The organism is Limnohabitans rimovensis (SeqCode) (assembly GCF_965234775.1).
GTDB classification, from domain to species: Bacteria; Pseudomonadota; Gammaproteobacteria; order Burkholderiales; family Burkholderiaceae_C; genus Limnohabitans; species Limnohabitans rimovensis.
Map to the genome: position 1 here is coordinate 107007 of NZ_OZ248571.1, position 48089 is coordinate 155095.

The following is a 48089-nucleotide window of genomic DNA, read 5'->3' on the forward strand; positions in this document are numbered from 1 at the left end:
CGGTGTGGTTTCGCACCCAGCATGGCCCTATCTTGTCGGTGCCGTATGCCCACGACTTGAACGACTCGTTGGAATGCGTGTCGCGGCGCACCCCGTCGCAATTGTTTTGCGACAGCCTGATCGATCAATTTGACGAAATGCTGCACGAGTCCGAGCGCCGCCCCTTGGTGATGCCCATCGTGCTGCACAGCTTCATCATGGGCCAACCCTACCGCGTGCGCCAATTGCGCCGGGTGTTTGAGCACATCTTGAAGCACCGCGATCAGATTTGGCTCACTCGCCCGGGCGATATTTGCACCCACATCGAGTCTTTGCCCGCCGGCACCGTGCCGGGCGCGCCATGAGCGGCGCCCAGCGTGGCGACGCCTCCGCCGCCCACTTGGGCGCGGCCGAAGCCGCGCGGCGCATCGCCCGGGGTGAGCTCAGCGCCCAAGTTTTGGCTGAGGCCTGTGTGGCCCGCGCCACGGCGCGAGAGCCGCAGCTGCATGCTTGGGCCCACTTGTCGCCAGACGCGGTGATCGCCCAAGCGCGTGCGCTGGATACCCAAACCACGCCCAAAGGTGTGCTGCATGGGGTGCCGGTGGCGGTCAAAGACATCTTGGACACCGCCGACCTGCCCAGCCGCTATGGCTCGCCGATTTATGCCGAGCACCAACCGCTGGCCGATGCCGCGTGTGTGGCCCTGACCCGCGCCGCTGGTGGCCTGGTGATGGGCAAAACCCACACCACCGAATTCGCCAACATCCACCCAACCATCACGGTCAATCCACACCGCGCAGGCCACACGCCGGGCGGGTCTTCCAGCGGGTCGGCCGCTGCTGTGGCCGACTTTCAAGTGCCCTTGGCCTTTGCCACCCAAACCGCAGGCTCGACCATTCGCCCCGCCGCATTTTGTGGCGTGGTGGGCTACAAGCCCAGTTTCAACCGCATCAACCGCGCCGGGTTGAAGTTCTCATCCGAGTCGCTCGACACCATTGGCTTGTTGGCGCGCCATGTGGAAGATGTGGCTTTGTGGGCCCAGGCCTTGATCGGCCAAGCCCCTGCCACCGTGCCGGCTGCGCCACTGCGCGTGGGTTTGCACCGCACCCCCCTATGGGGCCAAGCCAGCGACAGCGCCCAGCAGGCCTTGCTGGACGCCGCCCAGCGTTTGAAAACGGCTGGCGCCAGCGTCAGCGATGTCTCCTTGGCGGGCGACTTCACCACCTTGTACGAAGCCCAAGGCGTGGTCATGCGCTACGAGGCCGCCCGCGCCACCGCCTGGGAAATGGCACACCGACGCAGCCAATTGAGCCGTGATTTATGGCTGCGCTTGGAGCAGGGCATGGCCACGCCGCACAGCCAATACCTGGAGGCACAGGCCTTGACCCGCCATTGCAGCGCCCAGCTGGAGGCCACCTGGCAACACTGCGATGTGCTGCTCAGTTTGAGCGCGCCGGGCGAAGCCCCAGAGGGTTTGCACAGCACCGGCGACTCGGTGTTCAACCGCAACTGGACGTTGCTGGGCTTGCCCTGTGTGCACCTGCCCACCGCGGCGGGACCGCAAGGTTTGCCTTTGGGGGTGACGTTGATTGGCCCGCTGGGCAGCGACGTGGCCTTGTTGGGTGCCGCCCTGTGGGCCGAGTCGGTGTTGGTGCCGCACTACCCCCTGCGCGACCACCTGCGCTGAAAACGCCCGGGCTTACAACCGGCCTTGGCTGCGGATGGCGGCCAAGTACTCGGGGCTGCCCTCGGCGACAAACTGATCGCGGGTGGTGACATAGCGGTCGGCATACAAGCGGCCCACCGGGAAATAGCGGTCCATGTTGACGCGCAAGGTCTGCGGCTCGAACACCCCTTCATGGCTGTGCAGCCACACCACTTGGCCAATGATGAGTTGGCGCAGCGGGCTGATGTCGATGGTTTGGTACAGCTTGCACTCGAGCGCCACCGGCGACTCGGCAATGCGCGGCGCTGCCACCGCGCGCGAGGGCAGGGTGGTGAAGCCCACGGCGGTAGCCTCGCTCTCGTCACTGGGAAAGTCGCGCGAACACGCGTGCATGCGCTCGGCCGTGGCCTCGTCCACCAGGTTGACCACAAACTCGCGCTGCAAGGCGATGTTGTGCGCGGTGTCTTTGGCCGCGCCGCCGGGCTTGCGCTCGATGCTCAAAATCAAAATCGGCGGGTCGTCGCCCATCAGGTTGAAAAAGCTGAAAGGCGCGGCATTCACCACGCCCGCCTCGTTCAAACTGGTGACCAAGGCGATGGGGCGTGGCACCACCACACTCACCAGCAGTTTGTAGCACTGGCTCGGGGCCATGGCGGAGAAGTCAAATTCCATGGGCGGGCTTTCGGTTCAGGGGAGTTGGGCGGCTTGCTCGAGTTGCCACAGTTGTTGCAGCAAGGCGCGGGCCTTGGCGTCGCCAATCACCGGTGCGGCCAGTTCGATGAATTTGCTGTCCAAATCGGCATCGGTCAGCGGGTCTTCGGGGTCGCCCTTGCGGTTGGGCTGGAAGAACACATCCTCGCGCCCATCCCGCGTGACCAAGCGCACCCGCGCCGCGCGTTGCCCAGGAAAGCCCGCGTCGATTTGCGCGTCTGCGCGCAGGCTCAGGCGCTGCATCAAACCACGCACTTGCGCGTCGGCCAAACGCTCGGGGGTGAAGGCGGCCAAGCGCACGCTGCCATGCACCAAGGCGCTGGCCACCACAAAAGGCAAGCTAAAGCGCGCTTCGGCGGCGGTTTGTGGGTTGGGGTTGCCTGCCACATCCAGCGCGGGCTGATAGGTTTCGATGTGCACCTCGGCCAAATCTTCGGCGGCGACCCCCATGCGCTGTTGCAAGGCCAGCGCGCCGTCAATGGCGGCAAAGGTGTGGCCACAGCAGGCATGGTTTTTAAAGGTCATGTGTTGGATGTTGAACACCTGCCCCAAGTCGCCCAGCATGGGCAGCCAGTTGGGGCCACTGCCCATGGCCACGCCCATGCCGGCCTCGCCCTCCAGAATGTCCAAAGAGCCGGTCACACCAGCGCGCGCGGCTTGCGCGGCCAACACTCCGGCCTCGGCGGCGCGGCCCGCGTGCAGGGGCTTGGACATCGAGTCCATGCGAAAGGCTTGTTGCAAACCGGCGGCAAAGGTGCCCACCGTGGCCATCGCGTGGGCATAGGCGCTGGGTGGCAAACGGTACAAGGTCGCGGCCGCAGCGGCCGCGCCAAAGCTGCCCACGGTGCCGGTGTTGTGCCAATGTTTGTAGTGGGCGCGGCCCAAGGTGGCGCCAATGCGGGTGGATATTTCGTAGCCCGCCACCACCGCGCGCAGCAAATCCAGGCCCGAGGCATTGGTTTCTTGGGCCACCGCCCAGGCGGCAGCGATGGTGGGCGCACCCGGGTGGTAAATGGCTTCGCGGTAAATGTCATCAAACTCCACCGTGTGGGCGGCGGTGCCGTTGATCAGCGCGGCCGTGCGGGTGGATGCGGCGCGGCCCAGCGCCAAGCGGGCGCGGCCATGGTCCAAGTCGTCGGCCAAGGCCTGCTCGAGCAAGGTGGGCGGTTCGCACACCGCACCGGGCAACAGGGCGGCATACCAGTCGATGACGGCGCGCTTGGCATGGTGCAGCACCGCCGGGGACAGCGGCGCGGTGGACAACTGAGCGCCATAAGCGGCCAGCGATTCGATGATGGTCATGGCAAGGGTGGGGCCGTTGAGGTGTTGTGCGTTGTCTGGCGGGCGGTGGCCGGCCAGGGCCAGGTTTCAGGGCACAGCTTAACAAGCCGGCGCGTCCCTTGAGCGACAGGCTGGGGCAGGGCGGGGCATGGGTCGCGCGGGTCGGACCTGGGGCCTGGGGCAAACCTTGTCAGAATCGCCCGCTTGACCACAGGAATTTGGCATGGATTTCCATTTGAACGAAGAGCACGACAGTTTTGCCCAAGCGGTGCGGCGCTTCGCGCAAACCGAGCTGGCGCCAGGCGCATTGGCGCGGGCCCATTCAGCGGCTTACCCCTCCGATGTGGCCAAAGCCTTGGCCCGCCAAGGCTTGCTCGGCATTGCCTTTGACGAGCGCGACGGCGGCCAAGGTGGCAGCTTGATGCACGCGGTGCTGGCCATTCAAGAGGTGGCCTTGGCCTGCCCGAAAAGCGCCGACATCGTGCAAGCCGGCAACTTTGGCCCCATTCGCACCTTTGTGGAATACGCCAGCTCGACCCAGAAAGCGCGTTACTTGCCGGGCTTGCTCAAAGGCGAGCAAGTGATCTGCTTGGGCATGAGCGAGCCCGAAGCCGGCTCGGCGGTGACCGAGTTGGTCACCAGCGCCACGCTGGAGGGCGATGAGGTGGTCATCAACGGCAGCAAGGTGTTCTCCACCCACAGCCCGCATGCGTCTTTGTTTTTGATTTATGTGCGCTTTGGCCCCGGGGTGGACGGGATTGGCTCGGTAGTGGTGGAGCGCGGCACGCCTGGGTTTTCGATTGGCGAGCCGTCTAACTTCATGAGTGGTGAGCAGTGGAGCCAGTTGTATTTTGAAAACTGCCGCATCCCGGCCAGCCAGGTGCTGTTGGGCATTGGCGGGTTCAAAAAGCAAATCGCCGGCTTCAATGTGGAGCGCTTGGGCAATGCCTCGCGCTCGCTGGCCTTGGGGCGCTACTGCTTCAATGTGGCGCGTGAACATGCCTTGATCCGCAAGCAGTTTGGCCGCCCTTTGTGCGAGTTCCAAGGTTTGCAATGGAAGTTTGCCGACATGGCCTTGCAGCTGGAGAGCGCGCAGTTGATGCTCTACAAGGCCGCGATGGAGGGCGAGGGAGGTGCCCTGCCCAGCGCGCACAGCACGGCCATGGCCAAGCTGGCCTGCAACCAAGCGGGTTGGGCGGTGGCCAACGAGGCCATGCAGGTCATGGGCGCCACTGGGTACAGCCAAGAAACCCTGATTGAATACTGTGTGCGCCGCACGCGGGGTTGGATGATCGCCGGCGGCTCCATCGAAATGCTGAAAAACCGCATCGCAGAAGGCGTTTTTGAGCGAACGTTTTCGCAACGCCCGCCCAAAGCCGCATGAGTGCCGCCCCATCAGCGGCGGGACCCGCCCAGCCCCGATTGCAAGGCGCCGAATTGGCGCGGGTGCTGTTGTCGCCCCACAGCGTGGCGGTGGTGGGGGCGTCGGACGATGCCAGCAAAACATCGGGCCGCCCGCTCATGTTTTTGCGCCAAGCCGGTTTTGCCGGGCGTATTTACCCGGTCAATCCGCGCCGTGCCCAGGTGCAGGGCGAGACCGCTTGGCCCGACCTGGCCAGCCTGCCCGAAGTGCCGGAGCATGTGTTTGTCATCACCCCCACGGACACCGTGATCGACACGGTGCGCGAATGCGCGCGTTTGGGTGTGCGCTTGGTCACGGTGTTGGCCAGTGGGTTTTCCGAAGCGGGTGCCGAGGGCTTGGCGCGTGAGCAGGCCTTGCGCGACATCTGCCGCGAAAACGGTTTGCGCCTGATCGGGCCCAGCAGTTTGGGCGTGGTCAATCCGCGTGCGCGCATGCCCCTGACCGCCAACGCCGCGTTTGCCGAGCCCGACATGCCAGTGGGCGAGGTGATGGTGGTGTCGCACAGCGGCAGCATGATCGGTGCCCTGGTCTCGCGCGGTCGCGCCCGGGGTGTGGGTTTTGCCAGCTTGGTCTCGGTGGGCAATGAGGTCGATTTGAGCGTGGGCGAAATCTGCGCCGCCACCTTGGACGACCCGCAGATCAAGGGCTATGTGCTGTTCTTGGAAAGCCTGCACCACGGCCAGGCCCTGCGCGCTTTTGCCCTGGCGGCGGCCGAGCGCGGCAAGCCGGTGGTGGTCTATAAATTGGGCCGCTCCAGCGTGGCGGCTGACATGGTGCAAAGCCACACCGGCGCCTTGGCCGGTGAGGACGACATCGCCGACGCCTATTTCAAAGACAGCGGTATGGCGCGGGTGGGCATTTTGGAGTCCTTGCTCGAAGCCCAGGCTTTGGCCGTCCGCTGGCCCTTGTTGAACGCGGTGCAGCCCTTGCGCCGTGTTGGCGTGGTCACCACCACGGGTGGTGGCGCGGCCATGTTGGTCGATCAACTCGGCATTCGCGGTGTGGTGGTCGAGGCGGCCAGTGCCGAGACCTTGCAGCGCTTGCAGGCCTTGGGCGTGGCTGTGAACCCTGGCCGGGTGCTGGACCTGACCTTGGCCGGTACCCGCTACGCCGTGATGAAAGCCGCCTTGGACGTGATGCTGGCGGCGCCCGAATTTGACGCGGTGGTCGCGGTGGTGGGCTCGTCGGCGCGGTTTCAGCCGCAATTGGCGGTGCAGCCCATCATCGACAGTGCCGCGCACAGCAAGCCCCTGGCGGCCATGATCGTCCCCGACGCCCCCCAAGCCATCGCCCAACTCACCGCCGCCCAGGTGCCGTGCTTTCGCACGCCCGAGTGCTGTGCCGATGTGATCGCCGCCTTGGTGTCGCGCCGCGCCCCTGCGGTGCGCGCGGCCTTGGCCGCACGCGGTCCAACGGCCCCAACAGGCACTTTGCGGCAGGCCCATGTGCTGGTGCCCACACCGTTGTTCACTTGGTCCGAACGCCAATCGCACGCTTGGCTGACGGCCTTGGGCTTGCCCTCGGCGGCGTCAGTGGCGGTGTCTGCCGATGGGCCGGTGCCCTTGCCCTTGCCGTTTGCTTATCCGGTGGCGGTGAAAGCTTGCTCGGCGCAGTTGGCACACAAAAGCGAGCATGGCGGCGTGGTGTTGGGTGTGGCCGACGCGCAGGGCGTGCGCGTGGCCATGGAGCAGGTGAAAACCAATGTCGCCCGCCACGCGCCGCTGCCAGCGGATTTTGAAATTTTGGTCCAACCCATGGTCAAAGGCTTGGCCGAGGTGTTGTTGGGCTTCAAGCGCGATGCCGATGCCGGCGCCATCGTCATGCTGGCCGCTGGCGGCATTTGGGCCGAGGTGGTGCGCGAGCGCAGCATCCGCTTGGCGCCAGTGGACGAGGCCCAGGCCCTGGAGATGATTGCCGAGCTGCGCGCCTTGAGCCCCTTGCAAGGCTTGCGCGGACAAGCGGTCGGCGACCTGGCTGCCTTGGCCCAGGCCATCAGCCGCTTTTCGCAAGCGGCGGTGTTGGCCGTGGGCGACGGGGTGATCGAAGCCGAGGTCAACCCCTTGATGGTTTTGCCCTTGGGCCAAGGGGTGTGCGCCGCCGACGCTTTGGTGATCGCAGACCGCCGCCAGAGCATGGGTGACACCCTTGTCGTGACGCCCATACGGGTCGGCTTATGATGGTGTTCGTGGGTGGCGCGGCTGCCTGTTTATCGCAAATGATGGATTTGAGGAGATTTCATGAAGCTAATGCATTTCAATGACTTTCGCTTGGGCGTGCTCAAAGGCGATCAGGTGGTCGATGTCACCTCGGTGGTGGCCAACATTCCCCATGTGGGCCCCGGCGACCGCATGAACAGTTTGATCGCCCATTTCGGCGATTTCCGCGCCCGCCTTGAAGCCGCTGCGGCCTCTGGCACCGGCGTGCCCGTGGCTTCGGTGCGCATCCGCCCACCGGTGCCCAAGCCCACCAACATCGAGTGCATGGCGGTCAACTACATGGAAGACGGCACCCTCAAAGAGCCTTCGCCCATCAACGCCTTCCACAAGTCCCCTGGCTGCATCATTGGCCCCGGCGACACCATGGTGCTGCCCGACTTTGCCGCTTCGGTGTTTGAAGGCGAAGCCGAGCTCGGCTTGGTGATTGGCAAGCCCACCAGCCGCGTGTCCGCCGCCAACGCCATGGACCACGTGTTTGGGTACATCAACTTCATCGACGGCTCGGCCCGTGGTGTGGTGCCCCCCACCAACGTGTTCTACCAAATGAAGTCGCGCGCCACCTTTGCGCCGATTGGCCCATATTTGGTGACCGCCGATGAAGTGCCCGATCCCCAAAAGCTGCAAGTCAAGCTGTGGGTCAATGGCCAGTTGAAGCAAAACTTCAACACCGACGACATGGCGCACAAAATTCCGCGTTGCATCGAATGGGTGTCGCACATCCACGACTTGGAGCCTGGCGACATCATTGCCACCGGCACCAACCACCGGGGTTTGTCGTCGTTCCAAGACGGCGACAAGATCGAGTTGGAGTGCGAAGGCATGGGCCGCTTGACGGTCAATGTGAAAGACGAGCTCAAGCGCACTTGGGCGCGCGAGACGCGTTTGGAGCGCACTGAAAAAGGTCTGGAAGGCCTCACGCCTCAGCTCACCGGCAAATACGCCAAGGCCTAAGCCCCATCCGGCTTGACGCCCCAGCGGCACGCCCGACCTGGCCCAGCGATGGACGGTCGGGCGTTTTCATTGAAGCGTCTGTTTTAGTCATTTAAATAAGGGGGATTGACCATGTCAACCACAGCACACAGCGATGGGCGGCGTTTTTCGCTGTTGAACGACCAAACCATGACACCCGCACAGCGCGAACTCGCGGCGGCCATCCGTTCTGGCCCGCGCGCGGCGGTGGCCGGCTCGGCCGCCAACAGCGCCGACACCACCTTGGGCAGCCCGTTCAATGTGTTCTTGCGCAGCCCTGAGTTGGGCGACCATTTGCAAAAAATGGGCTCGCACATCCGCTTCAAAAGCACCCTGGGCCCCAAGCTCACCGAGCTGGCCATTTTGGTCACCGCCCGCCAGTGGACCGCGCAGTATGAGTGGCACGCCCACCACCGACTGGCATTGCAAGCCGGCCTGGACCCGGCCATTGCCGCCGCCATTGCCCAAGGTCAACGTCCCGCAACCATGAGCGCCGAAGAAGCCGTCATTTACGACTTTTGCCACGAACTGCACGCCACCACGCGGGTCAGCGACGCGGCTTACGACGGGGTGTTCAGCCGTTTTGGCGAGCAAGGCGTGATGGACTTGATCGCCACCAATGGCTATTACGTGTTGGTGGCCATGGTGCTGAATGTGGACCGCACTCCCATCCCGGGTGGGGCGCCTTTGCCTTTGTCGCCTTTGCCCTGAGGGGCACTGCGAGCCAGCCAGACCAGGGTCAGCCACAGCGCAAGGCGCGAATTCGGCATTTAATTAAAATGCGACTTTATTGAAGCATATTTCACAAAAGTCGCGACTAATTTGCAATGTTATGCAATTTAGTCGTAAAATTTCATCATGAAGCGCTATCTTGACGACCGTGTACAGGCCGATCTGGGCCAGAAAATGGTGTTCCTGACCGGCCCTCGGCAGGTGGGCAAAACCACGCTGAGCCGCCAGCTGATCGCTCAGCTGGGTGGTCAGTACCTGAACTACGACGTTGCTGCCGACCGCGCCCTGATCGTCAACCAGCGTTGGAGCCCCCAAGCCCCGCTGCTGGTGCTGGACGAAGTGCACAAAATGACCGCTTGGAAAGCCTGGCTCAAAGGCGTCTACGACGGCAAACCCGCAGGGCAACAACTGCTGGTCACGGGCAGCGCTCGCATGGATATATTTCGGCAAGGTGGTGAGTCGTTGGCGGGTCGTTTTTTTGGCTTGCGGCTGCACCCGTTCTCGGTGCGCGAGTGGTGTGAGCAAAGTGGCGCGACACCCGCTGCCGCGCTGACGCACTTGCTCGAGCGTGGCGGCTTTCCCGAGCCGTGCCTGGCTTTGGACCAGGCGCAGGCCGAACGCTGGCGCAGGCAATACTTTGATGGCTTGGTGCGCAACGACGTGCTGGAGTTTTCGCGCATCCAAGAGGTCAGCGCCATTCGCTTGTTTGCCCAAATGCTGCGCTCGCGCGTGGGTTCGCCTTTGTCGCTGGCCAGCATCGCCCGCGATTTGGCGGTGTCGCCGGCCACGCTCAAAAAATACCTGGATATTTTGGAGGCGCTTTATATTGTTTTTGTGGTGCGCCCCTACCACGACAACATCGCCCGCTCGGTGTTGCAGTCACCCAAGGTGTATTTCTACGACACCGGGCTGGTCGAAGGCGACGAAGGTCTGCGCTTTGAAAACCTGGTGGCGGCTTGCCTGCTCAAGCATGTGCAATGGCAGCATGATGTGCAAGGCAAAGAAACAGGCTTGCATTACATCCGCACCAAAGACGGGGCTGAGGTGGACTTTGCCTTGAGCGACAAAAACCAACTGACGCACTTGGTGGAATGCAAAATGTCAGATGTCAAACCGCACCGCGCCTTGCAACGCTTCGCCCTGGAGAAAGCCCCGGTGCAAGCCGTGCAGGTGGTGCGCAATGCAAGCCACAGCCACACCCGGGACGCGATTGAAATCATGGTGGCGCATGATTTTTTGAACGGCTTGCTGGCTTGAGAGGCTGGCGCCAACACCCCCCAGCTCTATCGCACGAACCCCAGGCTGTACACCTTAGGGCGCAGCTGGTCGGTGCGCGCTGTGCAGGCCAATTCAAACGCAGAGAAGTGGATGGGGGCGTGAAATGAACAGCTGCGGTGTGACCGCTTTTGTTGCGCTCGGCCAAGGCATTGCGAATGGGGTACCCGCCCACGTCAGCCGGTTGGTGGCAGGGGCCTGCCTCAGTGCAGCTTCACATGCGGCTCGGTGCGGCGCAAGATCAAGCGCGCCAGGGTGTCGAGCGCCACCTTGGTCCAACCGTGCAAGGCCAGCTCGTGCATTTTGTACAGCGACAGGTACATCATCTTGGCGAACACGCCTTCGATCATCAAGCTGTCGCCAATCAAGCCCCCCATCATATTGCCCACCGTGCTGAATTGGCCCAGCGAGACCAGCGAACCAAAGTCGCGGTAGCGGTAGTCTTGCAGGCTTTGTCCGCGCAAGCGGCGCTGGATTTGTTGGGCCATGTGGCTGGCCTGTTGGTGCGCGGCCTGCGCCCTGGGGGGCACATTGGGCAGGCGATCGGATGGGCTTTCGGGCCAGGGGCAAGCCGCGCAGTCGCCCAAGGCAAAAATGTCGCTGTCACGCGTGGTTTGCAACGTCGGCAGCACCACCAGTTGGTTGAGCCGATTGGTCTCCAGCCCGGACAGGTTGTTCAAAAAGTCAGGCGCTTTCACGCCAGCGGCCCACACCACAATTTCCGCCTCTACGGTGCGGCCATCGGACAGGCGCACGCCATCGGCCATCACCGCTTCCACCTTGGCGTTGGTGTGCACTTCCACACCGAGCTTTTGCAGCAACAGCGTGGTGGCGGTGGACAAGCGCTCGGGCAGGGCCGGCAGCACGCGCGGCGCGGCCTCGATCACCTTGACGCGGATGTCTTTGTCGGGGTTCACCCGGTCCAAGCCGTAAGCCACCACCTCGCGGGTGGTGCGGTGCAACTCGGCCGCCAGCTCAATGCCGGTAGCCCCCGCGCCAATGATGGCCACATGCAATTGCCCGCTGCGCAGTGCGGCGGCTTGGTGGTGGGCGCGGATGCAGGCGTTGACCATGCGGGCGTGAAAGCGCCGCGCGTCCTCGGCGGTTTCCAAGCGCATGGCGTGCTCGCGCACACCGGGCGTGCCAAAGTCGTTGCTCAGGCTGCCAATGCACACCACCAAGGTGTCGTAGGCAATGCTTTGCACCGGCGTGACCTCTTGCCCAGCTTCGTCCAGGTAGGGTGACAGCGCCACGGTTTTATGGACGCGATCGATGTCGCGCAACTCGCCCAAACGAAAGGTGAAGTGGTGCCAGTGCGCTTGCGCCATGTAGTCCACCTCGTGGTCGCCCATGTCCATGCTGCCCGCAGCGATTTCGTGCAGCTTGGGCTTCCAAATGTGGGTGCGGTTTTTGTCCACCAAGGTGATGCGCGCCTGTGCGCGCCGACCCAGGGTGTCGCCCAAGCGGGTGGCCAACTCCAGCCCGCCCGCGCCCCCGCCAATGATCACGATGTGGTGTGGGTTTGCCATGGGCTTCCTTGTGCGGGGGTCAGAGGGGCCCGCGTGGGGCCGTTGGAGGCCTGAATTTACAGGGAAAAAAGATTGGGTGATCGATGGCCCCTGCCGATCACGGAGACACCCACCCCAGCATTTCCTCCAAGGGTTGCTCGGGGCTTGCGCCCCTCGCAACGCCTTCGATGTGCAATGAAGCTCAGTTACACCAACAAGGCATTCACCCGCTTCACATAAGCCGCTGGGTCTTCGGGCATGCCGCCTTCGGCCAGCAGGGCTTGGTCGAACACGATGTGGGCGAGGTCGTGGAAGTGGATGTTTCCCTCGGGCGTGTCGAGCTTTTTCACCAGCGGGTGCTCGGGGTTCACTTCCAAAATGGGCTTGCTCTCGGGCGCGCTTTGACCGGCTTGCTTCAACATGCGGGCCAGTTGCAGCGACATGCCGTCGTCTTTCACCACCAAACACGCGGGTGAATCGACCAAGCGCGAGGTGACGCGCACGTCTTCGGCCTTGTCTTTCAAAGCCTCTTTGAGTTTGGCCAGCAGTGGCTTGAAGGTTTCGGCGGCTTCTTCGGCGGCTTTCTTTTCCTCTTCGTCTTGCAGCTTGCCCAAGTCGAACGCGCCCTTGGCCACGCTTTGCAGCGGCGTGCCGTCAAACTCGTTCAAAAAGCCCAGCGCCCATTCGTCCACCCGGTCGCTCATGAGCAGCACTTCAATGCCTTTTTTGCGGAACACTTCCAGTTGCGGGCTGTTCTTGGCCGCGGCCAAGCTGTCGGCGGTGATGTAGAAAATGGCCTCTTGGCCTTCCTTCATGCGCGCTTTGTAGTCGGCAAAGCCCACGCTCACCGAGTCGGTGGTGGAGCTGGCAAAGCGCAGCAGCTTGGCGATCTTGTCTTTGTTGGCAAAGTCTTCGCCCAAGCCTTCTTTGAGCACCGCGCCAAAGTCTGTATAGAACTTGGTGAACTTGCCGGCGTCTTTTTTGTCGTCGTCGCTGGCGTCTGCCGCGGGTGCGTCGTGTTTGGCCAAGTCTTCCAGCATGGACAGCACGCGGCGGGTGTTGCCCTCGCGGATGGCTTTCACGTCGCGGCTTTCTTGCAGCAACTCGCGGCTCACGTTCAGGGGCAAATCGGCAGAGTCCACCACGCCCTTCACAAAGCGCAGGTAGGTGGGCAGCAAGGCCTCGGCGTCGTCCATGATGAACACGCGTTTCACATACAGCTTGATGCCGCCTTTTTTGTCGCGGTTCCACAAATCAAACGGCGCTTTGCTGGGCAGGTACAGCAGTTGGGTGTATTCGGTGCTGCCTTCCACCTTGTTGTGGCTCCACGCCAGCGGCGGCTCAAAGTCGTGGCTGATGGCTTTGTAGAACTCGGCGTGTTGCTCTTCTGTGATGTCTTTTTTGGGGCGGGTCCACAAGGCCGAGGCTTTGTTGATGGTTTCCCACTCGTCGGTGACCACCATCTCGCCGGGTTGGTCTTTCTCGCCTTCTTTCCATTCCTCTTTGCGCATCAGGATGGGCAAGGCGATGTGGTCAGAGTATTTGTTGATGATGGACTTGAGCTTCCAGTTGCTCAGGTACTCGTCGGCGTCGTCGCGCAAATGCAGAATGATGTGCGTGCCGCGTTGGTTTTGGGTGATGGTCTCCACCTCAAAGTCGCCACTGCCGCCACTGGTCCAGCGCACGCCCTCGGCAGGGGCCGCACCGGCGCGGCGGGTTTCCACCACGATCTTGTCGGCAACGATGAAGCCCGAATAAAAGCCCACGCCAAACTGGCCAATGAGCGAGCCTTGGTCTTTGGCGTCGCTTTGCTGGTCGCCGCTCAGTTTGCTCATGAAGTCGCGGGTGCCGCTCTTGGCGATGGTGCCCAAATGGTCAATCGCCTCTTGCTCGCTCATGCCAATGCCGTTGTCGCTGATGGTCAGCGTCTTGGCGGCTTTGTCAAACGCCACGCGGATGTCCAGCGTCGGTGTGTCCTCAAACAACGCAGCGTTGTTCAGCGCTTCATAACGCAGCTTGTCGCAAGCGTCCGAGGCGTTGGAGATCAGCTCGCGCAGAAAAATTTCTTTGTTGGAGTACAGCGAGTGGGTGACCAAATGCAGCAGTTGGGCCACTTCGGCTTGGAAGGCGTGTTTTTGGGTGCTCATGGGATTTGTAAAAACAAAAGTGAAATCAAGAAAAGGCGTCAGAACGGGCTGACGCAACATGAATTGTCATATAGGGGTCTGGGGCGGGGATTTCAAGGGGCCTAAAACACCTCACCCGCCGCCAAATACCGCCACTGCCCCACCGGCAGTTGACCCAGCTTCACGCGGCCAATGCGCACCCGCTTCAAGCCGACCACGGTCAGGCCCACCAGCTCGCACATGCGCCGGATTTGCCGTTTTTTGCCCTCGCGCAGCACAAAGCGCAGTTGCTCGGGGTTTTGCCAGTCCACCACGGCCGGCTTCAAGGCTTGACCGTCCAGCGCCAAGCCGTGGCACAGCTGGGCCAGTTGCTCGGGCGGAAACAGCGACTGCACATCGGTTTGCACCTCACCCACAGGCAAGCGCCCATACTGCACCCGCACCAAATACTCTTTCTCCACCTCGGAGTTCTCGCCTATCAACTGTCGCGCCACGCGGCCGTCTTGGGTCAGTACCAGCAGACCCACCGAGTCGATGTCCAAGCGGCCCGCAGGCGCTAGCCCCATGCGTTGGCGCGGCACAAAACGGGTGGGCGAGCGGTCGTCGCGCCAGCGGTTGCCGGCCTCGATCAGGTTGATGGCGGGGGTGTGGCCGTCCTCGGCTTGGCCGCTGACAAAGCCCATGGGCTTGTGCAGGATGATGGTGACTTGTTTGTCTTGCTGGCCCCGCGCGAGTTTGTCCACCTCGATGCGGTCCAAGGGGCTGACCGGTTTGCCCAGCACCGCCACCTCGCCATTCACCTTCACCCAGCCCTTGGCGATCCAGTCGTCGGCCTCGCGGCGCGAGCACAGACCTAGCTCGGCCATGCGTTTGTTCAGTCGGGTGAGGGCGTCGTTCATGGGGTGTCGAGTGTATGGCTGCGCAAGGCGGTGAGGTTGAGCACGCGCACACCGCCGTATTCCAGCCGAATCCATTGGGCTTGTTGCAAAGCATTGAGGGCCACATTCACCCGCTGGCGCGACAAACCCACCAAATAAGCCAGCTCTTGCTGGGTGATGCGCAGCACCTCGCCCACGCCAGGGAACAGCACCGGGTTGAACAGCGCGGCCAAATTGCGCGCCACGCGCACATCGGGGTTGGCCAGGCGGTCGATTTCGCGCGCCGCGATGAACTGGCCCAAGCGTTCGTTGAGTTGGTTCATGACAAAGCGGTTGAAACCAATGGACTTGTCCAGCAGCAGGTGAAAAGTCTCCAGCGGCAGGCCCGCCACCGTGGTGTTGCGCAGGGCTTGCACGTTGTAGCGGTAGGACTCGCGCTTGAGCGCGGTGCCCTCGCCAAACCAACCCCCCGAGGGCAGGCCGGTGAAGGTGACGCTGTAGCCTTGCTCGTTGTCGGTGCTCATCTTGAGCAGGCCCTCAACCACCCCAAACCAGTAGGTGGGCGCTTTGCCAAAGCGGCACACCAGGTCGCCGGGTTGGGCATCGCCAACCACGATGCGCGGCACGGCCAAGGCCTGCTCAGCCTCGGTCATGGCGGCCAACCAAGGAATGCCCGCCAGTTCTGCGGGCGTGGGCGGGCGGCGGCGTTGGTGCAGGGGGGTTTCGGTGTTCATGTCAGCAGGGGGTCAGTCGAGATCAGGGCTTTCCCTAGATTGTCGTTGTAACGACAAAATAATGTCAAAGTACCTTTTACAGTCACGCAAGAGACAAAGCCCAAGGGCCTGCCCTGGGGCGGTGCTTGGACGAACACAGCCCACACGCATGCAGGGCAAGACCAATTGGGGACAAGATGGAGCGCACGTTTTCGCAATTGTTGATGGGCCATGCCCAGCAGCGACCGCAGGCCCCGGCCATGCGCGAAAAAGAATATGGCATTTGGCAAACCCACTCCTGGTCAGACATGGCCAAGATGGTGGTGCACATGGCTGCGGGTTTGCATTTGGCCGGATTGCGCCGTGGCGAGCACATGGTGGTGGTGGGTGCCAACCGCCCGCGCCTGACCGCCGCCATGCTGGCGGCCCAAACCTTGGGCGCCATCCCGGTGCCGCTGTACCAAGACGCAGTGGCCTCTGAATATGTGTTCCCCATCAACAACGCCGAGGTGCGTTTTGCGGTGGTGGAAAACCAAGAGCAGGTCGACAAGATGATCGAAATCCGTGGCCAATGCCCGGCCATTTCGCACATCATTTATGACGACCCGCGCGGTTTGCGCAATTACCAAGAAGCCGGCTTGTCATCGCTGGACGCCTGTTTGAGCGCCGGGGCCGCCCATGTGGCCGCACACCCCAGCTGGGCCCAGCAAGAAATCGACGCCGGTCACGCCGACGATGTGGCCGCGATGTTTTTCACATCTGGCACCACCGGCAACCCCAAGGGCGTGGTGCACACCCACCACAGCTTGATCGACCGCGCCCAAGCCGGCGCAGACTTTGACCATTTGGGCCCCAACGAAGAGGTGCTGGCTTATTTGCCACCGGCTTGGATTGGCCAAAACATCTTCAGCTATGCCCAGTGGCTGTGCTGTGGTTACGTGGTCAATTGCCCCGAGTCGGCAGCGACCATGGCCATCGACCTCAAAGAGGTCGGCCCGACCTATTACTTTGCCCCACCTCGGGTGTTTGAGGGCTTGTTGACCAGTGTGATGATCCGCATGGAAGACGCGGGTTCGATCAAGCGCAGCATGTTTGGCTACTTCATGGATGTGGCCCGTGCCCATGGCCCGGCGCGCATGGATGGCAAATCGATTGGCTTGTGGGCGTCGCTGCAATACACGCTGGGCGACTGGCTGGTCTACGGACCGCTGCGCAACAACCTGGGCATGTCGCGCGTGCGTGTGGCCTATACCGCTGGTGAAGCCATTGGGCCAGACCTGTTCACCTTTTACCGCTCCATCGGCGTCAACCTCAAGCAGTTGTACGGCTCAACCGAGACCGCCGTATTCGTGTGTTTGCAACCCGATAACGAAGCGCGTGCCGACACCGTGGGCGTGCCGTGTGCGGGGGTGGAAATCAAGGTGGCCGACAACGGCGAAATTTTGGTCAAGTCGCCAGGTTTGCTCAAAGGCTATTACAAAAATCCCGAGGCCACGGCCGAGGTGCTCACCGCCGACGGCTGGTATCACACCAGCGACGCGGGTTTTTTGGATGCCCAAGGCCACCTCAAGATCATCGACCGGGTCAAAGACGTGGGCCGCATCAAAGGTGGCGACAACGACGGGGCCATGTTTGCGCCCAAGTATGTGGAGAACAAGCTCAAGTTCTTCCCCTTCATCAAAGAGGTGGTGGCCTATGGCGACCAGCGCGAAAAAGTGTGCGTCATGATCAACATCGACTTTGACGCCGTGGGCAACTGGGCCGAGCGGCGCAACCTGCCCTATGCCGGCTATACCGACTTGGCGCAAAAGACCGAGGTCTACGCACTGATTCAAGATTGTGTGGAAAAAGTCAATGCCGATTTGAGCGCCGACAACTTGCTCGCGGGCAGCCAGATCAGCCGCTTTTTGGTGTTGCACAAAGAGCTCGATGCCGACGACGGCGAACTCACCCGCACCAACAAGGTTCGGCGCGGCTATATCGCCGACAAATACCAAGTGCTGGTGGACGCCTTGTACGGTGGCTTGCAATCGCAGTTCATTGAGACCGCTGTGAAGTTTGAGGACGGCCGCAGCGGCAGCGTCAGCGCCACATTGCGCTTGAGTGATGCCAAGCTGTTTGCACCCGTGGGGAGAGCGGCATGAGCAAGCGCATTGGCGACGTTGTGTTGGATGTGAAAAACATCAGCCTGGCCTTTGGGGGCGTCAAGGCTTTGACCGATATTTCTTTCGATGTGCGCGAGCATGAAATTCGCGCCATCATTGGCCCCAACGGGGCGGGCAAAAGCTCGATGCTCAACTGCATCAATGGGGTGTACACCCCGCAAACGGGCACCATTTCATTCCGCGGTCAAACCTTTGACCACATGGACAGCCGCCAAGTGGCCGAGATGGGCATTGCCCGCACCTTCCAAAACCTGGCTTTGTTCAAGGGCATGAGTGTGCTCGACAACATCATGACCGGGCGCAACCTGCGCATCAAAAGCAATATATTGCTGCAAGCCCTGCGCATTGGGCCGGCCGAGCGCGAAGAAATGCAGCACCGCGCTTATGTCGAGCACATCATCGACTTTTTGGAAATCCAAGCGCACCGCAAAACCCCCGTAGGGCAGTTGCCCTACGGCCTGCAAAAGCGCGTTGACCTGGGCCGAGCCCTGGCGCTGGAGCCCAAGGTGTTGCTGCTCGATGAACCGATGGCGGGCATGAACGTCGAAGAAAAACAAGACATGTGCCGCTTCATCTTGGACGTCAACGACGAGTTCGGTACCACCGTGGTGTTGATCGAGCACGACATGAGCGTGGTGATGGACATTTCCGACCGGGTGGTGGTGCTCGACTACGGCAAAAAAATTGGCGATGGCACCCCTGAAGAAGTGCGCAACAACCCCGAGGTGATCAGCGCTTACCTCGGCACCTCGCACTGACATTTGAGACGACACAGCAGCGCCAACGGATTGGAAGCGACATGGGATTTTTTCTAGAAACTTTGATTGGCGGCCTGATGGCCGGCATGTTGTATTCGCTGGTGGCCCTGGGCTTTGTGCTCATCTTCAAGGCCTCTGGGGTGTTTAACTTTGCCCAAGGCGCAATGGTGCTGTTTGCTGCCTTGGCCATGGCCCGTTTTGCCGAGTGGATCACCGCTTTGACGGGCTTGGACAACTTGTTGGTGGCCAACTTGATCGCCTTTGTTTTGGCCGGCGCGGTGATGTTTGCGGTGGCCTGGTTGGTGGAATACCTGGTCTTGCGCCATTTGGTCAACCAAGAAGGTGCCACTTTGTTGATGGCCACCTTGGGCATCACTTACTTTTTAGACGGCCTGGGTCAAACCATTTTTGGCTCGGACATTTACAAGATCGACATTGGCATGCCCAAAGAGCCTTTGATGCTGTTCGATTCGGTGTTTGAAGGCGGCCTGTTGGTCAGCCAAGAAGACCTGATTGCGGCGGGCATCTCAGCGGCCTTGGTGGCCATGCTGACATTGTTCTTCCAAAAAACATCCACCGGTCGCGCCCTGCGTGCGGTGGCCGATGACCACCAAGCGGCGCAATCGATTGGCATCCCACTCAACCGCATTTGGGTCATTGTGTGGTGCGTGGCGGGTGTGGTGGCCTTGGTGGCCGGCATGATTTGGGGCAGCAAGCTGGGCGTGCAATTTTCCCTGTCGGCCGTGGCTTTGCGCGCCTTGCCGGTGGTGATTTTGGGTGGCCTGACCTCGGTGCCCGGTGCGATTTTGGGCGGGCTGATCATTGGCGTGGGTGAAAAACTCTCCGAGGTGTTTTTAGGCCCCTACGTGGGTGGCGGCATTGAAATTTGGTTCGCCTATGTGCTGGCGCTGGTGGTGTTGTTGTTTCGCCCGCAAGGTTTGTTTGGCGAAAAAATCATCGATCGCGTCTGACAGACGCGTGTCGAACTGAAACGATTTAAAGTGAAACGCAGGCAACATGTTTTATAGAGAAAACGGTCAATTCAAAACCAGCTACCGGGGCGATCAGCAAATCTTCCCTATCACGCAAGACCGCTGGGCCGTTTTGGCTTTGGTGGCGTTTGCCTTCATTGGCGTGCCCTTGCTGGTCGATGAGTACCTTTACCGCGCCATCCTGATTCCCTTTCTCATCTTGTCGCTGGCCGCGCTGGGCGTGAACATTTTGGTCGGCTACTGCGGCCAAATTTCGCTGGGTTCGGGGGGCTTCATGGCGGTGGGCGCCTACGCAGCCTACAACACCTTCATCCGCGTTGACGACATGCCTTTGTTGGTGGCGCTGCTGTCGGGCGGATTTTTTGCCACCTTGGTGGGCATCTTTTTCGGCATACCCAGCTTGCGCGTCAAGGGTTTGTATTTGGCAGTGGCCACGCTGGCGGCGCAGTTTTTCTGCGACTGGGCGTTCTTGCGCATCAAATGGTTCACCAACAACACCTCGTCGGGTTCGGTGTCGGTGTCCAACCTGCAGGTGTTTGGCCAACCGATTGACACCCCGGTGCAAAAGTATATTTTTTGCTTGGCCATCTTGGTGGTGTTTGCCTTGTTGGCCAAAAACCTGGTGCGCAGCGCGATTGGCCGCGAGTGGATGGCCATTCGTGACATGGACGTGGCCGCAGCGGTGATTGGCATTCGCCCGATGTACGCCAAATTGAGCGCCTTTGCTGTCAGCTCTTTCATTGTGGGCGTGGCCGGTGCGCTGTGGGGCTTTATCCATTTGGGCGCTTGGGAGCCGGCGGCGTTCTCGGTGGACCGTTCCTTCTCTTTGCTGTTCATGGTCATCATTGGCGGCATGGGCTCCATCATGGGGAGCTTTTTTGGGGCTGCTTTCATCGTGGTGCTGCCGATTTTCCTCAACCAAGCCATTCCATTGTTGGGTGGCCTCTTTGGTTTTGATGTGTCAACGGCCTTCATTTCGCATGCCGAGTACATGGTGTTTGGTGCCTTGATTGTTTGGTTTTTGATTGTGGAGCCCCACGGCCTGGCGCGTCTGTGGAGCCTGGGCAAGCAAAAGCTGCGCGTGTGGCCCTTCCCGCATTGAGTTTTTTCCCGTTGTTTATTTTCTAAAGGAGACATTGATGAGTCAAAAATTGCGCAACTTCACCCTCGCCGCTGGCTTGGCTGTGGCTGCTGTGGTCGCCAGCGTGGCCACACCGGCTGTGGCCCAACCCAAAGAGCAGTTCTTCCCTTTGCTGGTGTATCGCACCGGCGCTTATGCACCCAATGGTGTGCCCTTTGCCAATGGCTATGCCGACTACCTCAAGTTGGTCAATGCGCGTGGCGGCATCAACGGCGTGAAGGTGTCGTTTGAAGAATGCGAAACCGGCTATGCCACCGACCGTGGCGTCGAGTGCTACGAGCGCCTCAAAGGCAAAAACGGCGGTGCCACCGTGTTCCAACCTTTGTCCACCGGCATCACGTTTGCGCTGACCGAAAAAGCCCCGGGCGACAAGATCCCCCTGATCACTGCGGGCTATGGCCGCAGCGAATCGGCCGATGGCCAGGTGTTCAAGTGGAACTTCCCGCTCACCGGCACCTATTGGGGTGCGGCCGATATTTTGATCCAGCACCTGGCGGCCAAAGAGGGTGGCTTTGACAAACTCAAGGGCAAAAAAATCACCTTGATTTACCACGACAGTCCGTTTGGCAAAGAGCCCATTCCTTTGTTGCAAGAGCGTGCCGCCATGCATGGTTTTGTGCTGACCTTGCTGCCCGTGGCCCACCCCGGCGTGGAGCAAAAAGCCACCTGGTTGCAAATCCGCCAAAACCGCCCTGACTATGTGCTCAACTGGGGTTGGGGTGTGATGAACTCCACCGCCCTCAAAGAAGCCCTGGCCACGGGCTTTCCGCGCGACAAGATGTATGGCGTGTGGTGGGCCGGTGCCGAGCCCGATGTGAAAGACGTGGGCGATGGCGCCAAAGGCTACAACGCCTTGGCCTTGCAACACGGTGCTGAACCCAATTCGGCGGTGGTCAAAGAAATTTTGGCCAAGGTGCACGACAAAGGCCAAGGCACAGGCCCCAAAGCCGAGGTGGGTGAGGTCTTGTACATGCGTGGTTTGACCGCTGGCATGTTTGCCGTCGAAGGCGTGCGCGCTGCGCAAGAGCGCTTTGGCAAAGGCAAGTGGGTGTCAGCCGAGCAAGCGCGCTGGGGCTATGAAAACCTCAACCTGACCCAAGCCAAGCTCGACGCCTTGGGCTTCAAGGGCGTGATGCGCCCCATCTCCACCTCCTGCGCAGACCACCAGGGCGCTTCCTGGGCCCGCATGCACCAGTGGGATGGCAAAAAGTGGAACTTCACCAGCGACTGGATGCAGCAAGACGACGCGATCATCAAACCCATGATCAAGGCCGCCGCTGACAAGTACGCTGCCGAGAAGAAGTGGACACGCCGCACCGGTCAAGACTGCCAGTCGTGATCGGCAAGGCCTGGCCTGTGTGCGCCTCTGGCGTGCACAGGTCCGGCTGGGGGCTCCAACGAGCCCCCAATCGCCAGGCTTGCCGTGCAGGCTTGGCGATTGGTTGAACAAGGCAAGACATGGAACCCAACAGCATCGTTCTCAACGTCAATGGCATCGAGGTCATTTACAACCACGTCATCTTGGTTTTGAAGGGCGTGTCTTTGCAGGTGCCCAATGGCAAGATCGTCACCATTTTGGGTGGCAATGGTGCGGGCAAAACCACCACCTTGCGCGCCGTGTCCAATTTGCTGCGGGGTGAGCGCGGCGAGGTCACCAAGGGCAGCATTGAGTTGCGCGGTGAGCGCATTGAAAACCTCTCGCCCGCCGATTTGGTGCAGCGCGGGGTGGTGCAGGTGATGGAGGGGCGGCATTGCTTTGCCCACTTGACGATTGAAGAAAACCTGATGACCGGCAGCTATACCCGCACCGACAAGGGCGAGATCGCGGCCAATTTGGAAAAGGTCTACAACTATTTCCCACGCTTGAAAACCCGCCGCACCTCACAAGCCGCCTACACCTCGGGCGGTGAGCAGCAAATGTGCGCCATTGGTCGCGCTTTGATGGCCAACCCGAACATGGTGTTGCTTGATGAGCCTTCCATGGGTTTGGCGCCGCAAATCGTGGAAGAGGTGTTCAACATCGTCAAAGACCTGAACGAAAAAGAAAAGGTCACTTTTTTGCTCGCCGAACAAAACACCAACATGGCCTTGAAGTACGCCGACTATGGCTACATCATGGAGTCGGGCCGCATCGTCATGGACGGCGTGGCCAGCGAATTGGCCAACAACGAAGACGTCAAAGAGTTTTACCTGGGCATGGGTGGCGGTGAGCGCCGGAGCTTCAAAGACGTCAAAAGCTACAAGCGGCGCAAGCGCTGGTTGGCCTGAACCCTGTCCGCACCACCATTGAAACCGCACCTGCGCCCATCAAGGCCTGGCGCAGCACTCACCACATCGCCATGAACGCTTTTTACGACGAACTAGAACAACGCAGCCCAGCCCAACGCGAGGCCGATTTGTTGGCTGCGTTGCCGGCGCAAGTGGCCCATGCGCAAGCGCACAGCGAGGCTTTTGGGCAAATTTTGGCCGGTGTCGATGCGCGCCAGATCTCCACCCGCGAGGCCTTGGCCCAATTGCCCGTCACCCGCAAAAGCGAGTTGCACGAGCGACAACAAGCCGAGCGCGCGCGCCATGCCTTTGGCGGCTTTGCCAGCATTGGCTTTGGTCCGCACATGCCCCGCGTGTTTGCCAGCCCCGGCCCGATTTATGAACCCGAGGGCACGCGGCGCGATTACTGGCGCATGGCCCGGGCCATGTACGCAGCTGGTTTTCGATCGGGTGAGTTGATCCACAACTGCTTCAGCTACCACTTTGTGCCCGCGGGCTCCATGATGGAAACCGGGGCCCATGCCTTGGGTTGCACCGTGTTCCCCGGTGGCACCGGTCAAACCGAGCAACAGGTGCAGGCCATGGCCGAGCTGCGCCCGGCGGGCTACATTGGCACGCCCAGCTTTTTAAAAATCATTGTTGAGAAAGCCGCTGAGATGGGCGTGGCCTTGCCCAGCATGACCAAGGCCATGTTGGGTGGTGAAGCCTTTCCCCCTTCGCTGCGCGATTGGTTGGCCGAGCGCGGCATCCATGCCTACCAATGCTTTGCCACCGCCGATTTGGGATTGATTGCTTATGAAACCGCTGCGCGCGAAGGCTTGGTGCTGGAAGAGCAGGTGATCGTGGAAATTGTGCGACCCGGCACCGGTGACCCCGTGGCCCCTGGTGAAGTGGGTGAATTGGTGGTGACCTCGCTCAACCCCGACTACCCCTTGATTCGCTTTGGCACGGGCGACCTCACTGCCATCTTGCCGGGCCCTTGCCCCACGGGGCGCACCAACACCCGCATCAAGGGTTGGATGGGCCGCGCCGATCAAACCACCAAGGTGCGTGGCATGTTTGTGCACCCATCGCAGGTGGCCCAAGTGCTCAAGCGTTTTCCACAACTGGGTCGGGGCCGTTTGGTGGTCAGTGGCGAGATGGCCAACGACCAAATGACCTTGAAGGTCGAAGCCGACAACGCATCTCCCGAGTTGGCCCAACAACTGGGTGACGCGGTGCGCGAAGTCACCAAGCTGCGTGCTGCCATTGAATGGGCTGCGCCCCACAGCTTGCCCAACGATGGCAAAGTGATTGAAGACGCCCGCAGTTACCGCTAGGGCGAGAGCGCTTTGACCATGCCGGTGTTGAGGGTTTGACCCAGGTCAAACAAGCCCGCTTCATTGGCATTGATGCACATTTACGTAATACCCACGATGCGATGAGCCGCGTTCAGTTGGTAGCATCACCAGCTAATAAACAGGAGACTTGAGATGAAAAACACGTGGATGAAATGGGCCTCATTGGCCTTGGCGCTGGGCCCAGTGGCAGGCATTGCCGCCGATTACCCCATCAAAGACAAAACCGTCACCCTGATCGTGCCTTTCGCTGCCGGTGGCCCCACCGACCGCGTGGCACGTGACTTGGCCGAGGCCATGCGCAAAACCTTGGGCGCGAGCGTGGTGGTGGAAAACGCCGCCGGCGGCCCGGGCGGCTTGATTGGCGCGGCCAAAGTGGCCAAGGCCAACCCCGATGGCCATACTTTGTTGGTTCACCACATTGCCATGAGCATCTTCCCCTCACTGGTGCGCAACCTGCCGTTCAAGGTAGAGACCGATTTCGAATACCTGGGCATGATCAATGACGTGCCCATGACCTTGATTGGCAAACCCCAGTTGCCAGCCAACAACTACAAAGAATTGATGGTGTGGGTCAATGCCAACAAGGGCAAGATCAACTTGGCCAATGCCGGTTTGGCCTCGGCCTCGCACCTGTGCGGCATGCTGTGGCAAGCCTCGATCCAAGTGGACATGACCACGGTGCCCTACAAAGGCACAGCCCCAGCCATGACCGATTTGATCGGCGGTCAGGTGGACTTGATGTGTGACCAAACCACCAACACCACGACCCAAATCGAAGGTAAAAAAGTCAAGGCCTTTGGGGTGACCACGGCCAAGCGCATCAACACGCCAGTGCTCAAAGACCTGCCCACCTTGGACGAGTCGGGTGCGAAAAACTTCCAGGTCACCATTTGGCACGGCTTGTATGGCCCCAAAGGTTTGCCCGCCGATGTGCAAACCAAAATCAATGCCGCGCTCAAACTGGCTTTGAAGGACCCCGAGTTCATCAAAAAGCAAGAAGGTTTGGGTGCCGTGGTGGTTGCTGACAAACGGGTTGAAGCCGCTGACCACAAGGCCTTTGTGACCGCGGAGATTGCCAAATGGACACCGGTCATCAAGGCCGCTGGCGTGTACGCCGATTGATGGTGAAAAAATGTTGTTGATCCATGTCACCACCGCACAGGGCGCTACACACGATGTGGCGGCCCAAGAAGGCCAAACTTTGTTGGAGGCGGTGTTGACCTCGGGTGTGGATGGCTTGTTGGGCGAGTGCGGCGGTTGCTGCAGTTGCGCCACTTGCCACTGCATGATCGATGAAGCCCAGTTGGCGCTGTTGCCAGTACCTGACAGCAGCGAGGCGCAGATGTTGGACTTTGTGGCCACCGAGCGCATGCCGGGCAGCCGCTTGGCCTGTCAGATCAAGCTGCAGGCACAGCACCAGGGTTTGAAATTGACATTGCCTGAGCGCCAGTTTTAAGCGCGCTCAAGGGTTGCACGGCCGTGGTCTGTTTCACAGACCACGGTTTTTTTTATGTGCCGCTGAAACGGGGTGGTCGTTTTTCCACAAAGGCACGCACGCCTTCGGTGGCGTCGGCACTGCGTGACAAAAACTGTTGTGTGCTGCTCAAGCTTTGCACCGCTGCTCCAGGCCCCAACTCCAGGGCTTGCAAAGCGTTTTGGCGCGTGGCCACCACCGCCAGTGGGGCTTGGGCGGCGATGTGGTCTGCCCAAGCCAAGGCGAGTGCGAGTTGTTGCCCCACTGGCACCACTTCTTGCACCCAGTTCAGGCGCAGCGCGGTGGCGCTGTCAAACTCGACGCCGGTGAGCAAATAGCGCATGGCGTTGCCCCAACCGGCGCGCTGGGCCATGCGGATGGTGGCGCCACCCGTTGGCATGATGCCGCGCTTGACCTCGAGTTGGGCAAAACGGCAGTTGTCAGCCGCCACCACCATGTCGGCGGCCAGCATCAACTCCAGCCCCAAGGTGAAGGTGATGCCTTGCACCGCCACCACCATGGGCTTGGTGCGGCGGCGCAAACCGGGGTGGCCCAAGTCCAGCGGGTCCACCCAGCCGTCGGGGCACATGCGCTCGCCGCGTTGCATGGACTCGGCCATGCTGGGCAAATCCAAGCCAGCGGTGAAGTGCTCGCCCAGCGCATGCAGGACACCCACGCGCAAGCCGGGTTCGTCTTCCAGCCGGGTGTAAGCGGCACTGAGCTCGCGCAGCATCACCGAGGTGAAGCCATTGCGCTTGGCCACGCGGTCGATGCCGATGCACAAAATGGCGCCGCGCACCTCGCACACGATGCGACCTTGGGGGTTGTCAGACATGGGGGCCTCCATTCATCAGATCCAGATCCATCAGCAGTGATCCAAGCACTGCGAATCAGCGGGCAAAGCGGCGTCGCGTGAGCACCAGGGCGATTTGGAACGATACGCCCGCATACAACGCGAGCATGCCCAGGTGACGCCATGGGTGGGTGGGCCACGTGTCCATGAACAGGGGGCGCACCAATTCCACCACCTGGGTCAGCGGCAGCCATGCGGCCAACCAGCCCACCCAATCGGGCAATTGATCCAGCGGAAAAAACACCCCACTCAAAAACATCATGGGGGTGAGAAACAAGGTGAAGTAATAGGTGAAAAAGTCATAGCCTTTGGCCAGCGCATTGAACACCAAGGCCATGCAGCTGAAGGTGATGCCGGCCAACAGCAAGATCGGCCAAGCCACCAAGAGTTTGGGGCTGTGGCTGATGCCCAGGGCCAACATGACCACCAAAATGGCACTCACCGTGAACAAGGACTTGAACGCAGCCCACAGCATTTCGGCCAGCACCACGTCATCGAGCCGCACCGGAGCGTTGAGGATGCCGTCCCAGGTTTTTTGCACATGCATGCGCGAAAACGCCGAGTACAAGGCCTCAAAGGTGGCAGCATTCATGGCGCTCATGCAAATGGAGCCGCTGGCCAAGAACAACAGGTAGGGCACGCGTTGCCCACCCACTTGAACCTCGCCGATCAAGCTGCCCATGCCGTAGCCAAAGGCCACCAGCCACATCAAAGGCTCGGCGATGTTGCCCACCAAACTGGGCAGCGCCAACTTGCGCCACACCAAGAGGTTGCGCAGAAATACAGGCCACCAGCGCATGCGCATATCAGCTGGCCTCTCGAATTTGACGCCCAGTCAACTTGAGGAACAAATCCTCCAAGTTGGCGGGGCGGTGCAGGCTGCGCAAGCCGGTATACGTGGCCAACTGGGCCAGCAAGGCGGGTGCGGCATCGGTGTAAAAAAACACGGTTTCACCGCTGCGCTCGACACGTTGCGCCATCTGGGCCAAGGGGCTGTCGATCAAGGCCAAAGCACGCGCGCCAAACACCTCGACCACATCGGGCTCCAAATGCGCAGCAATCAGTTCGCGGGGCTTGCCCTCGGCGATCACCCGGCCGTGGTCCAGCACCAGCAAGCGGTCGCACAAGCGTTCGGCCTCGTCCATGAAGTGGGTGGTGAGCAATATGGATTTGCCTTGTTGCAGCAATTGCTGCAAGCGCTCCCACATCAGGTGGCGGGCTTGGGGGTCCAAACCCGTGGTGGGCTCGTCCAGCATCAGCAAGGCCGGGTCACTGATCAAGGCGCGCGCCAGGCTCAAGCGGCGCTTCATGCCACCCGACAGCTCGCCGGGTTTGGCATCGGCCTTGTGCGACAGGGCCGCAAATTCCAAAAGCTGTGGAATGCGCGCACGGATGGTGGCATCGGCCAGACCAAAGTAGCGTCCAAACACCAGCAGGTTTTCGGCGCAGGTGAAGTCGGGGTCCAGGGTGTCGAACTGGCTGACCACGCCCAAGCGGGCTTTGATCGCCAAGTCGTCGGCGGGCATGTCCATGCCAAAGGCCTGAATGTGGCCGCTGTCGGCCGTGGTCAGCCCCAGGCACATGCGCAAGGTGGTGGTTTTGCCCGCGCCGTTGGGCCCGATCACGCCCAGGCATTCGCCTGCCGCGATGGCGAACGACACCCCGTCCACGGCATGGTTATCGCCGTAGCGTTTGTGCAAATCGGTGCACACCAAATGGGGTGTGCGGGTCGGGGAATGGGGGGTCACATGTTGCGGCGGTATTGGCCACCCACCTCAAACAATGCGCGGGTGATTTGCCCCAGCGAACAGCAACGCACCGCATCCATCAACACCTCGAACACGTTGTCATTGGCCAATGCCGCTTGGCGCAAGCGCTCCAGCATCTGTGGGGCTTGTGGGGCGTGATGGGCATGGAAGCCTTGCAAGCGTTGCAATTGATTTTGCTTTTCGTCCTCGGTGGAGCGGGCCAGCTCGATTTTTTGCGGCGCGCCATCGCCGTGCGGGGACTTGAAGGTGTTGACCCCAATGATGGGCAACTCGCCGGTGTGCTTGAGCATTTCGTAGTGCATGGACTCGTCTTGGATGCGGCCCCGTTGGTAGCCGGTTTCCATGGCTCCCAATACCCCGCCGCGTTCAGAGATGCGCTCGAATTCGGACAGCACCGCCTCTTCCACCAGCTGGGTCAGCTCTTCGATGATGAAAGCGCCTTGGCTGGGGTTTTCGTTTTTCGCCAAGCCCCATTCGCGGTTGATGATGAGCTGAATCGCCATGGCGCGGCGCACCGAGTCTTCGGTGGGTGTGGTGATGGCTTCGTCAAACGCGTTGGTGTGCAAGCTGTTGCAGTTGTCGTAAATCGCAATCAAGGCTTGCAGCGTGGTGCGGATGTCGTTGAACTGAATCTCTTGCGCGTGCAAGCTGCGGCCGCTGGTTTGAATGTGGTACTTCAGTTTTTGCGAGCGTTCATTGGCGCCGTATTTTTCTTTCATCGCCACCGCCCAAATGCGCCGTGCGACGCGGCCCATGACGGTGTACTCGGGGTCCATGCCGTTGCTGAAGAAGAAGCTCAGGTTGGGCGCAAAGTCGTCGATGTGCATGCCGCGTGCCAAATAGGCTTCGACAAAGGTGAAGCCATTGGACAGCGTGAAGGCCAGTTGGCTGATGGGGTTGGCCCCCGCTTCAGCGATGTGATAACCGCTGATGGACACGCTGTAGAAATTGCGCACCTGGTGCTCAACAAAGTACTGGGCGATGTCGCCCATGACTTTGAGGGAAAACTCGGTAGAGAACAAACAGGTGTTTTGTCCTTGGTCTTCTTTCAAGATGTCGGCTTGCACCGTGCCGCGCACGTTTTGCATCACCCAAGCGCGGATGTCGGCAGCTTCTTGGGGATTGGGTTCGCGGCCCTTGTCGGCGCGGAATTTGTCCAGGTTTTGGTCGATGGCGGTGTTCATGAACATCGCCAAAATGGTGGGCGCGGGGCCGTTGATGGTCATGGACACGCTGGTGGACGGTGAACACAAATCAAATCCGTCGTACAAGGCCTTCATGTCGTCCAAGGTGGCGATGCTGACGCCTGAGTTGCCCACTTTGCCGTAAATGTCGGGGCGCAGGTCGGGGTCGTTGCCGTACAGCGTCACTGAATCGAAAGCGGTGCTCAAGCGCTTGGCGGGCATGCCCTCGCTCAAGAGTTTGAAGCGGCGGTTAGTGCGAAACGCATCGCCTTCGCCAGCGAACATGCGGGTCGGGTCTTCGTTGTCGCGCTTGAAGGCAAAGGTGCCAGCGGTGTAAGGGTAGCGGCCAGGCACGTTGTCAAGCATCAACCACTGCAGCACATCGCCATGGTCGTGGTACTGGGGCAGCGCCACTTTGCGCACCGGTGTGCCACTCAAAGACTGGGTCACCAGCGCGGTGCGGATTTCTTTGTCGCGCACCTTCACCACCAGTTCGTCACCGGCGTAGTCGTGTTGCAGTTGGGGCCAGTCGGCGAGCAGGGCGCGCTCGGTCGCACCCAAATGGATCAGGCGTTGCGCGGCCAGGTCGGTGGCGGCTTCACTGGCTTTGGCGCGGCCTTGCTTGCCCTCTGACAGCATGTGGGCGGCGGCTTGCAATTGTTGGATCTCGCGCGCCAGTTGGGCTTGGCTCTTGGCGCGCAACTTGTAGCCGCGCACGGTGTCGCTGATCTCAGCCAAATAGCGGCTGCGCGCGCCGGGCACGATGGGCGTTTGGTGCGAGCTGTGGCGCACCGCCACGGTGGGCAGCAAGCCGTCTTGGATGGGCAGGCCCAAGGCTTGCAGGCGCGGCTTCATGGCTTGGTAGAGCGCGGTCACGCCGTCGTCATTGAAGTGGGCAGCCATGGTGCCAAACACCGGCATCTGCTCGGTGGGTGTGGTCCAGGCTTCTTTGTTTCGTTGCACTTGCTTGGCCACATCGCGCAGCGCGTCGTAGGCACCCTTGCGGTCGAATTTGTTGATGGCCACAAACTCGGCAAAGTCCAGCATGTCGATTTTTTCCAGCTGGCTGGCTGCGCCAAACTCGGGCGTCATTACATACAGCGGCACATCCACATGCGGAACGATGGCCGCGTCGCCTTGGCCAATGCCCGAGGTTTCCACGATCACCACATCAAAGCCAGCGCATTTGGCCGCAGCAATCACGTCGGGCAAAGCCGCGCTGATTTCGCTGCCGAACTCACGCGTGGCCAAGCTGCGCATGAACACGCGTTGGCCAGACTGGCCGGTGTCACCCAGGCTCCAGGGTGCGATGGCGTTCATGCGGATGCGGTCGCCGAGCAAAGCGCCACCGCTTTTGCGCCGGGAAGGGTCGATGGAGATGACGGCGATGCGCAGGCGGTCGGCCTGGTCCAAGCGGATGCGCCGAATCAACTCGTCGGTCAGTGATGATTTGCCGGCGCCACCCGTGCCAGTGATGCCGATCACAGGCACTGGGTGTTGTTGGGCTTGGGCCCGCAGTTGTTCCACCACATCCGATGGGGCTTGGCCATTCTCGATGGCGGTGATGAGTTGGGCCAGGGCACGCCAATGGGCTTCACTGTGGCCTTGGATGGCGCTCAGTGCAGTGGGTGCGTGGGCGTTCAAGTCTTGATCGCAGCGCATGATCATCTCGCCAATCATGCCTTGCAAGCCCATGCGCTGGCCGTCTTGCGGGCTGAAAATGCGTGTCACGCCATAGGCTTGGAGTTCTTCAATTTCTGCGGGCACGATGACGCCGCCGCCGCCTCCAAACACCTGGATGTGTGCCCCGCCACGCTGGCGCAGCAAATCGACCATGTATTTGAAATACTCCACATGGCCGCCTTGGTAAGAGCTGATGGCGATGCCTTGCACGTCCTCTTGCAGCGCAGCGGTGACCACCTCGTCGACCGAGCGGTTGTGGCCCAAATGGATGACCTCGGCACCCATGCCTTGCAAGATGCGGCGCATGATGTTGATGGCCGCGTCGTGGCCATCAAACAAGCTGGCGGCGGTGACAAAGCGCACCTTGTTTTTGGGGCGGTAATTGGCCAGTGCTTGGTATTCGGCGGACAGGTCGGTCATGGGGTGTCTCCACACAGCTTTCAGGCAGAAAAGTGCCCGATCAGGAATTGACGTTAACGTCAACGTCAATCATATCAGTCTGAGCGGTTTTTGGTCGTTTGGGGCTGTAGCGCAGGCGTCAGGTCGCGGTCAGCTTTGGCCCAAGTGGTGCTAGAGTGGGTCAGAGGATTTTGCGCTCAAAAAAGGAAGATTCCAGATGCGATACATGGTGGCAGCAGATACCGGTGGAACCTTTACAGATGTCGCTGTCTACGACGCGGTGACCCAGTCGGTGTCCTACAGCAAAACATTGACCGATTACACGCATTTGGTGGACGGGGTGCTGGACGGGCTGTCTGGTACCGAAGTGTCTTTGTCAGAGTCCTTGTTGTTCAAGCACGGCACGACCCATGTGATCAACACTTTTTTGCAACGCTCAGGCGGCGTGGCGGCGCTGATCACCACCGAAGGCTTCAAGGATATTTTGGAGATTGCCCGAGGCAACCGGCCGGTGCCTTTCAAGCAAGACTACCGGCGTGACCCGCCCTTGATTCCCCGCTCACACCGTTTTGAAGTCGCGGAGCGCATCAACCACAAAGGCGAGGTCGTGAACGCGCTTGATGAGCAAGCCTTGCACAACTTGGCGCTAGAACTGAAGCGTTTGGGCGTTGAGTCGGTGGCCATTTCCTTCATGAACGCTTATGCCAACCCTTGCCATGAAGAGTTGGCCTGTGTGCGCTTGAAGGCCTGGTTGCCAGGTGTGTATGTGACTTGTGCGACCACTTTGACCCGCGAGTGGTATGAATACGAGCGCACCTCCACAGCAGCGGCCAATGCCTATGTGGGTGCACGCATTGAATCTTATTTGCGCACCTTCAACGAACGCCTCCTGGCCAAGGGCTTTAAAGGCAGCTTTTACATGATGGGCTCCAATGGCGGCGTGTTGTCGGTGGAACGCGCGATGGAGCAGCCCGTCAACTTGGTCGAGTCGGGCCCCATTGGGGGTTGCATTGGTGCGGCCGCTTATGCCAAGTTATTGGGCATTGATCGCCTCATCGCCTTTGACATGGGCGGGACCACCGCCAAATGCGCGTTGGTGCAAAACGGGCAATTTGATGTCCACCCGATTTACTATGTGGGCGGATATGAGCGCGGGTTCCCGCTGAAAACACCGGTGCTCGACATTGTGGAGGTGGGTGCCGGTGGCGGCTCGATTGCAGCGGTCGATGGGTTTGGCCGCATCAGTGTGGGCCCCAAAAGCGCGGGATCGGAGCCCGGCCCGGTGGCCTTTGGCCGTGGTGGGCGAGAGCCCACGGTGACCGACGCCAATGTGGTGTTGGGGCGCATTGGTTCGGGCAATTTCATGAAAGGCAAGCTGCGCTTGGACATCCCAGCGGCCAAAGCGGCGGTCACCGAATTGATCGCCAAGCCCTTGGGGTACACGGGAGATTTGGCAGCTGAAAAAGCCTCTCAAGGCATTTTGGACATTGCCACCGTGACCATGGCGGGAGCGATCAAAGAAATCACCATTGAAAGAGGCATTGACGCGCGGGACTTCAAACTGTTTGTGTTTGGTGGTGGAGGGCCGTTGTTTGGCTCGGTGCTGGCCAGGGCGCTGGGCATACGCCACGTCGTGGTGCCACCGCACCCGGGTAATTTCTCCACTTTGGGCATGCTGATTGCTGGCGCACGGATGGATCTGGCGCGGACTTTTTTGACCATGGCGACGTCGGACGCGCAAGCCCACATCAACCGCATATTTGCCGAGTTGGAAACCGAGGGACGGGCAGGTTTGCAGCGCGATTTGGGTGAGCGCGCCATTGATTTTGAATATTCTTTGGAAGCCAGATACCTGGGCCAAACCCATACGGTGCGGGTTGCCTACGACAAAGACAAAGACATCGAGGTTTTCTTGGGTGATTTTGAGCAGACTTATCAAAAACGGTTTGGCCATGCCAATGCCGACTGTGAGGTGGAGGTGTTGGCCTTGAAGTTGGGCGCGACCGCAGAAATACCCAAGCCAGACTTGCTGCAATGTGTTCAACTGCCCGTGGGCCTGCCACCCACCCACAAGGAAGTCAGAAACGTCTACTTTGCACAACCGCATGGGTGGCTGTCCGTCCCTGTGTGGCAACGAGAGCTTTTGCCGGCGGGCTTCGCCATTGCGGGCCCGGCGATCATTGAAGAATTCAGCTCGACGACTGTGTTGATGCCTGGTGACAAAGCACAGGTCGGTGCTTATGGTGAAATAAATTTGGAGGTTTGCGATGTCTGAACTCGCCATGCCCACACACGTGACCGACCCCATCACGATGGAGGTGATTCGCCAAGATTTGGTGTCCATTCCCAACCAAATTGACAAAAACATCACCCGCACCGCGTTCAGTGCGTTTATCAGCGAATACAAAGACTACTCAGTGGGCATTGTGGACGCCACGGGTCAGTCGGTGTCACAGTCCCGGGGCAGTTTGGCTATTTTTGTGGCCAATGCTTTGGGCACAGCCGTGCGCGATGGGCTTGAAATTTATGGGGCTGAAGGCTTGAAAGATGGGGACATCGTCATTTCAAACCATGCAGGCACCCTGGGTCAGCATTTGAACAACGTGGTGATGTACACGCCAGTGATTCACGATGGCCAACTGATGGCGTTTTTCTGTGTGCTCATGCATTGGATAGACATTGGCGGGATGATGATTGGCTCTTGCAGCTCCACCACCGCCACGGAGATTTTCCAAGAGGGTTTGCAACTGCGCACCGTGAAGCTGTTCAACGAGGGTCGGCGCAATGAAGACATGCTGCGAGTCATTCGCTACAACACGCGTTTCCCTGAAATGCTGATGGGTGATATTGAGGCGCAAATTGGCGGATGCTTGCTCGGCAAAAAAATGGTTCATGACATTGCTGTGAAATATGGCGCAGACAGTTACCACGCGGCAGTTCAGATGATGTGGGACCAATCGGATCAATCCATGCGGGCGATTTTGAAATCCGCGCCCGATGGCATTTACAAGGCCAGCTCTTTCTTGGACAACGACGGCATCGACCTTGACAGCACAGTGCCCATCCACATCACCGTGAAAAAGTTCGGCGACAAGCTCACCGTTGATTTTTCAGAAGTTTCCCCCCAACGACCCGGCCCACTCAACGCTGGGCGCAATGGGGGTGCCGTGGCGGCTGCTCGGGTGGCGGTGAAATACCTGTTCTCCTCCGATCAACCCGTGAACGAGGGTGATTTTCGAGCTTTGGACATTGTGATTCCCGAAGGCACATTCATTTCTGCCGGGCAAGACGCTGCGTTGGGTTCGTCTGGCAACATGATCCCCACGGTGGTGGACACGGTTATTCGCGCCATGGCTGAGGTCTTTCCAGAACGGGTTGCGGCCGCCCACCATGGCACTTATGGGGTGCATGCCTTCCATGGCAAACACCCGATCACAGGGCGACCCTTTTACAACCTGGACACCATTTGTGGGGGCTGGGGCGCCACATCCTTGGAGGATGGCTATGGGCCATCGCGCTCCAACTTGCACGGCGACACCTCCAATGTGCCCATCGAAATGCAGGAGGCGACATGCCCTTATGTGTTGGACTCGTATGTGCTGCGCCCCGATTCAGGTGGGGCGGGCCAACAAAGGGGTGGCATTGGAGTGATCAAGGTCTATCGGGTGTTGGCAGCTTGCCGCATCAACTTGAAAATAGACCGCACCAAGTGCCTTCCCTGGGGCCTCAAAGGCGGTCAACCTGGCAAGCCTTCGGGGGTGTGCATCATGCGCAAAAACGGCGACAAAGAGTTTGTGCTCAAGGGCGACCACCCCGTGTTTGAGGGGGACCGCATCATGATCGAAACGGCTGGCGGGGGTGGCTATGGCGATCCCTTGGATCGGCCCGTGATGAAGCTCAAGCAAGACTTGGCCATGGGTTATGTCACGCCCGCAGCGGCAACCGCGGATTACGGCGTCAAATTCACCACCTTGGGTGGGATAGACGAGGTGGCCACCGAGCAACACCGAGCACAACTCAAATCAAAGGCAGCCTGACATGAAACGCATCCTCTCCATCGTGCTGGTCTTGTTTGCAGCAGCACTCAGCCATGCACAAACGGCGTTTCCCACAGGCCCGGTTCGCATCGTGGTGCCCTACCCGCCGGGGGCCATCACCGACACCTTGCCCAGAATGATTGCGGAGAAACTCCGGGAGGAGTGGGGCCAACCCGTGGTGATTGACAACCGACCTGGCGCTGGTGGGCGCATTGCCACTGAATATGTGGCCAAGTCGCCGCCCGATGGGCACACCTTGATCGTGGCCTTGCCCGATACATTGGTGATTGCCCCACAGCTTTACCGCAAAAACGGTTACACCATCCGCGACTTTGCCCCCGTGACCATGATGGCGCGGCAATCGTTTGTGTTGGTGGTTCGGCAAGACCTGAACGTGAACAAGTTTTCAGAATTGATCGATCTGGCCAAAAGCAAACCTGGGCAAATCAAAATGTCGTCTTGGGGTGAGGGCAGCGTGGGCCATCTGGCGCTGGAGTTGCTCAAGCAAAAGAGTGGCGTCGATATCGTGCATATCCCTTACAAAGGCGCTCAAGCGGCCCTGACCGATGTGATCGGTGGCCAGGTCGACATGATGATCACCGGCTATTCCACCGCAGGCCCGCATGTGAAAACCGGGCGCATCAAAATTTTGGCGCGCACGTCATCCAACCGCTCACCCCAAATGCCAGACATTCCGTCTATCAATGAATCTGGCATACCGGGGTATGAGGTACAGAGTTGGTATGGCTTGGCAGCCCCGGCCCAAACGCCGCCAGCGATCATTGACAAAATTCAACGTGCGGTGGCCAAGGCCATGAGCCACCCGGCGATCGTTGAAAAAATGCAAAGTTATGCGGCGGATATCGTGGCCTCCAGGCCGGATGAATTCAGCAAAGTGCTGCAAGACGAGCAGGAGCGCTGGGCCGCAGTGCTGCAAAAAGCAAATATCCAATTGGACTGAAGGAGTCAACATGAATTTAAAAGCACTCGCCTGTGTACTGCTGGGCCTGTTGTCGATGTCTGCGCATGCGCAAGGCAGTTACCCCAATCGGCCCATCAAGTTGGTCGTGGGCTTTGTGGCGGGCGGCGTGTCCGACGTGATGGCCAGAATTTTGGCACCTGAATTGCAAAAGGCCTTGGGCCAGCCGGTGGTGGTCGAAAACAAACCCGGTGCGGCAGGAATCATTGGTGCGGACTATGTGGCCAAGTCGGCCCCCGATGGTTACACCCTGTATGTGGCACCCAATACCCATTTGATCAACCATGCGATGAACCCGAGCATTCCTTTCCATGCCGAAAAGGACTTCACGGGCATCACTTTGTTGACCACCACGCCCAACATGATCGTGGTCCGCTCAGACAGCCCTTGGAAAACACTGCCTGAATATGTGCAAGCGGCCAAAGCCGATCCGGGTGGCGTGGCCTATGCCACTTCTGGCGCGGGAACCACGGTGCATTTGGCCGGCGAGTTGTTTGCGCACTATGCCAATATCAAGTTGAATCACATTCCCTACAAAGGGGCCAATTTGTCGGTAGAGTCTGTGATCGCTGGGCAGGTGCCATCGTCCGTTTCGGCGCTGAGTTCGTCGCTGGGTTTCATCAAGGCAGGGCGAATTCGTGTGCTGGGTGTGATGGCAGAAAAACGCTCTCCCTTGCTGCCCAGCGCGCCCACCATGCCAGAGTTGGGATTCAAAAACGTGATCAGCGATACCTGGATCGGTGTGATCGGCCCTGCCGGAATGCCGCCGGCCGTATCGGCCCGCTTGCACGAAGAGTTCAGCAAGCTGCTGGCGCGCCCAGACATCCGCGAGCGCATTTTGGGCATCGGCAATGAGCCTGTGGGCCTGGGTTTGGGTGCCTTTCAGAACCTAATGGCCAAAGAGCTTGACATGTACATTGGCTTGGTGAAATCGGCCAATATCAAAATTCAGTGAGGCTGGCTACCCGTTTGGTTTTGCTCTTGCGCATGTAGTTTTTTGCACATGCGATCGGCCTGAACACAGCCGCCATCGTTGGGCACAGAAACGGGCACCCATCCGGCTGGGGCTGAGTCGAGCATGATTTGTTGTTGGGACAAAATTTCGACATCTTCGAAAAATGTTTCGCGGTTTAGTTTTTGCTGCAACTCAGTCACCGCTGGATCATCGATCGAAAAATTACGCACCAATCCCCAGAAGTAATGGGTTGACTTCTCGTTTTTTGGCGTCAATGCATTGAGCACATAAAACTCGGCTGCCTCGCTGGCGCCATCTGATCGGTGGCCATTGCACGGGTCATCCCAATCAAGGCCGATTTGGAGGTGACGTAATGCATGAACATGGGCGTGCCCAGGGCAATGGGTTTTGCTTTGCAGCGATGTTTTGTGGCGGCCCGTGGTGGTGGCAGTGGCACCATCAGATGGGCAACAACTGCATTGCAAAATCATTGCGCAAATGGGCGACTGTCAAGATGTGAATGGCGCGTGGCAAGCGCTGCGGCAGGTCTCAGAGACCGGTGCGGTGCTGGTTCGACCCGATGGCCACGTGGCATGGCGGGTGGAACAAGTACCCAACGACCCGCGAGGGGCCTTGGCCCATGCCTGGATGCATTGCACCCGTTCAGCGGCAATTTAGGCAATTTAGGCAATTTGCGTCGGGTATGGGCTGGTTTCACCCAGCGCAATCATCTGGCGCAGCATGCGCTCGGTCATGCTGGCGCGCAAGGAATGATGCGCAGGCACGTCCCACAGATTGTTCAATTCTTCAGGGTCGGTGCTGCGGTCGTACAACTCCCCCCATTCGACCCCATCGTAAACAGAGATGCGATAAGCGCCAAATATCAAGCTGCGCATGCGCACCCTTTCGGTGAAGCCCATGTAATAACGCTGCCCCTCTTCCTCGATCAACAAATCGGGCCGCACTTGTTTGACCTGGCCCGATAGAAGCGGCAAAAGCGATTGCCCCTGAATGCCATTCCATGGGGCCACACCGGCCCGCTCCAAGATCGTGGGCGTCAAATCAACGGTTTGACAAAGCGCGGAGGTGCGCGGCTCCGATGCAGCGTGGGTATCGGCCCATATCAAGGGGACGCGGGTCAAGCCCCGATAGTGAATCGGACCTTTCAGCATCAATTGGTGGTCACCTAAAAAATCACCATGGTCGGCGGTGAAAACGATCACGGTGTTGTCTGCCATATCCAGGGCTCGGAGATGGGCTACCACGCGGCCAATGGCGTCGTCGATCATGCTGATGGAGCCGTAGTTCAGTGCAATCGCTTCACGCGCTTCGCGCTCGGTGCAGGCAAACAAGGCCTGGGTATTTTTGATCGCCGATTTTTCATCACGCTGCTTGTACAAGGCGCGCATGTGTGGCGCCAAACCAGAATGGGCCGCATGAAACGAGGGCGGCAATTCAACGTCATCGGGTGAGTACATGTCCCAATACTTGCCGGGCGGCGTGAATGGGTGGTGGGGGTCGGGAAATGAACAATGCAAAAAAAACGGTGAATCGGATGTTTGCGCTTGTGTTAAACGGGCGATGGCCCGGTCGGCGATCCAGTGGGTGGGATACAGGTGCTCGGGCAATCGGGTGCGCCAAGCCTGCTGGCATTGGGTGAGTTCAAATTCTGGGGTGGGAATGGCGTTTTTGTGGCCAATCAGGGCGTCCACATCTGGGTCTTGTTGGCGCGCCCAGCGGCGCCAATGGCCGAATTCATCATCGGCATGGTGAATGCACAAGTCCACATGGTCAAAACCGTAAAAAGGCGTTTCGATGTCGCAATGGGGATCGTCTTCCCAACGCTTCCAAATCTCTTGTCCATGGCGGCCTGGCGACTCACGCCGTGCCTCGTGCGCCAGGCGCGATGTTCCCGGCTTGGGGTATTGAGCAGGCTTGACTTCAATGTTTTGCAAGTGCGACTTGCCGACGTGAAAAGTTTGATAACCCGCTTCACGCAAGGCTTGCGGCAAGGTTCGCTCGTCCAAAGAAAGCTCGATGCCGTTGTGGCGCACGCCGTGGCGCGAAGGCATCCGACCGGTCATCAAGGATGCACGGTTGGGCATGCAGATGGGGGACGCCACATGACACTCATCGGCCACCCATCCGCGCGAGGCCAAAGCGTCCAGATGCGGTGTTTTCACCAAGGGGTTGCCATAGCAGCCCAAGTGATCTGCGCGGTGTTGGTCGGTGATGAAGAGGATGAAGTTGGGGGCTTTGGACATGGCAGTTTATGTTCAATCAGCGCGAATGCCAGCGGTTTTGACCACGTTCGACCATTTGGCCAAATCGGCATCCACTCGCCGGGTCAACTCAGCGCCTTCCAGCCAAATCAGGTCCATGCCCATGGCACCCAAGCGTTCACGCACGTCTTTTTCTTCCCAGGTTTTGCGCAGGTCGGCTTTGATCAGTTGCGCGATATTCGCTGGCGTCGCTGGGGGTGCGTACAGCATATATGTGGATGAGACGACCAAGCCGGGAATGGTGGTGGAGAGTGTGGGCAGTTCCGGGACCAAGGCAGAACTGCTGTTACCTGTCACCCCAATGGCTTTGAGCTTGCCACCTTTGACATGGGCCAGGCCCTGGGTGATGGGTCCGCAAAACATGGAGACTTCGCCGGCCAACACCGCATTCATGGCGGGCGCTGCGCCTTTATAGGGCACGTGAACAATGTCGATGCCTGCATTCAAGCGCAGCATTTCCCCACAAATGTGTGCTGGTGAGGCTTGACCAGCGGACGAGTAGGTCAATTGCCCAGGCTTTTTTTTCGCCGCAGCGATCAATTCGCTCAGATTGGAAACACCCAATGAAGGGTGCACGACCAACATGTTCATGGTTTCAGCCATGATGGCAATGGGGGTGAAACCAGCACGGGGGTCGTAGGGGGTTTTGATCAAAGCCGGTGCCATCACGATCGGCAGATCGACCGTGAACAGCAGGGTGTGGCCATCTGGGCTGGCTTTGGCAACGATGTCTGCACCAATGGTTCCGGTGGCACCAACCCGGTTGTCCACCAGCACCGATTGGCCCCAGCGCTCACTGAGTTTTTGGGCATAAATGCGCGCCATCAAATCTGCCGGACCCGTGGCGGGAAACGGCATCACCAAGCGCACCGGTTTGCTGGGAAAGCTTTGAGCGAATGAGCCCGTGCACAACAAACCCATGGCCCAGCACAAAATCCAACGGCGAACAGTCATAAGAACTCCGAGCGGTAGAAAAGAATCGCGCCATCTTATAACGCGGGAGGTGGGCGCAGAATGGCGCACGGTGTGGGTGCCGAAGGGGCCTGTTCAGCGGCCGTTGTGAGCGCCGCTGAACCCGCAAAGTGGTGGCTTATACAGACGAATTTTTTTGAATCAGGCCATGGCTTGTGCGCGCCGCCAAGCCACCGGAAACACACCGTCGTGATTGGGGTGCTGGCCGGCTGGCAGCTGGGGGTCTCCGGTGATTTTCATGGTGGCCGGGCGCGGGTCCCAAGTGACATCGGGGCCGAAGTAGCGGGTAGAGATGGCGGCACGGCGCTTGGTGGGTGAAAAATTGCCAGCCGCACCATGCACTGTCAAGGGGTGGTGCACCAAGCAATCGCCCGCCTTCATTTCCCACGATAAAAAACGGTATTGCGGGTCGTTTTTGAGTTCGCTGAAGTTGGGGCATTCTTCCAAGGTGGATTTGAAGTTCGGGTCTTTGTCAGGAATGGCGGCCCGGTAAAACTTGTTCCAGCGGTGGGAGCCCGCGATGTACTCCAAGGCGCTGTTTTCGTGGGTGACATCGGTCAGGGCCACCCACACCGACAAAATTTGTTCGCCCCGCATGGGCCAAAACGGCAGGTCATGGTGCCAATCGGTCATCTCCACCGTGTTGGGCTCTTTGACAAACACCTGGTCGTAAAACACCCGCACCTCATCGGCCCCCATCAAGGTGGCTGCGATTTCAGCGTTGGGCGAGTGCATGACATAGTCTTTGAAGTCGTCGTCCCAATGCCAAACAAACGAGTTAATGTGGTAGCGGCCACTGGTGCCCCCCAAAGCTTGGGTGACTTCGCGCGGGCGCGCCAAGGGGTTTTGCGCGTCCATGATGCGGTCCACCGCTTTTTGCATCCGGCTGATCCACTCGCTGTCGAACATACCACGCAAGCACACCACGCCATCGGCTTGGAATTGCGCGATGTCTTGGGCGGTGATGGGGTTCAGGGGTTTTTGGTTCATGGGCGGTTCTCCTCCACGGTGGGTGATGGGGTTGGGTGATGGGGGGCGGTGCTGTGTTGAATCAAAGCCAGGGACAGATCCCACTGGGTCATCTCCTGGGTAGATTGGGCGGTGGCGAACACATAGCGGTCGGGCCGCAGCAAGACACACAGGGCATCCAAGCCCTGCAGCCAGTCGTGCAGCGCAGGGTCGTGCAGCCATTGGGTGCCCAAAGCGGTTAAAGCGTGCAGGGTTGGCGCGGGGACACCTGCCGTGTCGATGGCCTGGGCCGAGACCACCGCAAAGCCTTGGCCCAAAGCGTCGTCGAGCAAGCGCCCATCGCTCAAGGTGGGTTGCGCGGTGATTTGGCCAGCCAGGCCTTGGCCCCGGTGAAAGCCAGGACCCAAAGGGGGTGAAAGGTTGACGATTTCTTGCGGGCCTTGCGCCAAGAATTGTTGATCGCGTTGGGCCGCCACCAGCGGGTCGGTGGACTGGATGATGTTGCCCAGTTTGACGGCAGTGGCAATGAAGTCGCTGACATGGGGCATGCGTTCGCTGGCATAGGTATCGAGCAAGGCCTCGGGCGCACCGCGGCAGACGCGGTGCAGTTTCCAGGCCAAGTTGGCCGCGTCGCGAATGCCCGCACACATGCCTTGGCCCAAAAACGGTGGCGTTTGATGCGCGCTGTCACCGGCCAGCAGCAAACGGCCTTGGCGCCAATGCTGGGTCAGCAAGGAGTGAAAGGTGTAGATGGCGGTGCGCACCAACGTGGCTTGCTCTGGCTGGATCCAAGGTGAGAGCAAAGGCCAAATGTGTGCGGGCTCGGTCATCTGTTCCAGGCTGTCGCCTGGCATGACCATCACCTCCCAGCGCCTGCGCCGCCCTGTGACATTGACATAGGTGATGGGCCGCGCGGGGTTGCAGTATTGGACCGTGGCCACTGGCAGGTCCAGGTCTTGACGCAATTCCACATCGATCACCAACCAAGCCTGGTGCAGGCCCAGATCGTCCAAGCCCGTGGCCATGTGTTCGCGCACCTGGGAGCGTGCGCCATCGCAACCCACGACCCACTGGGCGTGCAAACGCGGGGTGGTGTGCTGGGACAAATCAGCCATGGCCATGTCGACACCCGTCGGTGAGGCTAGCAAGTCAGTGACCTCGTGTTGCAAGCGCACTTGAACGCTGGGGTGTGCCGCCAATCCATCGCGCAAGATGCGCTCGACATCGGGCTGGTGGAACAAATAATTGTTGGCCCAGCCGTGCATGCCCGCTGCCGTGGCGGGCTTGCGCTCGAGCAGCAATTGCCCTTGTGGGTTGATGTATTGCATGCCCTGTGAGGCCCGCACATGGGGCAGTAGCGCAGCGGCCAAACCGGCATTTTGAAAAATGCGCATCACTTCGCCATCAAAGTGCACCGCGCGGGGCAGGTTGAGCAAGTCGGGCTCGCGGTCCATCAGCACTGTGTCCACGCCCAAGGCGCCCAGCAGGTGGGCCAACATGACACCCGTGGGCCCCATGCCCACAATCGCCACCTCACAGCTGTGGTTCGCGTTGCTCATGCGGCTTTGGCCCGCTGGGGCAAGCTGGTCGGCGGGGCCTGGGTTTTGGCCCAATGCGCCACGCGCTCGCTGATTTGCTGACCACCACCTTTGATCTTGGCAATCAGGCGGTCCAAGTCGGTGATGCCCAGGCGGTGGCGCGTCAAGGCGGCGATGACGCTGCCCAAAATTTCCCCATCGGAGGCAAACACCGGTGCGGCCACGCCCACAAAGCCTGGGTCGAGTTCACCTTGCGACACGGCGTGGCCTTGTTTTTTGAGTTGCGCGAGGGCTGAGCGCACGCCGTCCCAATCGCTGCCCAAGCCCGCTTGTTGGGCTTGGTCGATATTCGCGTCGTAGAGTTTTTTCAGTTTGTTTTTGCCAAAGTGGGCGACGATGATTTTCGAGCCGGCCCCGCGAAACGCCGGCAAGGGGCGGCCCCGGCCAAAGCTCAAAGGCAAGCGCTCAATGCCGGGTTGCTGGTGGGTGGTGACGATGTGATCACCGTACAGGCCGATCAAATTGACTTCGCAGCCGGTGGACTCAACCAGCTCTTGAATGACCGGCAAGCCCGCTTTGAGCAAGGGGTCGCTGAGCCGAATTTGAAAGTCCAACTCAATGATGCGCGGGCCCAGGGCATAGGTGCCCGGGGCGATGCGCGCCACCAAGCCGCTGTGGACCAACTCGCGCACATAACGGTAACCCGTGGGGCGAGAAAACCCCAGGGCCTCGTTGATGGCGTCCGCGCTCCAGGTGGGGTGTTGTTCGGTGAACAAACCCAGCACAGACAGGCTTGACGACAGGCTGCTCAATGCACCCCCATTTTTTGTTTCATCTCGGCCACCCATTGTTCGCGTGGGCGGTAGCCGGGCAGGGGTTTGGCCAGTTCATGGGCCCACTGCCATATCTCGTCGTCGCTGTGCGCAAAACTGAAGGGTTCGCGCAGGGGTTGGTTCACATACCAAGGGGTGTCGATGAACAGCTCCAGGCGATTGCCTTCTGGTCCCTTGGCGTAAATGGACAAGGCGTTGCCATGGCAGGCTGGCAGCACCTCGGTGATCTCTTGGCGCCACGGGTCTTGCTGCATGGCGTTGAAAAACGCGCGCAGGCTGGCCAGGTCTGGGACGCGAAACGACAACTGGTTCACCGTGTTGAAGCCCAAGTCAGCGGGCCTGCCGGTGGCCAACACCATTTGGTGGTGCTCGTCGGGCACGCGGCTGAGAAACACCAGTTGCACTGGCCCGTTGGGGGTGGGCAGGGTCCCGCGGTCGGTCACGGTGAAGCCCAAAAACTGGGTGAAAAAACGCTCTTGTCGGGCAATGTCGGTGACATACAAGCCCATGTGGCTGAACGAAACGGCAGGGGGCTGGAACATGACAGGCTTTCTTGGAGGAAGAAATTTTGAAATTCATGTTATCTCAATAGGTGATACTTGCGTAAATAAATTGATCAAAAAACCATGCTGCATTGCACAAAATCTTAAATATTGACATTTTTTGTTGATGCATTACATTGTCACGTCGACATCAAAAAACAGGAGACCTCCCATGTTCCAAAGACAACGCCTGCGCGCCCTGACAGCTGCCGCGCTGATGCTCATCAGCGGCGCCACGTGGGCCCAAACCGCCCCTGTGAAGCTCAAGTTTTCCATCTTCTCGCCCGACAAAGAGGCCACGTACTTGAGCGTGTTCAAGCCGTTTGCCGAGGCGGTGAACAAGGATTCGGGCGGGGCGATTGAAATTGAGTTGTTTCCCAACGGGGCCTTGGGCCGCAGCCCGGTGCAGCAAGCGCAAATGGTCCTTGACGGGGTGGCCGACATCGCTTGGGTGATTGCCTCTTACACACCCGGGCGGTTTCAAGAAAACGAAGTGTTCGAGTTGCCCGGCCTGTTCAACGACCTGAAAGAAGCCACCGTGGTCTTCACCCGCTTGGTCAACAGCGGCAAGGTCAAGGGCTATGACGACTTCTTCCCCATTGGTTTGTTTGGCACGGCGCCCTATAGCTTGCATGCGCGCACACCGATCAACAGCATCGCCGATATCAAGGGTAAAAAAATCCGGGCTTCGGGGGCGATTGAGAGTGAAACCGTCAAGGCCTTGGGGGCGGTACCGATTGGCATGCCGGTGACTGAAGTGCCCGAGGCGATTGGGCGCAGCACCATCGATGGCACCACCTCGCACCCAGCGCCCCTGGTGGACTTTGGCATTTCCAGGGTGACCAACGCGCATTACTTCACCCGCTTGGGCGTGGTGCCCCTGGCCATGTTGATGAACAAAAAGAAGTTCGACAGCTTGCCCAAGGCCGGCCAAGACGCGATCCGCAAGCACAGCGGCATGTGGACCGCCCAGCGCTTCAATGACGGCATTGGTGCTTATAACGATTCGGTGGTCAAACAACTGCAAGCCGACCCCAAGCGCCGGGTGGTGTTCCCATCCCAGGCCGATTTGGACGCCATGAAGCCGGCCTTCAAATCGGTCATTGATGCGTGGACCGCCAAAAGCCCGCGCAACAAAGAGTTGCTGAGCCTGGTGGAGGCCGAAATCGCCAATGTCCGCGCCGGCCGCTGAAGCGCCTCCTCGCCCCTCGGGGGGGCTGCTGTGGCTGGAGCGTTTGGGGCTGACCGCCACCCGCGCTTTATCGGCCCTGGGTTTGTCGGCCTTGTTGTTTTTGGCCGTGCTCACCCTGGTCGATGGCCTGGCCCGTTGGCTGCTCAATCAACCCATTGAGGGGGTGCGCGATGTGGCGGCGGTGGCGATCGCGCTGGCCGTGAGTTGCTGCCTGCCGGTGGGTTTGATGGAACGCAGCAACATCGTCATTCGGGCCCTGCCCGTGGCCCGTTGGCCGCGCATCAGCCGCGCTTTGGATGCGCTGGCGGCCATCGTGGTGGCGCTGATCATGGCCGCCATGGCCTGGCAGTTCATGGTGTTTGCCGGCAAGATGGCCAAGGCGGGCGAAACCACTTGGATATTGAAAATACCCACCGCGCCCTTTTGGTATGGGGTCAGTGCTATTTTGTTATGTGCCGTGCTGGTGCAAACCATCGTGGTGGTGTTGGAGCTGGGCCGCTGCTGGGGCCGCTTTGAACACAGTGAGCGCAGCCCCACATGAGTGCATTGGCCATTGGCGGCGTGGGCTTTTTGGCACTGTGTGCGCTGATTTTTTTGCAAGTGCCGATTGGCTTTGCCATGCTGGCCGTGGGTTTGGTGGGCTATGCCTTGCAAAGCGGCTGGTCGCCCGCGCTGACCTTGTTGGCCAGCGAAACCTCTGGTTTGCTGGCGAGTGTGGATTTGGCCACCGTGCCCTTGTTTTTGCTGATGGGCACGTTTGCCTCAGCGGCCGGTTTTTCGCGTGATATTTACCGTGCGGCTGCCGCCTGGTTTGGCCATCGCCGAGGCGGTTTGGCCTATGCCACCATCGGCGGCTGCGCGGCCTTTGGCGCGGTGTGTGGCTCGTCCACCGCCACCGCCGCCACCTTTGCCAAGGCCGCTTTGCCCGAGATGCTGCGCCGCGGTTATTCGCCAGCGTTTTCCACCGGCACCATTGCCGCCGGGGGCACGCTGAAGGCCTTGATACCGCCCTCGATCGTGATGATTTTGTACAGCGTGGTGACCAAGACCTTTATCTTTGATTTGTTTTACGCCGCCATCGTGCCGGCGTTGTTGGCCTTGCTGGTGAACCTGTTGGCCATTGCCTGGGTGGTGCGCTGGAAACCCGAATTGGCCCCCTTGAGCGACCCGGTCGCATCGGCTGAAAAGTGGCTCGCTTTGCGCGATGCGGCGCCCGTGTTGGTGCTGATGCTGGCGGTGTTTTTGGGCTTGTACAGCGGGGTGTTCACCGTCAATGAAGCCGCCTCGGTGGCTGCGGTGCTGGCCTTGGTCTTTGCCCTGCTGCGCGGGCGCTTGGATTGGCACAACGTGTGGCTGGGCTTGCGCGAAACCGCCAGCGCCACGGCGATGATCTACACCATCATCATCGGCGCGTCGGTGTTTTCTTACTTTGTGACCTTGGCGCGGGTGCCGGAGGCTTTGGTGGCGGCCATTGGTGAGTTGCCCCTCAGCCCCCTGGGCATCGTGGCCTGTTTGATCGTGGCTTATTTGGCCTTGGGGGCCATCTTCGATGAAATCGCTGCCATGCTCATCACCTTGCCGTTTGTGCTGCCGGTGATTGAAAAGCTGGGCTTTGACCCGGTGTGGTGGGGCATTGTCAATGTGGTGGTGGTGGAGTTGGGCATGATCATCCCGCCCATTGGCATCATCGTGTTTGTGTTGCATGGTTTGGCGCCGCAGGTGCCGATCCGCACCATCTACAAAGGCGTGATGCCTTTCATTGCCGCCGACTTGTTGCTGCTGGCGTTGTTGGTGGTTTTTCCCAGCTTGGTGCTGTGGTTGCCGACGTTGATCAGGGGGTGAACTTCGTGGCTTGAAAAATGTCAACAGTTGAATAAGGCGGCTCACTTCAAATAGGGAAATTTTTCATCTCCCCATTACAAACTTGGTACAACTGGGTGCTGGCTTGGATTTAAAAAGCAGGGCTGATTTTTTTATAAGCCGCCTCGAGCTCTTGTCGATAGCTAATCCATTTGCCCAGGATGGAGTCCAGTCGACTGTTTTGGGTTTGAAAAAATCGATGCGTCTTAAATATCGATTCAGTCAACAACCCGACGGACATCATTAAATTCATCGTGGCTCTTTTCACCATTTGATTCCCGTAGTGTAAAAATTCATACGAGTGATCGCTTTTTTGGTTGATGTGGTCTGACTCGAGAGACCAAATGTTGTTGTGACAATCTAAAGAAATAGCGGCATAAACAGACCGGTATTCAACTAGTCTGTTGACGTCCTTAGCTTGCTCTTC

At 59.9% G+C, this 48089-nt stretch carries 42 protein-coding genes (1 of these 42 only partly in view); 24 read left to right on the plus strand and 18 right to left on the minus strand.

Annotated features, from left to right (window positions below; translation table 11 throughout):
• A protein-coding gene (locus tag AC8GFZ_RS16420; protein ID WP_506646001.1) for a polysaccharide deacetylase family protein crosses the window boundary here: on the plus strand, nucleotides 1-344 show its final stretch. The gene continues 550 nt to the left of window position 1, outside the view; 344 of the gene's 894 nt are visible here — the last part of the coding sequence; its start codon lies off the left edge, out of view; the stop codon is at nucleotides 342-344.
• Nucleotides 341-1666 carry an amidase gene (locus AC8GFZ_RS16425; RefSeq protein WP_506646002.1) on the plus strand — a complete coding sequence of 442 codons (1326 nt, stop codon included), beginning with the start codon at nucleotides 341-343 and terminating at the stop codon, nucleotides 1664-1666. Before AC8GFZ_RS16420 ends, AC8GFZ_RS16425 begins: the two co-directional genes overlap by 4 nt.
• A gap of 12 nt (nucleotides 1667-1678) precedes the next feature.
• Here the strand turns inward: AC8GFZ_RS16425 and AC8GFZ_RS16430 are convergent, their stop codons facing one another.
• Together AC8GFZ_RS16430 and AC8GFZ_RS16435 are read right to left on the minus strand one after the other, a co-directional pair.
• On the minus strand, nucleotides 1679-2317 hold the full coding sequence (locus AC8GFZ_RS16430) for a flavin reductase family protein (RefSeq protein ID WP_506646003.1): 639 nt from the start codon (nucleotides 2315-2317) through the stop codon (nucleotides 1679-1681).
• A gap of 15 nt (nucleotides 2318-2332) precedes the next feature.
• Nucleotides 2333-3658 (minus strand): MmgE/PrpD family protein, encoded by a 1326-nt coding sequence (locus AC8GFZ_RS16435; protein WP_506646004.1) that lies wholly within the window; start codon nucleotides 3656-3658, stop codon nucleotides 2333-2335.
• 202 nt (nucleotides 3659-3860) lie between these two features.
• On the opposite strand from AC8GFZ_RS16435, the gene AC8GFZ_RS16440 reads away from it, so the two are divergent.
• From AC8GFZ_RS16440 to AC8GFZ_RS16460, 5 genes are all read left to right on the plus strand, one after another.
• A complete protein-coding gene (locus tag AC8GFZ_RS16440; RefSeq protein ID WP_506646005.1) occupies nucleotides 3861-5021 on the plus strand; it encodes an acyl-CoA dehydrogenase family protein in 1161 nt (386 codons plus the stop codon).
• Nucleotides 5018-7237, plus strand: coding sequence for an acetate--CoA ligase family protein (locus tag AC8GFZ_RS16445; protein ID WP_506646006.1), 2220 nt, complete (start codon nucleotides 5018-5020; stop codon nucleotides 7235-7237). The genes AC8GFZ_RS16440 and AC8GFZ_RS16445 overlap by 4 nt, the downstream gene beginning before the upstream one ends.
• 60 nt (nucleotides 7238-7297) lie before the next feature.
• Nucleotides 7298-8227, plus strand: a complete 930-nt coding sequence (locus AC8GFZ_RS16450) for a fumarylacetoacetate hydrolase family protein (RefSeq protein WP_506646007.1) — start codon at nucleotides 7298-7300, stop codon at nucleotides 8225-8227.
• Nucleotides 8228-8338: 111 nt separating this feature from the next.
• Entirely contained in the window at nucleotides 8339-8956 is a 618-nt protein-coding gene (locus tag AC8GFZ_RS16455) for a carboxymuconolactone decarboxylase family protein (protein ID WP_506646008.1), read from the plus strand.
• Between the two features lie 147 nt (nucleotides 8957-9103).
• Nucleotides 9104-10234, plus strand: coding sequence for an ATP-binding protein (locus tag AC8GFZ_RS16460; protein WP_506646009.1), 1131 nt, complete (start codon nucleotides 9104-9106; stop codon nucleotides 10232-10234).
• A gap of 221 nt (nucleotides 10235-10455) precedes the next feature.
• Here the strand turns inward: AC8GFZ_RS16460 and AC8GFZ_RS16465 are convergent, their stop codons facing one another.
• The 4 genes from AC8GFZ_RS16465 to AC8GFZ_RS16480 form a co-directional block, all read right to left on the minus strand.
• On the minus strand, nucleotides 10456-11781 hold the full coding sequence (locus AC8GFZ_RS16465; protein WP_506646010.1) for an NAD(P)/FAD-dependent oxidoreductase: 1326 nt from the start codon (nucleotides 11779-11781) through the stop codon (nucleotides 10456-10458).
• 185 nt (nucleotides 11782-11966) lie between these two features.
• Nucleotides 11967-13907 carry a molecular chaperone HtpG gene (gene htpG, locus AC8GFZ_RS16470; RefSeq protein WP_506646011.1) on the minus strand — a complete coding sequence of 647 codons (1941 nt, stop codon included), beginning with the start codon at nucleotides 13905-13907 and terminating at the stop codon, nucleotides 11967-11969.
• 101 nt (nucleotides 13908-14008) lie between these two features.
• Nucleotides 14009-14785 (minus strand): pseudouridine synthase, encoded by a 777-nt coding sequence (locus AC8GFZ_RS16475; RefSeq protein ID WP_506646012.1) that lies wholly within the window; start codon nucleotides 14783-14785, stop codon nucleotides 14009-14011.
• Nucleotides 14782-15498: a Crp/Fnr family transcriptional regulator gene (locus tag AC8GFZ_RS16480; protein WP_506646013.1), complete on the minus strand. Its 717-nt coding sequence runs from the start codon at nucleotides 15496-15498 to the stop codon at nucleotides 14782-14784. The genes AC8GFZ_RS16475 and AC8GFZ_RS16480 overlap by 4 nt, the downstream gene beginning before the upstream one ends.
• 176 nt (nucleotides 15499-15674) lie before the next feature.
• Here AC8GFZ_RS16480 and AC8GFZ_RS16485 point away from each other — a divergent pair, with 176 nt between their 5' ends.
• The 9 genes from AC8GFZ_RS16485 to AC8GFZ_RS16525 all read left to right on the plus strand — a co-directional run bounded on the left by AC8GFZ_RS16485 (nucleotide 15675) and on the right by AC8GFZ_RS16525 (nucleotide 25597).
• Nucleotides 15675-17621, plus strand: coding sequence for an AMP-dependent synthetase/ligase (locus AC8GFZ_RS16485; protein WP_506646014.1), 1947 nt, complete (start codon nucleotides 15675-15677; stop codon nucleotides 17619-17621).
• Nucleotides 17618-18400, plus strand: a complete 783-nt coding sequence (locus tag AC8GFZ_RS16490; RefSeq protein WP_506646015.1) for an ABC transporter ATP-binding protein — start codon at nucleotides 17618-17620, stop codon at nucleotides 18398-18400. Before AC8GFZ_RS16485 ends, AC8GFZ_RS16490 begins: the two co-directional genes overlap by 4 nt.
• A gap of 41 nt (nucleotides 18401-18441) precedes the next feature.
• Entirely contained in the window at nucleotides 18442-19371 is a 930-nt protein-coding gene (locus AC8GFZ_RS16495) for a branched-chain amino acid ABC transporter permease (protein WP_506646016.1), read from the plus strand.
• Between the two features lie 46 nt (nucleotides 19372-19417).
• The gene (locus tag AC8GFZ_RS16500; protein WP_506646017.1) at nucleotides 19418-20494 is read left to right on the plus strand and encodes a branched-chain amino acid ABC transporter permease; all 1077 of its coding nucleotides are present in this window, start codon (nucleotides 19418-19420) and stop codon (nucleotides 20492-20494) included.
• Nucleotides 20495-20531: 37 nt separating this feature from the next.
• The gene (locus AC8GFZ_RS16505) at nucleotides 20532-21872 is read left to right on the plus strand and encodes an ABC transporter substrate-binding protein (protein WP_506646018.1); all 1341 of its coding nucleotides are present in this window, start codon (nucleotides 20532-20534) and stop codon (nucleotides 21870-21872) included.
• Between the two features lie 119 nt (nucleotides 21873-21991).
• On the plus strand, nucleotides 21992-22801 hold the full coding sequence (locus tag AC8GFZ_RS16510; protein WP_506646019.1) for an ABC transporter ATP-binding protein: 810 nt from the start codon (nucleotides 21992-21994) through the stop codon (nucleotides 22799-22801).
• A 71-nt stretch (nucleotides 22802-22872) separates the two neighbouring features.
• A complete protein-coding gene (locus AC8GFZ_RS16515) occupies nucleotides 22873-24120 on the plus strand; it encodes a phenylacetate--CoA ligase family protein (protein ID WP_506646020.1) in 1248 nt (415 codons plus the stop codon).
• A 153-nt stretch (nucleotides 24121-24273) separates the two neighbouring features.
• Entirely contained in the window at nucleotides 24274-25263 is a 990-nt protein-coding gene (locus AC8GFZ_RS16520) for a tripartite tricarboxylate transporter substrate-binding protein (RefSeq protein ID WP_506646021.1), read from the plus strand.
• 10 nt (nucleotides 25264-25273) lie between these two features.
• Nucleotides 25274-25597 carry a 2Fe-2S iron-sulfur cluster-binding protein gene (locus tag AC8GFZ_RS16525; RefSeq protein WP_506646022.1) on the plus strand — a complete coding sequence of 108 codons (324 nt, stop codon included), beginning with the start codon at nucleotides 25274-25276 and terminating at the stop codon, nucleotides 25595-25597.
• Nucleotides 25598-25649: 52 nt separating this feature from the next.
• On the opposite strand, the gene AC8GFZ_RS16530 is transcribed toward AC8GFZ_RS16525, so the two are convergent.
• The 4 genes from AC8GFZ_RS16530 to icmF are packed head-to-tail and all read right to left on the minus strand — an operon-like array spanning nucleotide 25650 to nucleotide 31524.
• Nucleotides 25650-26450 carry a crotonase/enoyl-CoA hydratase family protein gene (locus AC8GFZ_RS16530; protein WP_506646023.1) on the minus strand — a complete coding sequence of 267 codons (801 nt, stop codon included), beginning with the start codon at nucleotides 26448-26450 and terminating at the stop codon, nucleotides 25650-25652.
• A gap of 55 nt (nucleotides 26451-26505) precedes the next feature.
• Nucleotides 26506-27273, minus strand: coding sequence for an ABC transporter permease (locus AC8GFZ_RS16535; protein ID WP_506646024.1), 768 nt, complete (start codon nucleotides 27271-27273; stop codon nucleotides 26506-26508).
• Nucleotide 27274: 1 nt separating this feature from the next.
• Entirely contained in the window at nucleotides 27275-28216 is a 942-nt protein-coding gene (locus AC8GFZ_RS16540) for an ATP-binding cassette domain-containing protein (RefSeq protein ID WP_506646025.1), read from the minus strand.
• Nucleotides 28213-31524 (minus strand): fused isobutyryl-CoA mutase/GTPase IcmF, encoded by a 3312-nt coding sequence (icmF, locus tag AC8GFZ_RS16545; RefSeq protein ID WP_506646026.1) that lies wholly within the window; start codon nucleotides 31522-31524, stop codon nucleotides 28213-28215. Before icmF ends, AC8GFZ_RS16540 begins: the two co-directional genes overlap by 4 nt.
• A 196-nt stretch (nucleotides 31525-31720) precedes the next feature.
• Here icmF and AC8GFZ_RS16550 point away from each other — a divergent pair, with 196 nt between their 5' ends.
• Genes AC8GFZ_RS16550 through AC8GFZ_RS16565 form a run of 4 tightly spaced genes read left to right on the plus strand, consistent with a single transcriptional unit; the run spans nucleotide 31721 to nucleotide 37474 of the window.
• Nucleotides 31721-33778, plus strand: coding sequence for a hydantoinase/oxoprolinase family protein (locus AC8GFZ_RS16550; RefSeq protein ID WP_506646027.1), 2058 nt, complete (start codon nucleotides 31721-31723; stop codon nucleotides 33776-33778).
• Nucleotides 33771-35540, plus strand: coding sequence for a hydantoinase B/oxoprolinase family protein (locus AC8GFZ_RS16555; RefSeq protein ID WP_506646028.1), 1770 nt, complete (start codon nucleotides 33771-33773; stop codon nucleotides 35538-35540). The genes AC8GFZ_RS16550 and AC8GFZ_RS16555 overlap by 8 nt, the downstream gene beginning before the upstream one ends.
• A 1-nt stretch (nucleotide 35541) precedes the next feature.
• Nucleotides 35542-36501 carry a Bug family tripartite tricarboxylate transporter substrate binding protein gene (locus tag AC8GFZ_RS16560; RefSeq protein ID WP_506646029.1) on the plus strand — a complete coding sequence of 320 codons (960 nt, stop codon included), beginning with the start codon at nucleotides 35542-35544 and terminating at the stop codon, nucleotides 36499-36501.
• Between the two features lie 10 nt (nucleotides 36502-36511).
• Entirely contained in the window at nucleotides 36512-37474 is a 963-nt protein-coding gene (locus tag AC8GFZ_RS16565) for a Bug family tripartite tricarboxylate transporter substrate binding protein (RefSeq protein ID WP_506646030.1), read from the plus strand.
• On the opposite strand, the gene AC8GFZ_RS16570 is transcribed toward AC8GFZ_RS16565, so the two are convergent.
• Entirely contained in the window at nucleotides 37468-37965 is a 498-nt protein-coding gene (locus AC8GFZ_RS16570) for a hypothetical protein (RefSeq protein ID WP_506646031.1), read from the minus strand. The two genes, AC8GFZ_RS16565 and AC8GFZ_RS16570, sit on opposite strands and share 7 nt — an antisense overlap.
• Here AC8GFZ_RS16570 and AC8GFZ_RS16575 point away from each other — a divergent pair.
• Nucleotides 37925-38152 (plus strand): aromatic-ring hydroxylase C-terminal domain-containing protein, encoded by a 228-nt coding sequence (locus tag AC8GFZ_RS16575; protein WP_506646032.1) that lies wholly within the window; start codon nucleotides 37925-37927, stop codon nucleotides 38150-38152. The two genes, AC8GFZ_RS16570 and AC8GFZ_RS16575, sit on opposite strands and share 41 nt — an antisense overlap.
• A 5-nt stretch (nucleotides 38153-38157) precedes the next feature.
• Here AC8GFZ_RS16575 and AC8GFZ_RS16580 read toward each other — a convergent pair whose 3' ends face one another.
• From AC8GFZ_RS16580 to AC8GFZ_RS16605, 6 genes are all read right to left on the minus strand, one after another.
• A complete protein-coding gene (locus AC8GFZ_RS16580; RefSeq protein ID WP_506646033.1) occupies nucleotides 38158-39738 on the minus strand; it encodes a sulfatase family protein in 1581 nt (526 codons plus the stop codon).
• A 12-nt stretch (nucleotides 39739-39750) separates the two neighbouring features.
• Nucleotides 39751-40710, minus strand: coding sequence for a Bug family tripartite tricarboxylate transporter substrate binding protein (locus tag AC8GFZ_RS16585; protein WP_506646034.1), 960 nt, complete (start codon nucleotides 40708-40710; stop codon nucleotides 39751-39753).
• A 159-nt stretch (nucleotides 40711-40869) separates the two neighbouring features.
• Nucleotides 40870-41718 carry a phytanoyl-CoA dioxygenase family protein gene (locus tag AC8GFZ_RS16590; RefSeq protein ID WP_506646035.1) on the minus strand — a complete coding sequence of 283 codons (849 nt, stop codon included), beginning with the start codon at nucleotides 41716-41718 and terminating at the stop codon, nucleotides 40870-40872.
• Nucleotides 41715-43256: a bifunctional 3-(3-hydroxy-phenyl)propionate/3-hydroxycinnamic acid hydroxylase MhpA gene (mhpA, locus tag AC8GFZ_RS16595; RefSeq protein WP_506646036.1), complete on the minus strand. Its 1542-nt coding sequence runs from the start codon at nucleotides 43254-43256 to the stop codon at nucleotides 41715-41717. The genes AC8GFZ_RS16590 and mhpA overlap by 4 nt, the downstream gene beginning before the upstream one ends.
• On the minus strand, nucleotides 43253-44047 hold the full coding sequence (locus AC8GFZ_RS16600) for an IclR family transcriptional regulator (protein WP_506646037.1): 795 nt from the start codon (nucleotides 44045-44047) through the stop codon (nucleotides 43253-43255). The genes mhpA and AC8GFZ_RS16600 overlap by 4 nt, the downstream gene beginning before the upstream one ends.
• Nucleotides 44044-44610: a VOC family protein gene (locus AC8GFZ_RS16605; protein WP_506646038.1), complete on the minus strand. Its 567-nt coding sequence runs from the start codon at nucleotides 44608-44610 to the stop codon at nucleotides 44044-44046. The genes AC8GFZ_RS16600 and AC8GFZ_RS16605 overlap by 4 nt, the downstream gene beginning before the upstream one ends.
• Before the next feature lie 172 nt (nucleotides 44611-44782).
• Here AC8GFZ_RS16605 and AC8GFZ_RS16610 point away from each other — a divergent pair, with 172 nt between their 5' ends.
• Genes AC8GFZ_RS16610 through AC8GFZ_RS16620 form a run of 3 tightly spaced genes read left to right on the plus strand, consistent with a single transcriptional unit; the run spans nucleotide 44783 to nucleotide 47644 of the window.
• Nucleotides 44783-45802: a TRAP transporter substrate-binding protein gene (locus tag AC8GFZ_RS16610; protein WP_506646039.1), complete on the plus strand. Its 1020-nt coding sequence runs from the start codon at nucleotides 44783-44785 to the stop codon at nucleotides 45800-45802.
• Complete coding sequence (locus tag AC8GFZ_RS16615; protein WP_506646040.1) at nucleotides 45783-46343, plus strand: TRAP transporter small permease; 561 nt, start codon at nucleotides 45783-45785, stop codon at nucleotides 46341-46343. The genes AC8GFZ_RS16610 and AC8GFZ_RS16615 overlap by 20 nt, the downstream gene beginning before the upstream one ends.
• Nucleotides 46340-47644 carry a TRAP transporter large permease gene (locus AC8GFZ_RS16620; protein ID WP_506646041.1) on the plus strand — a complete coding sequence of 435 codons (1305 nt, stop codon included), beginning with the start codon at nucleotides 46340-46342 and terminating at the stop codon, nucleotides 47642-47644. Before AC8GFZ_RS16615 ends, AC8GFZ_RS16620 begins: the two co-directional genes overlap by 4 nt.
• A gap of 109 nt (nucleotides 47645-47753) precedes the next feature.
• Here AC8GFZ_RS16620 and AC8GFZ_RS16625 read toward each other — a convergent pair.
• The coding region (locus tag AC8GFZ_RS16625) for a hypothetical protein (protein ID WP_506646042.1) at nucleotides 47754-48089 on the minus strand (336 nt) is incomplete at its 5' end.

Coding starts and splice junctions, on each gene's coding strand:
- AC8GFZ_RS16495 (WP_506646016.1), top strand. CDS start 18,442: ATGGGATTTTTTCTAGAAACTTTGATTGGCGGCCTGATGGCCGGCATG.
- AC8GFZ_RS16570 (WP_506646031.1), bottom strand. CDS start 37,965: ATGATTTTGCAATGCAGTTGTTGCCCATCTGATGGTGCCACTGCCACC.
- AC8GFZ_RS16510 (WP_506646019.1), top strand. CDS start 21,992: ATGGAACCCAACAGCATCGTTCTCAACGTCAATGGCATCGAGGTCATT.
- icmF (WP_506646026.1), bottom strand. CDS start 31,524: ATGACCGACCTGTCCGCCGAATACCAAGCACTGGCCAATTACCGCCCC.
- AC8GFZ_RS16500 (WP_506646017.1), top strand. CDS start 19,418: ATGTTTTATAGAGAAAACGGTCAATTCAAAACCAGCTACCGGGGCGAT.
- AC8GFZ_RS16605 (WP_506646038.1), bottom strand. CDS start 44,610: ATGTTCCAGCCCCCTGCCGTTTCGTTCAGCCACATGGGCTTGTATGTC.
- AC8GFZ_RS16480 (WP_506646013.1), bottom strand. CDS start 15,498: ATGAACACCGAAACCCCCCTGCACCAACGCCGCCGCCCGCCCACGCCC.
- AC8GFZ_RS16505 (WP_506646018.1), top strand. CDS start 20,532: ATGAGTCAAAAATTGCGCAACTTCACCCTCGCCGCTGGCTTGGCTGTG.
- AC8GFZ_RS16440 (WP_506646005.1), top strand. CDS start 3,861: ATGGATTTCCATTTGAACGAAGAGCACGACAGTTTTGCCCAAGCGGTG.
- AC8GFZ_RS16615 (WP_506646040.1), top strand. CDS start 45,783: ATGTCCGCGCCGGCCGCTGAAGCGCCTCCTCGCCCCTCGGGGGGGCTG.
- AC8GFZ_RS16555 (WP_506646028.1), top strand. CDS start 33,771: ATGTCTGAACTCGCCATGCCCACACACGTGACCGACCCCATCACGATG.
- AC8GFZ_RS16535 (WP_506646024.1), bottom strand. CDS start 27,273: ATGCGCATGCGCTGGTGGCCTGTATTTCTGCGCAACCTCTTGGTGTGG.
- AC8GFZ_RS16585 (WP_506646034.1), bottom strand. CDS start 40,710: ATGACTGTTCGCCGTTGGATTTTGTGCTGGGCCATGGGTTTGTTGTGC.
- AC8GFZ_RS16620 (WP_506646041.1), top strand. CDS start 46,340: ATGAGTGCATTGGCCATTGGCGGCGTGGGCTTTTTGGCACTGTGTGCG.
- mhpA (WP_506646036.1), bottom strand. CDS start 43,256: ATGAGCAACGCGAACCACAGCTGTGAGGTGGCGATTGTGGGCATGGGG.
- AC8GFZ_RS16460 (WP_506646009.1), top strand. CDS start 9,104: ATGAAGCGCTATCTTGACGACCGTGTACAGGCCGATCTGGGCCAGAAA.
- AC8GFZ_RS16435 (WP_506646004.1), bottom strand. CDS start 3,658: ATGACCATCATCGAATCGCTGGCCGCTTATGGCGCTCAGTTGTCCACC.
- htpG (WP_506646011.1), bottom strand. CDS start 13,907: ATGAGCACCCAAAAACACGCCTTCCAAGCCGAAGTGGCCCAACTGCTG.
- AC8GFZ_RS16425 (WP_506646002.1), top strand. CDS start 341: ATGAGCGGCGCCCAGCGTGGCGACGCCTCCGCCGCCCACTTGGGCGCG.
- AC8GFZ_RS16445 (WP_506646006.1), top strand. CDS start 5,018: ATGAGTGCCGCCCCATCAGCGGCGGGACCCGCCCAGCCCCGATTGCAA.
- AC8GFZ_RS16580 (WP_506646033.1), bottom strand. CDS start 39,738: ATGTCCAAAGCCCCCAACTTCATCCTCTTCATCACCGACCAACACCGC.
- AC8GFZ_RS16430 (WP_506646003.1), bottom strand. CDS start 2,317: ATGGAATTTGACTTCTCCGCCATGGCCCCGAGCCAGTGCTACAAACTG.
- AC8GFZ_RS16560 (WP_506646029.1), top strand. CDS start 35,542: ATGAAACGCATCCTCTCCATCGTGCTGGTCTTGTTTGCAGCAGCACTC.
- AC8GFZ_RS16455 (WP_506646008.1), top strand. CDS start 8,339: ATGTCAACCACAGCACACAGCGATGGGCGGCGTTTTTCGCTGTTGAAC.
- AC8GFZ_RS16490 (WP_506646015.1), top strand. CDS start 17,618: ATGAGCAAGCGCATTGGCGACGTTGTGTTGGATGTGAAAAACATCAGC.
- AC8GFZ_RS16610 (WP_506646039.1), top strand. CDS start 44,783: ATGTTCCAAAGACAACGCCTGCGCGCCCTGACAGCTGCCGCGCTGATG.
- AC8GFZ_RS16475 (WP_506646012.1), bottom strand. CDS start 14,785: ATGAACGACGCCCTCACCCGACTGAACAAACGCATGGCCGAGCTAGGT.
- AC8GFZ_RS16450 (WP_506646007.1), top strand. CDS start 7,298: ATGAAGCTAATGCATTTCAATGACTTTCGCTTGGGCGTGCTCAAAGGC.
- AC8GFZ_RS16590 (WP_506646035.1), bottom strand. CDS start 41,718: ATGAACCAAAAACCCCTGAACCCCATCACCGCCCAAGACATCGCGCAA.
- AC8GFZ_RS16530 (WP_506646023.1), bottom strand. CDS start 26,450: ATGTCTGACAACCCCCAAGGTCGCATCGTGTGCGAGGTGCGCGGCGCC.
- AC8GFZ_RS16485 (WP_506646014.1), top strand. CDS start 15,675: ATGGAGCGCACGTTTTCGCAATTGTTGATGGGCCATGCCCAGCAGCGA.
- AC8GFZ_RS16520 (WP_506646021.1), top strand. CDS start 24,274: ATGAAAAACACGTGGATGAAATGGGCCTCATTGGCCTTGGCGCTGGGC.
- AC8GFZ_RS16550 (WP_506646027.1), top strand. CDS start 31,721: ATGCGATACATGGTGGCAGCAGATACCGGTGGAACCTTTACAGATGTC.
- AC8GFZ_RS16525 (WP_506646022.1), top strand. CDS start 25,274: ATGTTGTTGATCCATGTCACCACCGCACAGGGCGCTACACACGATGTG.
- AC8GFZ_RS16515 (WP_506646020.1), top strand. CDS start 22,873: ATGAACGCTTTTTACGACGAACTAGAACAACGCAGCCCAGCCCAACGC.
- AC8GFZ_RS16565 (WP_506646030.1), top strand. CDS start 36,512: ATGAATTTAAAAGCACTCGCCTGTGTACTGCTGGGCCTGTTGTCGATG.
- AC8GFZ_RS16465 (WP_506646010.1), bottom strand. CDS start 11,781: ATGGCAAACCCACACCACATCGTGATCATTGGCGGGGGCGCGGGCGGG.